Origin of the sequence: Rhodococcus sp. NPDC057529 (genome assembly GCF_042802055.1) — a bacterium.
Taxonomy (GTDB): domain Bacteria; phylum Actinomycetota; class Actinomycetes; order Mycobacteriales; family Mycobacteriaceae; genus Rhodococcus_F.
The window spans coordinates 1-54,797 of sequence record NZ_JBHVEY010000008.1 but is presented as its reverse complement, the minus strand read 5'-3'; the positions used below and the strand labels follow the sequence as shown (position 1 = coordinate 54,797).

Below are 54,797 nucleotides of genomic sequence, written 5' to 3'. Positions count from 1 at the left end.
GCAAGGTCACGAAGATCAACAAGTGATCTAGCTTCACCAACGCCGATGGCGCTCACCCTCCGGGGTGGGCGCCATCGGCGTTTCCGGGGTGAGGACTCGGTGTTTCCGGTCAGCTTTCGACGTGGACCGGGTGGTCGGCGCGGTCGAGGTGGAGCAGCACCTGGGTGGCGACCGGTTCACCGCCGAGTGTCGACGCGACCCACGAGGCGACGTCCTCCGACTTGCGGGTGAAGTCGTGGATGTCGAGGGTGGGGTCGGCGGTCACGACGATCGACAGGGTGGGGAGTCCGCGTTCGACGACGGCGCGGGCCCGCGTCTGCCGGACCCCCGGGTACTGGGCGAGTTCGCTGGCGACCCCGTTGGCGAGGGATCCCAGGTCGACGGTGACGTAGGTGCCCGATTCGCGATCCGGCACGGCGACGGGGGATGTGCGGCGCCGGGTGAGGTCCAGGGCGAGGAGCACGATGCCGAAGACCAGTCCCACGACGACCGTTGCGGCGAGGGCCCAGCCCCACCAGCCCTGGTCGGGAAGCGCGGTGACGCGTGCGCGGTCGTACCGCGACATCCATTCCCGGACGATCGGAACCTGCAGGTCCCATGCGATGGCGTAGGCGCCGAATCCGAGGAGCAGAAGCCCGACGAACAGGACGATCAGCCGGTTGACGGCGGCGGTCCGATGGGTCACGGCTTCACCTGCACTCGGAGTTCGGGGGACGTGCCGAGCAGCGACAGCGTCGGTTCCACCGCCTCGCGGACGGAGATGGCCACGTCTGCGGCGGGTGTCGACTCGGTGCGCACCACGCGGACGGTGACGTGCTTGCGGTCGACGGTCGTGTGCGCCGACAGCACCCCGGGGACGGTGTTGGCGTGACTACTGGAATTGCGGGCGAGGTCGGTGGGGCGCAGCCAGACGATCGGGGTGTCACCCACCGCGAGGGGCAGATGGGTGCGCGGCCGCGGTTTGAGGGCGGCGACGATGAACACGATTCCCAGCACGATCGCACCGGCGGCGACGGGGACGATCCAGTCGGACCAGTGCAGCCTGCCGAGCCATTGCGCGGTGTTGCGTATCCAGGGCGCGTTGGCGAACGTGCCGCGCATGATGAGCAGTTCCCGCGCGGCGACGACCGCGAGACCGAGGGCGGCGACGGCGACGATGATCGCGGCGGGCACCGCGGCCGGGGTTGCGCGCGGCGTGCGGGGCCGGATCGGCGCGACCCGGGTGGGCGGCACCGTCGGATCGCCCTGTTCCGCGTAGAGACTGTCGGCCCCGCTGTCTTCGGGTGCCGCGGATTCCGTTCCGACGACCACGATGTTGAGTTCGATGACCGGCATGCCGGTCAGCTGGGCGACCTGGTGGTGCACCTGCGCGCGGAGCCTGCGGTTGAGGAGATCGAGACGGCACGGCCATTGCACGGCGATGTACAGGTTGATCGCGACGGCGTCCGCTCCCGTCGAGACGTCGGCGCGGGGGAGTTCCCGGCCCGTCAGCCGGGACAGTCCGCCGGACTGCTTGACGACGCCGGGCACCTGGAGCGCTGCGGCGACGGCGATCTTCACGACGGCGCGTTCCTTGATGACCAGTTCGCCGCGCTGGGCGGTGTCGTCGAGCGTCGCGTCGTCCCGGGGGCCTGCGGGGGGTGCGGTGGACGGTTCAGCCACGGCCGCGGCTTCGGAGGATGGCGCCGAGATCGAGGTGCCCGTCGCGGTGCGCGCCGACGGCCATGCCCAGCGCGCCGAGCAGGACGGCGAAGACGAATCCGCTGAAACCGCCGAGGATGCCGGCGATGGCGAGGAGTAGTCCGACGATCAGGCCTGTGATGGTGCTGTTCATTGAGCGTGTCCTGTCTCTGTCAGGAGATCTTCGATGATCACGTCGACGGGGACGTCCACCAGCGATTCCACTGCGGCCCGCACTCTTTCGGCGGTGTCGACGACGTTGGCGGGGTAGCGCGCCGCGAGATGGACGGCACAGGAGGTGGGGCCGACGGTCACCCCGGTCACCCGGCGTCCGGGGAGGTACGTCGCGATTTCGCCGAACGGGCCGCCGTACATCGCTGCCACTCCGGGGGTCGCGAGGACGGCGGCGACGATGCGTTCGGAGATGTCCTCCGCGTGGGTGTCCAGTGGGAGCGGTCCGGTCACTGCACCCTCGGTTTGCCGTCGAGTTCGGACGCGGCCTCGGATTCGTCGAACAGCATGACGTCGAAGACGGTGATGTTCACTTCCGTCACTTCGAGTCCGGTCATGCGCTCGACGGCCGCGATGACGTTGCGTCGGATGCCGACCGCGAGTTCGTGCAGTGCGACGCCGTATTCGGCGACGATGCCGATGTCGATGGCGGCCTGTTTCTCCCCGACTTCGACGGCGACGCCCTGGGCGTGGTTGACGCGGGCGCCGGGGATCCGGTCCCGGAGGGCGCCGACAGCGCGTGCGGTGCCGCCACCCACGTCGTAGACGCCGTTGATCTCACGGGTGGCGATGCCGGCGATCTTGGCGACGACGGCGTCCGCGATGATGGTCCGTCCCTCGGAACTGACGAGTTCCGGAGTCGCCCCGGCACCGAACTGCACGCGGCTGCGTGCGCCTGAATCGCTGGTCATCGTGGATCCCCTTCGAGTCGCCTGCCTTCTCCTCAACAGTAGTGATCACCGACGGTACGCGGGGTCTCCCACGCGCCTTTCCGTCCACGGATCTGCCTCGACGCCGACGCGAAAAATATTTGATATGACTACCCGGTACCATGGCGTGATCCAGGTAACAGAGCGCGCGACGAAAGGAACCCCATGGTGGAAGTGGCCCCCGACCAGGACGCTGCCCCCGGTGAGGACGCTTCCGGTGAGGACGCTGCCCCCGGGCCCCGGACGCCGGCCGTCACCGCGGGTGTGGCGGTTCTGTCCGTCCTCGCACTCGCGTTCCTCGCGGTGAGTGGCTACTTCGGCTACACGCACCGGCAGGCGGAGCAGGCGGCGCAGCAGCGGTCCGAAATACTGGACGCCGCGCGTCAGGGTGTCGTGAATCTGACGACGATGGACTTCGAGCGGGCCGACGAAGGCGTGCAGAAGGTGCTCGACGACTCCGCCGGAGAATTCCGCGACGAATTCGAGGCCCGGTCCACCGATCTCGTCGCCGTCATGCGGGAGGCCCGGGTCAAATCGGTCGGGGAGGTGCGCCAGGCCGCGATCGAGAGGCAGGACGGCGATTCCGCCGACGTGCTCGTCGCGGTCGCCCAGAAGGTGTCGAATGCGGGTGGGGCCGCGGAGGAGCCCCGTGGTCAGAGAATGCGGGTCACGGTGCAACTCGAGGACGGCACGTACAAGATCGTGAAGGCGGGGTTCGTGCAGTGAGTACCGACGCATCGCCGAAGTCGCGCAGTCTCCTCCTGATCCTGGGTGCGCTCACCGTGGTCGCGGCCGTGCTGGCCGGGGTGCTGTACTTCACGCTCTACCGGCCCGACCGGAGCGTCGACGACACCGTCCGCGCCGCCGTCACCGACACCGCGTCGCAGGGCGCGATCGCCGTGCTGTCGTACGGGCCGGACACGGTGGAGAACGACGTCGGCGCCGCGAAGGAACGCCTGACGGGGGAGTTCCTCGACTATTACACGCAGTTCACGACGGACGTCGTCGTCCCGGCGGCGAAGGAGAGCCGGGTTGCCACGCAGGCGACGGTGGCCGCGTCCGGTCCGGTCGAGGTGGCGGCCGACACGGCCACGGTGCTGCTGTTCGTCAACCAGACCACTACCAGCGCCGCGAAACCGGAACCCGCGGTCACGGCGACGAGCATTTCCGTCGAGCTGACCAAATCCGGTGACGACTGGCTGATCTCCGGCTTCGATCCCGTCCAGGCCCACGGGTAGCGTTGGCGCCCATGAGCACTCTTCGAGAGGTCGGCGACCGCGAGTCGTGGCGCTGTTGGTTGTGTGACGAACCGGTGGATCCCGACATGTCGGTCAACGACCCGCGCGGCCCCAGCATCGACAGTGTCGTCACCGCGAAGAAGGCCAAGGCGAAGGGCGGCGTCGAACGCCTCGCTCACCGCGCGTGCAACACCAAGAAGGGCGCCGTGAAACCGGTCGTGCCGTGGCCCGACCGGTTGTTCGTCGTCGATCCCGCCCCGATCATCGGCGTCGTCGAACAACTCGGCCGCAAGGGTGGACGGGTGGCGGTGGCGCGGTGCCCGGGCCGATCGGATGCCGAGGACGCGTCGGAGTGGTTGCTCGACCGGTTGTCCCGTCTCGCACCGGAACTGGACGTCGAGACGCAGATCGACGCGGCCGGTGGCGCGTTCCTGCTCGTCGTGCGGCTCCGCCACCCGTGAGTACTTGTTAACCGCCGGCGGTTAACAAGTACTCACGGGCGGGGGATCGGCGGGTGCAGGGTGGTGGCGTCGCCCGGCCGGTACAGCTGGGCGCGCCTGCCGCCCGTCGATGCGGCGTCGGCCACGCCCTCGACGGGTTCGACGAATCCGCGGGTCCCCAGAACCTTGCGGCGGAAGTTCGCGCGATCCCACGTCACGTCCCACACGGCCTCGTACACCGTCTGGAGGTCCCGGATCGAGAACGGTGACTCCACGAAATGAGTTGCCAAAGTGGTGTATTCGAGTTTCGACCGCACCCGCTCGACGGCGTCGGTGAGGATCTGCGCGTGGTCGAACGCCAGCGACTCGCGGGACGCGTCCTCGACCGGTACCCAGTAGGCGTCGGCGGCGTCGGAACCGGCCGACGGCTCCGGCAGATTCGGCGCGAACGCCACGAACACCACCGACACGACGCGCATGCGCGGGTCGCGGCCCGGCTCGCTGTACGTCGCCAACTGTTCGAGGTGACCGGGAAAGCTGTCGAGTCCGGTCTCCTCCGCCAGCTCGCGTCGCGCCGCGACCTCCGCTGATTCGTCCGCGTGAACGAAACCGCCGGGCAGCGCGGGCATCCCCTGGAACGGTTCCTCGCCCCGCCGGACCAGCAGGACCGACAGCGCGGGGCCGCGCAGTGTGAATATCGCGAGATCGACGGTCACGGCGAACGGTGGGTAGTCGGTTGCGTCGTACACTGTCAGCGCCTACATAGATCTCACACTTCCTGCCATTGATGTGGCTGGCGTGGGAGATGGATGTACGTCACGGCTACCCGCATCACCATGAGATGGTACGGGTTTGACCATGTCCCACACCGACGCTTGAGGTGCAGGAACATGCTGTTTCGGAGTCACCCCCGCCCGCGGTGTCACGGTGGGGAGGCTGCGGCGGACCCGGCGGTGCCGCGGCCGGCTCGGGGTCGGGCTGGTCTTGCCCCGGGACTTGCGGACCGGTGCGTGCTCGGCGACCTGGATCGCGGGCAAGCGCCCCCGCCGACGGGTCACCTTGTTTTTGCCGAGGAGCGCGCGTTTGGCCAGATTGACCCCGGCGATGTGGTCGCGGTTGCCGCCGACCCGGCAACCTGGACACCACGCCGTGTGATAGCCGCCGGGGCGAGCCAGTGGTTCGTTGCAGCCCGGACATTGTGCGGAGGATCCACGTGCCGGCACCGCCACCACCGCGATTCCCACACCTGCGGCGGTGTGGGCGAGGGCGTCGACGGCTTTGCTGCGGGCGGACTGCGCGGCCCGATTGTTGTTGACGCGCCCGTGCCCGCGGGTCTCGAGCGTGCTGAGGTCTTCCACCGCGATCACCTGCGCGCCCGCCGATTCGGCGTAGTCGGTGACCTGGCGAGCGAAGTGGAACGCCAGTTCGCGGTTGATCCTTCCCCGTTTGACGCCGACAGCGGTGCGGTGCCCGTCGAGGACGGCGATCTTTGCCTCCAGTTGGGCGCGGACCTCCGGGGGTGCGGTCGCGGCCAGCCGCGTCAACCGGGCCGCCTTGCGATGCAGCAGTTGCCCTTCGGATTGCAGGCGGCCCAGTTTCACCCCGAGGCCTCGGTCGTCGTAGGTCCAGCCCCGATAATCAGACGCCAGCCCCTCCGGGCCGTCGGCGGTGATGGCGGCGGCACCGAGTGTGGACGGGGACCAGTCCACGCCCACGGCGGTCGTTCCCGAGGTCAGATCAGCGGCGGGGACTGCTTCGGTGGCGGCGCACCGCAACAGCAGACCCTTCCGGTCGAGGTGAAGGGTGGGTAGATGCCACTCGGTGATCGGCCGCGGGTGCAGGTGCTCAGGGATGGCGGCGGTTACCCGGACTCGTCGCCACTGCGCGCGTCCTTCCGGGGCGGGCGTGGTGGGTAGTGTGACGGTCAACGTCAGGTCGGCGTCGGTGACGGTGAGGTGGGCGAGTTGTCGATCTGCTGCGGAAAGCCGAGCCATCGCCGAGGTTCGGGGTGGTGCTTGCACGTCGGTGATGCGCAGCCGCTCCTCTCTCTCGCCAGCGGTGAGGGCTGAGCGCTCGGTGAGTTGCCGCACCACGCCTCGGGCGAATCCGGGCGGGACGTACTCTGCAGCAGTGGTGGGTGCGGAGATGCGGCCGGTTTCCGGGTCGAAGCGGGCCGACAGCGCCGCGATCGCGGCATCTCGGTAGGTCAGGGTCCGCAGTGTCGCCATCGCTTGTGCGGTGACCACCCGGGTGACTCGTGAGGGTGCGTAGACATCGTCCGGGTAGCGCGGGGTCCAGCCGAGACGCGCGGCAGCGACATGCCCGTGCTTCGGGAGTTTCCGGCCGTGGCTGTCGCATCCGGTAGCGAGGACATCGAAGGTGGCCGGTTGCCATAGTCGCGAGATCAGCTCGGTTTCGGCACCGGAGATCAACGCGAGCATCCACCCGGCGCGGATGTCGAGGTCGTCGAGCCCGATCGGCTCACCGGTCGTGTCGTCGACTGCCAGGTAGGGGCGGGTGGTGAACGAGAACTGTCGCAGCGCAGTGAATCCGGTCTCGGCCATCAGTTGGTCCTCTCCCAGCGTACCGGCGCATCGCCGAAGAAGTCGACGTTGACTCCGCTTCGACCGCACTCGGTGGACGCGGCCGGAAGACGACGCGAGCACTGCCATGTAGTCATCCAACAGCTCCTCTACCAGCGACGTGTCCTCATGTTCCCGCAAGACCTCGACCGTAACGCCGACCACCGACAGATAATGCTCGCTCCACGTCACCGCCGAATCGCGCCAACCGATCCCGCCACACCAGTGCTGATCGGCGAGTGAGGATTCCCGACCGGTCGAGCCGGACACCCGGCAGTACACCGCTTCCGCCCTCTGCTGGAACACTCTCCGACAGGTGGCCCCAAATAGGCGTCGAGATCTTCCCGACCGACGACTCGCTGACCGGACCCTGTACGCCGAGAGCGCAACCGGCCGCCCGATGCGGCCTTCCTGACCCCCACCGACATGTTCAGGTGAGCCGCCGGCTCGCCGATGTGCAGTAACCGACAGTAATAGGAAGGATCAGGAGGTATTGGACATTTCGTCAACAGTTGAGAGCCTCCCAGTGGTGCGGCGAACGTCGATTGGTGGGCGAGTCTGTCAGAGACCCGCGTCGACGAACCACTCCGTCATCTCCTCTCAGATCGACTCTCCGTCACGCAACCCAACCTGCACGACGGAGATACCGACGTGGTCGGCAATGAGGTACTGGGCGTGGCGCCCCGGCCTGTGGTGGTGTCGGTGACCCCGCGCATACGGCTTGCTTAGGCGGGACACATTCTCCGCCAGGGGAATCGACTCGACCTGGGAACTCGCAACCCACAGCAGCTGCCCCAGGGCTTGTTCACCTGGCCGCAGGTGGCCGGCAGCGAGAGGGTCGTGGTGGCCGAATTCAGCCAGTCGACGAGTGGTGCGATCACCGGCCCTCCTTGTAGTCGAAGTGACTACGGGACCGTATCGCCGATGTGGTCACTCTGACTACAACTGGGGATGTCGTGGTGTCCCGCGGGAGGTGGGGGTACCGTCGGGACCAGAACATGAATCCGACCTCGAGTGCGAAGGAAGTCCGATGAATCTGGCCTTGACCGACGAGGAGCTGGCGTTCCGTGACGAGATGCGAACGTTCTTCACCACGCAGATTCCGGCGGAGATCCGCGAGCGGTATGCGCGAGGCGAAGTAGTGGGGAAGGAAGGCTTCATCGAGTCTCAGCGGATTCTGAACGCCAACGGGCTCGCGACGCCGCACTGGCCCGTCGAGTGGGGCGGCCGCGACTGGACGCCGGTGCAGAAGCACATCTGGCTCGACGAGCTGCAGCTCGCGTCGGTGCCCGAGCCGCTCGCGTTCAACACCGGCATGGTCGGCCCCGTCATCGCGGCGTTCGGTTCGCAGGAGCAGAAGGAGAAGTTCCTTCCCGCGACCGCCAACCTCGACATCTGGTGGTGCCAGGGATTTTCCGAACCCGAGGCCGGTTCCGACCTCGCGTCGCTGAAGACCCGCGCCGTCCGCGACGGCGACGACTACGTGATCAACGGCCAGAAGACGTGGACCACCCTCGCGCAGCACGCCGACTGGATCTTCGTCCTCGCCCGCACCAACCCGGATGCCCCCAAGAAGCAGGCCGGCATCTCGTTCATCCTCGTCGACCTGAAGACGCCCGGCGTCACAGTGCGCCCGATCAAGCTGATCGACGGAGGCCACGAGGTCAACGAGGTCTTCTTCGAGGACGTGCGCGTGCCCGCCGAGAATCTCGTGGGTGAGGAGAACCAGGGCTGGAGCTACGCCAAGTTCCTGCTCGGCAACGAGCGCGCCGGCGTCACCCGCCTGGGATTCTCCAAGGTCCGGCTCGCGCAGGCGAAGAAGCGTGCCGCGGAGATCTCGGTCGGCGAGGGGACGCTGCTCGACGACCCGCTGTTCGCCGCCCGCATCGCGGAACTGGAGAACGAGATCATCGCGCTCGAACTCACCCAGCTGCGGGTGGTGGCCAGTTCGGCCGACGGCAAGCCGAACCCGGCGTCGTCGCTGCTGAAGCTGCGCGGATCCGAACTGCAGCAGGCGACACTCGAACTGCTGACCGACGTCGCGGGCCCCGACTCCCTGCCCTTCGCCGCCGGTGACGGCATCTCCTCACCGCTCTGGGCGCAGCGGACGGCACCGACCTATCTGAACTACCGCAAGGTTTCCATCTACAGCGGATCGAGCGAAGTGCAGCGCAGCATCATCGCCTCCTCGATCCTCGGATTGTGAGGGCGTGACATGGATTTCGAACTGACCGACGAACAGAAACTGCTGCGCGACACCACCCGTGAACTGCTCGGCCGTAGCTACGACGCGGAGAAGCGCAACGCCGTCACCGACACCGAGCAGGGGTGGAGCCCGCAGGTGTGGAAGCAACTCGCCGAGGTGGGGCTGCTCGGCCTGAGCTTCGACGAGGAAGACGGGGGAATGGGCGCCGGACCCGTCGAGGTGGCGTCGGTGATGACCGAGATCGGCCGCCGCCTCGCGCCCGAACCGGTCCTCGACGCCGTGCTCGTGCCGGGCGGTCTGATCGCTGCGGCCGGCAGCGCGGAGCAGCGTCGCCGGATTCTCCCGGACGTGTCCGAGGGCACCCTGCTGCTGGCCTTCGCCGATCGGGAACCGGGTGTGCGCTGGCCGTCGGCCCGGCTGTCCACGACCGCGACGAAGGACGGCGACGCGTGGACCCTGACGGGTACGAAGAATCCTGTTCCGCACGGCGGCAGCGCGAACACCCTGGTCGTCAGCGCGGCACTCCCGGACGGCGGGGTCGGACTGTTCCTCGTCGACGGCGACGCCGACGGCCTGACCCGCACCCCCTACGCGACCCACGACGGACTGCGGGCCGCGCAGGTGGAACTGTCCGGCACCCCGGCGGAGCCGCTCGGTGAGGGCGGCGACGCGTCTGCGGCGATCGAGGGCGCACACATCCGGGCGCAGGCGGCGCTGTGTGCGGAGGCCGTCGGCGCGATGGAGGAGGCGTTGCGGCTGACCACCGAGTACCTGAAGACCCGCAAGCAATTCGGCGTCCCGATCGCGAAGTTCCAGACGCTCACCCACCGCGCGGCCGACATGTACGTGCTGCTGGAACTGGCCCGCAGCATGAGCCTCTACGCCACGATGTCGCTGGCCGACGGAACCGTCGACCCGGTGGTCGCGTCCCGCGCCAAGCTGCAAATCGGCCGGTCGGCGCGGACGATCGGGCAGGAAGCGATCCAGATGCACGGCGGCATCGGCATGACCGCCGAGTACCCTGTCGGCCATTACGTGAGCCGGCTGACCGCCATCGAGCACACCCTCGGCGGCTCCGACGACCACTTGCGGGTGCTCGCCGCGGCGACGACCCAGGGCACCGTCAGCATCATCTAGCCCCACCCGTGAGTACTTCTCAACCGCCCGCGGTTAAGAAGTACTCACGGGGTCCAGGTCTCGGATTGGTATCGGAAAGAGCGTTTTCGACGTGTCGCACCAGGACCCCGGTGTGACGCAGCTAACGTTCTGCGCGCACATCAGAACTCACGGGGGATGTACGTATCTCGGTGAAGGAGCGTTGTCATGGGGTCCGGTCCAGTCAAAGCGATCATGTGGAGCCTGCTCGTCGTGGGACTCGTCGGTGCGGGAGTCGGGATCTCCGAACTGCACGTCCCGTGGACGGTCGCGTCGTTGATCGTCGCGTCGGTGTCCGGTCTGGTCCTGCTCAGGATCCGTGCCGACGCGCACCCCGAACTGCACAGCGAGCGCCGGATGGCCGCCGGCTGACCCCACCTCACGCCAGCTGGAGCCCGTCCGCCCACCTGCCGATGTTGCCGCGTTCCAGTGCGAGCGCCAGCAGTTCCGGGAACTTGTCCGGCGTGCAGGCGAACGCGGGAATGCCGAGCGCACCGAGGGCTGCCGCGTTGTCGTGATCGAAGGACGGGGCGCCGTCGTCGGACAGCGCCAGCAGCACCACCACCTGGACCCCGGCGTTCTTCATCGCCGCCATCCGGCGCAGCATCTCCGCGCGGATCCCGCCCTCGTACAGATCCGAGATCAGCACGAACAACGATTCCGCCGGCCTGTCGATCAGTGACTGGCTGTACGCGATGGCCCGGTTGATGTCGGTGCCGCCGCCGAGTTGCGTGCCGAACAGCACGTCGACGGGATCGGACAGCCTGTCGGTGAGGTCGACGACCGCCGTGTCGAACACGACCAGCGACGTCTTCAGCGCGCGCATCGACGCGAGCACCGCGCCGAACACGGACGCGTACACGACGCTCGAGGCCATCGAACCGGACTGGTCGACGGCGAGGACGACGTCGCGGTGCACGGCCTGCGATCGGCGGCCGTAGCCGAGCAACCGCTCCGGCACCACCGTCTTGTGCTCGGGCAGGTAGTGCGCGAGGTTGGCGCGGATCGTGCGATTCCAGTCGATGTCGCGGTACCGGGGATTGGTGGTCCGGGCGGAGCGGTTGAGGGCGCCGGTGACGGCGGTTCTGGTCTTCTGCGCGATGCGGTTCTCCACCTCCCGGACCACTTTCTCGACGACCATCCGGGCGGTGGCCTTGCTGGTCTCGGGCATCACCCGGTTGAGGCTGAGCAGGGTGCCGACGAGGTGGACGTCCGGTTCGACGGCGTCGAGCAGTTCGGGTTCGAGGAGCAGTTGGGTGAGGCCGAGCCGGTCGATGGCGTCCTTCTGCATCACCTGCACGACGCTGCTCGGGAAGTAGGTGCGGATGTCGCCGAGCCAGCGTGCGACCTTCGGTGCCGATCCGCCGAGACCCGCAGTGCGCCGGCGGCTCTTCGACCCCTCGCTGCTGGTGTCGTACAGCGCGGCCAGTGCGCCGTCCATCGCCGCGTCCGTCCTGGATGCCAGTCCGCCGGTGGATTCCTCGGCGGCGTTGCCGAGCAGCAGCCGCCACCGTCGTAGCCGATCCGCGTCCTCCGTCACGACGTCACCCCCAGGATGTCGGCGACGGTGCGGATCGCGACGGTGCCGCGCCGGGCATCGACCTCGGCGGGAGCATCGGCCGTGGAGCCGCCCTCCACGGATTGCCCGATGGCCCGGCGTTCCCCGGTTTCGAAGCTGCCGAACGTGCGCCGCAGCAGCGGCAGCACGTCGACGAAATCCTGCTCGCGCAGCCCCGACACCCACCCGTCGAGCAGTCGCAACAGCTGCCGGTCGTGGACCAGCAGCAGGCCTCCGCCGCCGAGGAATCCGTCGACCCACCCGGCCTTGGCGGACGGGTCGGCGCCGACGGACAGCGCCCGCGACAGCCGGGTGGCGGCCTCGGTTTCGCTGACGGCGCCCGCGTCGCGGAGTAGTCGGACCATGCGCCCGATCACGAGGCCGTTCACGTCGCTGCGGTCGGCGAGACCGGTGAGCGTGCCGAGCCAGCGCGCCGACGCGCGGTCGTCGTCGCGCAGCATCACCGCCGCGTGGACGTCGTCGACGGCGCGACGCACGTCGAGCGCGATGTCGTCGTCCAGACCGGACATCGCCGACGGCAGTCCCGCGCAGATACGGACGAGGAGGCTGTCGGTGACGCGGGTGAGGGACGAGACGTCGGTGCCGCGGACGTCGCCGTACCGCAGGGTCCGCGTCAGCGCGGGCAGCGCGTCCATCAGGTGCATGACGTCGTGGTCGAGCGTGGCCGCGGTTTCCAGCGCGCGCAACAGTTCGGCCAGGGCGTCGCCGAGATCCGACAGCAGCGCCTGCTCGAGCAGCCCGGTGAGCCCGGCGAGGGAGACGTCACCGGCCGCCGCCTCCTCGCGGACCTTCGCCGTGGCCGCGGCCTCGACGGTGGTGCCCCACAGCGACGCCTCGATGATCGACACCGCCAGTTCGGGTTGCCAGGTGAGCGACCACGTCTCACGGAACGTGCCGGTGCCGCGGACGTCGCTGTCGGCCGGGGTGCCCCAGTCGACACCGAGGATCTGCAGGCGGTGCAGGAGCCGGGACCGCGCGACGTCGTTGTCCCGGCGGAGGTCGAGGTCGATGGTCTTCTCGGTGGCCTGCTGCTTCAGGCGCAGGGTCTTCGCCCGGGCGCGCAGGTCGGCGTCGAGCGGAACGGTCGGGGTGTCGTCCGGGACGGCGCCGAGGGCCTCGCCGACGACGAGGCGACGCGTGATCAGGTCGAGCAGGACGTCGTCCCCGTCGCACATCACGGCGCGGGTGGCTTCGGTGACCTCGGAGAGACCGGCCAGCGGCCGCGCCCGCAGCGCGGCCAACGTGTCTGCGAGACGGACGGATTCGATGACGTGCGCACTCGACACGGGAAGGTCCTCGTCCCGCAGCACCCGCGCGACCTTCGTGAGCCACCGGGTGATCGTGCGGTCCGGCGCGGTGAACAGGTGGTGATACCAGCCGGGGGAGGTGATGCCGGCGCCGTATCCGGACGCCGTGGACAGCCGCGAGTGCGTCCACGGCACCCACGTCAGCGAGGTCTTGATCTTGGGTATTCCCTTGAGGATTCGTGCGTCCGCGGTGGCCGGTCCGAGGGGTCCGGCGAGTGCCGGGGCGTGCCAGGCGCCGCACACCACCGCGATCCGCACGGCACCACCCTTGATCACCTTCCGCAGGGTCTGGCGCATGTACGCCTCGCGCCTGCTGGTGGGTTCGTCGAGTTCGACGGTGCCGCGCAGCGCGGTCATGGCGTCGGTGATCGCGTCGAACGAGTCGGTTCCCGAACCGGATTCGATGACGGCGTCCCACCAGCGTTCGGTGTCGTCGTAGCCGGCAGCCGCGGCCAGCGCGGCCAGCGGATCCTCGGAACGGGATTCGGTGCGGTCGGCGGCGAGGGTATTGGCGGCCGGTAGGTCGCAGAAGCGCACGTCGACGCCATGTCCGGCCGCCCACGACAGGGCCTGCCACTCCGGGGAGAACACGGCGAACGGCCAGAACGCCGCCGTCCGGGGTTCGGCGGTGGCAAACGCGAGTAGTGCCACCGGGGGTTCCATCGTGTCGGACGCGGTCAACGCGACCAGCGGATCGGCGTCGGCGGGCCCTTCGATCAGGACGGCGTCGGGGACGAACTCGTCGAGGGCGCGACGCACCGATCGTGCGGAACCGGGCCCGTGGTGGCGGATGCCGAAGACACGAATGTCCGAATTCACCCGGTGACCTCGCGGCACGCCCGGTAGAAGTCGGCCCAGCCGTCCCGTTCGCGGACCACGGCCTCGAGGTATTCCGTCCACACCACCCTGTCGGCTACCGGATCCTTCAGCACGGAACCGAGGATGCCCGCGGCGACGTCGGAGGGTCGGAGCACGCCGTCGCCGAAATGCGCGGCGAGGGCGAGTCCGTTGGTGACCACGGAGATCGCCTCCGCCGTCGACAGCGTTCCGGACGGCGACTTCAGCTTGGTGCGGCCGTCGCTCGTGGCGCCGGACCGCAGTTCCCGGAACACGGTGACCACGCGCCGGATCTCGTCGTCCGTCGCGGGGACCGCCGGCAGTTCCAGCGAGGACCCGAGTTGCTCGACCCGCCGCGCGACGATGGCGACCTCTTCCTCCTCGTCAGCGGGCAGGGGCAGGACCACCGTGTTGAAACGCCTGCGTAGCGCGGACGACAGGTCGTTGACGCCGCGGTCGCGGTCGTTGGCGGTGGCGATCAGGTTGAAACCCCGGGTGGCCTGCACCTCGGTGCCCAGTTCGGGGATCGGCAGTGTCTTCTCCGACAGCACGGTGATGAGCGCGTCCTGCACGTCGGCAGGGATGCGGGTCAGTTCCTCGACCCGTGCGATCCGGCCGCCCTGCATGGCCGTCATGACCGGGGACGGAACGAGTGCGCCCGCGCTCGGGCCCTCGGCGAGGAGCCTCGCGTAGTTCCAGCCGTAGCGGATGGCCTCCTCCGGTGTGCCCGACGTTCCCTGGACGAGCAGGGTCGACTCACCGGACACCGCGGCCGACAGGTGTTCGGACACCCACGTCTTGGCGGTTCCGGGCACGCCGAGCAGAAGCAGCGCGCGGTCGGTCGCGAGCGTCGCGACCGCGACCTCGATCAGCCGCCGCGGACCGACGTACTTGGGGGTGATGACGGTGCCGTCGTCGAGTTCGCCGCCGAGCACGTACGTCACGACCGCCCACGGCGACAACTTCCACGACGGTGGCCGGGGCCGGGTGTCCTGCGCGGCGAGGGCGGCGAGTTCGTCGGCGTAGGCCTGCTCGGCGTGGGGTCGTAGCAGGTCGGCCGGGCCGGCCGCGATCTCGGTCACTCGAGCTCCTTCAGGACTGTTCTGCGATGGTCGATGTTGGCTGCGACAGTGGCGAACGCCTGCTGCCAGCCCGGGTCACAGGTGCGTTCGGCGGCCGCCCGGAGCAGCGCCGCCGCAGCGAACGGGAAGTGCGTCTCTGCGCTGCGGAGGGTGGAGTAGTGGCTGTGCCGCGAGAACTGCCCGAGGTCCTTGCCGGTCTCGGCGTGCCGCCCGGCCACGTCCTCGAGGCGGGCGATCACCCGCTCGGCGAGGTCGAGCGGCCACGGGTGGGGCAACCCCTCGAACAGTGCGGCGCCGTCGACGCCCAGCAGATAGCTGTCCGCGTGGCCCGACAGAATGTAGGTGAGGCGTTCGCGGGCGGGGACGATCGGCACCACGCGACGCTCGGTCTTCCGTCCCTCTCGGTGCAGCAGGGCGGACGCCCAGCGCGGATTGCGCTGGAGCACGGTGGCGTTGGTCCACGCCTCCATCATCACCTCCCGCCACTGGTCTTCGATCCGGATCTCCCACGCGCCGGAGGCCGAGCCGATCATGCCTTCCCACACCGACAAAGGGGCGGCGGTGACCACCATCCGCAACCACCAGCTGCGGATTCCCTTGTTCTTGAAGTGGACGTCCTCGATGCCGTCGCGACGGGCCGAATCGTCCAGGGAACCGGGCATGTTCACCACGAGACGGGTGCGCAGCGGTTTCTTCTCCACCCGCACCCATGCGCGGGCACGGGCGGCCATCCGCTCGGCGTACGCGGAGTTCGGCAGCTGCCGCAGCAACTGGACCGCCTGCTGACGCACCTCCTTCCGCCGGTCGTCGAGTGCGTGCTCGAGCAGGTCGGAGTCGGCGTCGCCGAGCCCTGTGCCCAGGACCGCGATGAACGCCGCCCGGTGCTCGCCGCGTTCGGAATCCCAGGTGCGGTGCAGTTCGGCCGTCGCGCTCGCCGGGTTCACCGCCCGCATCGTCGTGAGCCACAGCAGCCGCTCCTGGTGCGCGCCGTGCGTCCACACGTCGGTGCGATCGGACCGCCGGATCAGCATCGACCAGTCCGGGTTCCGGGCGGCGAGCCACTGGCCCCGGGGGCCTGTCAATCGCAGGATGCTCTCGCGGTGGGTGTCGTTCGTGCGCGCCACCGTCATCAGGTCGGCGACGAGATGATCGGGCGCACGGTATCCCCGCTCGGCGACCACCGCGAACCACTCGGCGAGCGTCCACGACTTGGCGGCGAGCAACTGCATCAGGTGCGCCGCGGCCGCGGGCGGCAACTGGAGCCTCGGATCCTCCTCGGCGGGCGCGGGCAGCACGCGGGTGGTGGCGGCGACTCCGCCGTCGCGGTACGCGTTTTCGAGCGCGGCGGCGCCCAGCAGGGTCTCCGCGGGGTCGCCGCCGACCGACTGCGCCAGTTCGCCGGTGGCCAGCCCCTCGAACGAGGGGACGGATCGTGCCGTGCCGAGCAGCGCCGCGGACAGGAGTTCGCTCATCGGCGGCTCCCCGCGGTCGACGGTGCGGCGGCCACGAGCGGGTACACGTCGCCGCGATCGAACACCGACACGGGAACGAGGGAGTTGCTGGTCCACTCCCCGAACACGGTGACGGGACTGCCCCCGGACATTCCGAGCAGCCGCCACAGGACCGGGTCCTCGCCGGACAGCGGGAGCGCGCGTCCCTGCCCGTCGACGACGAACCAGCTCCCGTCGTCGTATGCCGGGGTGACACCGGTGAGCAGGGCGGGCCACGAGCGGATCCACGGGTCGGCGCCGACCGCGGCGGCGAAGTCGTCGAGTGCGGTGTCGATGTCGCTGGGCGCGAGTGTGGTGAATGGTTCCGGAGTTTCGTGGGTGTCGCCGAACTGGGCGCGCAGCGGCGCGGCGCCGGGGTAGAAGTGCAGGGTGGCGTCGACGAGCGATCCGAGCGGCGGGATCACCGTCGAGAAGTTGGCGGAACCGTGTGCGAAGTCCAGGAGGATCGCGCGGCGACCGTGGTCGCGGCCGAACAACCACACCTTGCGGGTGAAGAGCCGCTTCTCCTCGGTGGTCTGCATGCCCAGGACCATCCACCGGTCGCGGACTCCCGGTTCGGCGCGCACGCTGTCGGTGGCCACCGGATAGCCGACGTGCGAACGCACCGATGCCTGCAACGGTTCCGGTAGTTCGCCCAGACGGCGATGGGCGACGACGAGCAGGTGCAGTCTGGCGTATTCGCGGAGCAACCGGTCCGGCCAATCGGCCCGGGTGGCCACGACGATCGGAAGTCGGCGCAGCGTGGACGCGATTCCGGGCGCCTGCGCGTCGACCATGCGGGCCGCGATGGCGTCGAACGCGGAAGCCGAGATGTCGGCCGCGCCGAGCCCGCCCCGGACCTGGTCGGTGAGCCACAGGTCGAGTTCGTCGAGTCCTGCCGCCACTCGTTCCGCCCGGCGTTCGGTGGCCTTCGCACCGGCCGTCCTCGTGGGCGCCGCCGCGGGCACGGCCGCCCGCCCGGCCCGCCGGCTCAGCCAGTCGTTCGCGAACTCGGGCGGCTCGGACTGCTCCGGGACCCTGCCCTGCGACCAGATCAGCAGCAGGCCGAGCGCGTGCTTGCACGGAAACTTCCGGCTCGGGCACGAGCAGTGATACGCCGGACCGGTGAGGTCGACGACCGATCGATAGGGGCTCTTGCCGCTGCCCTGACACAGTCCCCACAGTGCGTCGCCGTTGCCGCCCGTCTGCGACCACGCGGCCGACAGCTTTGCGGCGGCAGCGAGCGAGCCGGCATCGGGGGCCACCGATGCGACCTGTCCCTCCGACCAAGGCGACGTCACTCCGCCACCGTAGGGGAGTTGTCCGACAGAAAGGGAGGAGGGTGCGCGGAATGTCCGCGAACTTCGGTGTGGACGCCGGTCTCCCGTGTCAAGCTGTCGTCAGGTACGACAGCGAGGAGTGGGCCGGTGATTCACGGAAGGTATTTCGAGTTCAAGGGTCGTCCTGCCGTGCGGTTCCGGTGCACGTACCCGTTCGCCGTCCAGAGGCTGTGGGAGGCCGTGTCCGAGCCGGACGAACTCGCACACTGGTTTCCGTCACGGGTCCGGCTCGACACCTACGCCGGCGGCGACATCGAATTCTTCCCGGACCCGCACAGCGACCCCGAGACGGGGACGGTCCTCGTCTACGGTGCGCCGTGCACACTGGCGTTCACCTGGGGCGGGGACGAGATTCACTTCGAGGTCGAGCCGACCGCGGAAGGGTGCGCACTGACGCTCGTCAATGTGCTCGAGGTCCGCAACACTGCGGCCAGGAACGCCGCCGGGTGGAGTGTCTGCCTCGCCGACCTCGACCGGCACCTCGACGGGGCGGACACATCCGGTCACGGCCGCGATGCGTCCGCGGACTGGCGGCCGTTCTATCAGACCTATCTCACCGAGGGAATGCCGTCGGGTGCCCCGATCCCGGGGGAGTCCGCCTGACGGCGGTTCGTCAGCGGCGGGGACGTTCGAACAGGCTCTCCACGTTCGACGCCGGCTCGTTCGGCGCCTCGACCGCGATGTTGCCGCCGGTCCTGAGCCACCCGTTCCTCAGTGAGGACGTCAACCAGTTGTCGAGTGCGGCTTGGGTTTCGAACTTCAGGACGATCACGCAGACATCGGAGGTGCTGCTCTCCTTGAGCCACCCGCCGCCGAGGAACCCGGGGAACAGCCGGGCGAGGCCGAGGCCGGTCTGAATCCAGTCGGCGAACTCCTCGTCGCAGCCGCGGAGAACCCGGCGGACGATGGTCGTCGTGACGGACGCATCCACAGGCTCGCCTGCTCCGGCGTCCTCGGCCGCGTTCTCCATCGTGTCCCTACCTCGGTTCCGGCTCACCCCCGTGACATGTTCACCTCAAACTACCAGCGGATTCGACGTCACAGGTCGTAGAAGGGTGCGGCGTACCGGAACGTGCCGGTGATGGACGGATCCCAGCATGCGAGTCGGCGGACCTGGAAGTGGGACGACCACGACGGCTGGTCCGGCTCGATCCCGACCGACGTTCCGGAGACGAATCCGAACCGCGGGTAGTAGTCGAGGTGACCGAGCAATGCGACGAGCGGTTCGTCCCTGGCGTCGGCGCCGCCGAGCGCGGCGTGCATCAGCGCCGAACCCACCCCGTCGCGCTGGAGACGGGGGAGGACGCCGATCGGGCCGAGTGCGAGTACGTCGGTGGAGTCGACGGTCGCGCGGGTCAGGCAGACGTGGCCGACGACGGCTCCGTCGATCTCGGCGACGAGGGCCAGTTGCGGAATCCAGTCGTCGCTCGACCGCAGCCGGGTCACGAGTCCGACCTCGACGGGAGCGTCGCCGTCGAAGGCCTGCCGGTGCACCTCGGCCACCGCGTCGACGTCGCCCGGGTTCTCGCGTCTGATCAGCATGCGCACACAGTGCATCGGCGGGGCTGCCGACCGCAACGGAATTTTTCCGGCGCCACCGTTGTCCGGCCGGTAGCGGTGTGCGAAAAGCGTTCTCCAATTGTGACCGTACGACGTTTGCGGCCGAATGAATTTCCGGCCCATCGGTAGCAGTATGGGCAGAACGTGAGTCGAGCGAAGGACAACGGGAGCGGGGGTGCGGGTGGTCGACGCCAGGGTGGTCGGATATAGTTGCGATGTGCAACACAACGAGGTCGAGCCGGAGGAAACGCCCGCATCGGGCGTGGTGGCCGTCCATGACGAACTCGTCCGCCTCGTCCGGCAGCTGGTCGCCGGTGACCGTCCTCCCGTCGGATCCCCGACGTTCGCTCAACATTCGCTGCTGTCCTTCGTCGCCCGCAATCCAGGATGCCGGGCCACCCAGATCTCGGACGCGTTCGGCGTGCACCGCTCCACCGTGTCGCGTCAACTCCGGGGCTGCATCGACGAGGGCTGGGTGCACGCCGAACCGGGACCGCTGCGCAGTGGTCACCCGTTGAGCCTCACCGATGGCGGAGTCGCGGTGCTGGCCGGCGCGGACGCCCGCCGGGTGGAGGAAGTCCGCGACCGGGTGGCCTCCTGGTCGGACGGCGAGATCGCCGCGTTCGCCCGGCACCTCCGCAAGTTCCGCCAGGGCGGCGACACAGACGACAGCATCGGAGACGACGCCCGTGCGTGAGTACACCACCGCCCCGACGTTCACCGTGTCGGACCACGAAAACGCCGTGCTCCGGGTGTTCGCGCACGCCGAGAGCTACCCGGATCGGGTGATGTACACGCGTCCGGAGTCCGGCGGGTGGGTCGACGTGACGGCCAAGGACTTCGGCGCACTCGTCATCGGGGTCGCGAAGGGTCTGATCGCCAACGGAGTCCGGCCCGGCGACCGGGTGGCGCTGCTGTCGTCGACACGCTTCGAATGGTCGCTGCTCGACTACGCGATCTGGGCGGCGGGCGCGGCGTCCGTCCCGATCTACGACTCCTCCTCGCACGACCAGATCCGGTGGATCATCGAGGATTCGGGGGCGGTGGCAGCGCTCGTGGAGACCCCGGCCCACGCGTCGAGTTTCGAAGGTGACGGTATCCCGTACACGCTGAAGCGGATCCTCACCATCGACGAGGACGCGGTGGGCACGCTCATCACGGACGGGTTGCCGATCGACGATTCCGAGGTGTTCAAGCGGGTGGTGGCGTTGACCGCCAACGATCTCGCCTCGCTCGTGTACACGTCCGGCACCACGGGCCGTCCGAAGGGCTGCATCCTCACCCACCGGAACTTTCTGTCGGAGGTGCGGTCGTTGCTCGCGGCGCCGATCGGCGACGTCGCCCGGCCCGGCAACCGGGTGCTGACGTTCCTGCCGCTGGCGCACGTGCTGGCGCGCGCGGTGTCGCTGGCGATGTTCGAAGGCGGGGCGACGCAGGCGCACTGGTCCGACTTCGGCACGGTCACGGGTGAATTCGAACGTTTCCGGCCCAACACCATCCTCGGTGTTCCCCGGGTGTTCGAGAAGGTGCGCGACGGTGCGGCGCGCAAGGCGGCGTCGGGTGGCGGCCTGCAGAAGCGGATCTTCGACTTCGCCGAGGCCACGGCGGTGGCGTACAGCGAGGCCCAGGACACCGGCGGTGCGCCGCTGCGGCTCCGGCTGGAGCACGCGGTCGCCGACAAACTCGTCTACGCGAAACTCCGTGCTGCCCTGGGCGGCGACTGCTGGTGGGCGATCTCGGGTGGTGGAGCACTCATGCCCAGGCTCGGCCACTTCTTCCGCGGCATCGGGGTTCCGGTCTACGAGGGCTACGGACTCACCGAATCGACGGCCGCGCACTGCGTGAACGTTCCCGGCGCCCAGCGGATCGGGACGGTCGGCCGGCCGCTGGGCGGCAACAGTGTGCGCGTCGCCGAGGACGGCGAGATAGAACTGCGCGGCGGCGTCGTGTTCGGCGGCTACTGGCGCAACGAACACGCCACGCGGGAAGTACTGGACGACGGCTGGTTTCGCACCGGCGACCTCGGCGACCTGGACGAGAGCGGATATCTCACCATCACCGGTCGCAAGAAGGATCTGCTGATCACCGCAGGCGGCAAGAACGTGTCACCGGGTCCGCTCGAGGACCGGCTGCGCTCGCATCCCCTCGTTTCGCAGGCGGTGGTGGTGGGCGACGGCCGCCCGTTCATCGGGGCCCTGCTGACCGTGGATCCGCAGGAATTCGGCAAGTGGAAGGCCGCGCACGGTAGGCCGTCCGAAGCCACGGTAGCGGACCTGCGTGACGACGAGGAACTGCGCGGAGACCTGCAGGACGCCGTGGACGACGCGAACACCACCGTCTCGCACACGGAGTCGATCAAACGGTTCGTCGTGCTGGACCGCGACCTCACGGAGGCTGACGGGGAGCTGACCGCCACCCTGAAGATCAAGCGGCCCGTGGTGACCGAGCGTTTCGCGGCCGACATCGCGAGCCTGTACCGCCGGGGCTGACCGGCTACGGTGGCGGCATGACAACAGCTTTCGTTCTGTCGGGTGGGGCGAGCCTCGGGGCAATCGAGGTCGGAATGCTGCAGACCCTGATCGGCAGGGGAATTCGGCCGGACCTCATCGTCGGCACGTCCGTCGGCGCGCTCAACGGCGCCTGGCTCGCCGGCGGTTCCTCCGACGCGGACCTGCGCGAACTGGCCGAACTGTGGCGCGGTCTCACCCGCAGCGCGGTGTTTCCCGCCGGATTGCTCACCGGATTCACCGGGTTCGTCGGACTCCGCAACCACCTGGTCTCCAACCGCGCCATCAGAAAGTTGCTGCAGCAGCATCTGCGATTCGAACGGATGGAGGATGCGCCGATCCCGTTGCACGTCATCGCCGTCGACGTGCTCACCGGCAAGGACGTCCGGCTGTCGACGGGGCCTGCCGTCGATGCCGTCACCGCCAGCGCGTCGTTGCCCGGCCTCCTCCCGCCCGTGGTGATCGACGGCCGGGCGCTGATGGACGGCGGGGTCGTCAACAACACCCCCATCTCCCATGCGATCGAACTGGGGGCGACGACCGTGTGGGTGCTCCCCACCGGGTACGCCTGCACCCTGTCGAAGGTCCCCGGAAGTGCGCTGGGTATGGGGCTGCTCGGGGTGACGCTCGCGATCAATCAGCGGCTCGCGCTCGACATCGAACGGTACGAGAGCGTCGCGGACATCCGGGTGGTGCCGCCGCTGTGCCCGCTGGACACGAGTCCCGCCGACTTCGGCGACGCCGACGAACTGATCACGCGGGCGCGGGAGCAGACCGCGACGTGGCTCGACGAGGCGCGCGTCGCCGCGGTCGGTCAGGCCGATCTGCTGCTGCCGCACGTGCACCGATAGCCGTCAGCGGCACCCCGCGGGTGCGGGCACTCCCGCCAGCCGGTCGTCGATCCAGCGCACCACCTCGGGCAGCGCGAACACGGCGGCGGTGAGGTGCTCACCGAACTGCGGCGCGTACGTGACGTCGGCACCGCCGCGGCACCACTCCTGCTGCAGTGTGATCACCCCGTCCTCCGGAATCCACTCGTCGCCGAGGAACACTCGCGACGACCCGTGATACAGCAAGATCGGCGCGGTCGGGGTGAGCGCGCCCATCCTGTTCTCGGCGACCACCGTTCGGGCCGTGGGATTGCCGAACGGGTCGGGAACCGCGGCGAACAGTTCGGCGGGCAGCGAGGCGACCCCGGCCGGCGCGAGCGCCAGGATGCACTGGTCCTTCAACGGCGACGTCGCCAGCGCCACACCGAGCGGATTCGCCAGCATCAGCATCTCCGGGTATTCGCGGGCGAGCCCGAGGACGGCGGACAGGTACACACCCGAACCGAGCTGGCCGTTCATCGTCCTGCGAAGCAACCCGAAATCGGCGGGTGTTCCGCCCGCGGCGGCGCCGGCGAGTTGCACGTCCGGTGCGTACGTCGGCTGCAGTTGCGCCGCCCAGCCGGTGGCGATCGCACCACCGCTGTATCCGGTCGCGAGAACCGGGCTGTCCGAGAGCCCGAGGCCGGGAAGCTGCCTCATGCCGCGGATGCTGTCGAGCACGGCATGACCCGCCATCCGCCCCGCGCTGTACGCCATCCGCGGTCCCTGGTGGTCCGGCACGAGCACCGCGTAGTTCTTCGCGAGGAAGAGCGAGAGCACCGGTGGGATGTCCAGGTCGAGGGTCTGCCAGTCGTGCACCATCTTGTAGGACGGGGTGCACCGGGCGCCCAGCGAGTCGATGGGCATGTTGTAGTCGACAACCGGTCGCGGACCCGGCGCGGTCCACTCCGCCGTCGGCACCAGCACCGTCGCGGTCACCGGCACGGGGCGGTCCTTGGAATCGTTGGAACGCACCATGATCTGGTGGGCCCGGTGCGGGACGAGGGGGTTCGGCACCGCCCGGAGCGTCACTTCCCGTGAGCGGATGATGTCGCCGGCCGCGAACTCCGCGACGTTCGGCGGCCAGACGAAGAAGTCGTCGTCCAGGATGGGGGACGGGAGAATGGATTCGGGCCCGAGGGGCTGGGTGGCCGCACGCGGAGGGTGGGTGCACAGATACGCGGCCGCGCAGGTGGACAGTGTCATCAGGACCACCGCACGAAACAGGTTCATCGCTACCACCGCCCTGAGGTAACTGTCCCAGGATGTAACTGTAACTCCAGTCACATCGTCGCAGATAGACACGACTACAGCGGTGGTTTGTTTTCGCAGCGGGATGGTTACTGTGTGTGCATGGCGGTCACCGTGGAGCGGGCAGAACTCGAGCAGGCTGAAGACATCGTTCAGATGCACTGGGACGCAGAGGATTGGCTCCTGGCCAGGGAAATCGATCCGCCCGCCCGCGGTGAGGTCTCGCTCGCCGACGTGCGTGAGCAGATCGAGTTCGGGGAATGGCGTGTCGCGCTGTTCGCGGGGATCGTGGTGGGTGCGCTCCGGGTGCTGCGATCCGATCCGGACGTGTGGCTCGAGGACGACATTCCGGCCGCATACGTGGCCCGGGTCATGACCGACCGTAGGCACGCCAGCGCCGGACTGGGTGCCCAGTTGCTGCGGTGGGTCGACGAGCACGCCCGCTCCGAGGACGCGTCCGTCGTGCGAATCGACTGCGTCGAAACCAACTCCCGGCTCCGCGACTACTACGAGGAGCAGGGGTTCTTCCTGGTGGGTCGCCGGGACTTCGACGTGGAGTGGCCGAGCGTCGTGCTCATGGAGAAGGCGCTGCGCTGACCGTTCACAGCGGGTCGAGGATCCGGTGCAGGAACTGCCGTAGTCGCGGGCTGGTCGGATTGACGAGTACGTCTTTCGGGGTGCCGCGTTCGAGTACGACACCGTTGTCGACGAACAGCACCTGGTCGGCCACCTGCTGCGCGAACCGGATCTCGTGAGTCACGATCACCATCGTCCAGCCCTCGGTCGCGAGATCCCGGATCACCCGCAACACCTCGCCGACCAGTTCGGGGTCGAGCGCGGACGTGGGCTCGTCGAACAGCATCAGTTTCGGCTTCAGGGCGAGCGCCCGGGCGATACCGACCCGCTGCTGCTGGCCGCCCGACAACTCGTACGGGTACTGGTCCGCCTTCTCCGCGAGACCGACCTGCGTCAGCAACCGCAGCGCGTCCGCACGCGCCTCGGCCTTGGGCCGCTTCTGCACCACGATCGGGCCCTCGGTGACGTTCTGGATCGCCGTCTTGTGCGGAAACAGGTTGTGGGCCTGGAACACCATGCCGCTCTGCGCGCGGAACCTGGCCAGCGCCGACCGGCCCACCTCGGCGCCGAAGTCCACCGACTCGTCGCCGATGGAGATCACCCCGCGGTCCGCCACGTCCAGGGCATTGAGGGTCCGCAACACCGTCGTCTTGCCGGAGCCCGACGGTCCGATGATGACGGTCACCGTGCCCGCCCCGACGTCGAAGCTGATGTCGCGCAGAACGTGATGGTCGCCGAACGACTTCTCGACGCCGGATACCTGAAGCAGGGGAGGGGTGTCGGTCATCGGGCCACATACCTGTCGAGTCGGGCTTCGAGCCGGATCTGGACGGCCGACAGGAAGATGCAGATCACCCAGTAGTACAGCGCGGCGATGCCGTAGAGGGCGAAGAAGTCGAACGTCGGTGCGGCCGCGAGCTGGGCGACGCGCAGCAGTTCGGTCACCAGGATCGTCGACGCCAGCGACGTGTCCTTCACCAGTGAGATCAGCGTGTTGGACAGCGGCGGGACGGCCACCCGCGTGGCCTGCGGCAGCACGATCCGCTGCAGCGTGGTGGTGTAGCCCATGCCGATGGTCTGCGCGGCTTCCCACTGTCCCTTGGGGATCGACAGGATCGCCGCCCGGATCACCTCGGCCGCGTAGCCGCCGACGTTGAGGCTGAACGCGATCACCGCGGCCGGGAACGGTTCGAGCGTCACACCGAACTGTGGCAGCGCGTAGAACACGATGAACAACTGCACCAGCAGCGGGGTGCCGCGGATGATGGAGACGTAGAAGCGGGCCAGCATCGACAGCGGTCCGATCGACGAGATCCTGGCGAGCGCCACCAGCAACGCGATCATCAGACCGATGGTGAAGCTGATGATCGTCAGCGGAATCGTCATGGTGATCGTGGCCTTCAGCATCGGCCACAGGTTGTCCAGGATCAGCTGGACCGTTGCGTCGTCCACGGGCGGGCTCTCAGTTGGTCGGTGCCGACACGTCGGTGCCGAAGTACTTCTGTGAGATCTGTGCGAGAGTTCCGTCGGCGCGCAGTTCGTCCAGGGCCTTGTCGATGTCGGGTATCAGGCCGCTGTCCTTGCGGGCCGCGAACGCCTGCTCGCTCGTGTCGCCGGTCTCGGCGGCGACCTTCACCCCGGTGTCGCCGGTCTGCTTCTGGTATTCGGCGACGGCCAGATTGTCGTTGACGGTGGCGTCGACCCGGCCGTCCTTCAGCAGCGTGATGGCCTGCACGAAGCCCTCGACGGATTCGACGTTCGCGCCCGCGTCCCTGGCCACCTGCGCCCAGTTGCTCGTCGCGGACTGCGCCGTCGTCTTGCCGTTCAGGTCGGCGAGCGAGGTGATCGAGTTGTCGTCGGCGCGGGTGACGATCACACCCTCGGAGTAGGTGTACGGCGTCGACAGGTCGTACTTCTGGGTGCGCTCGTCGTTGACGGTCACCTGGTTGGCGACGAGGTCGTAGCGTTTCGCCTCGAGTCCCGCGAAGATGGAGTCCCACGGGGTCTGGGTGAACTCGACGGACACGCCGAGTTTGTCGCCGACCGCGCGGATGACGTCGACGTCGTACCCGGTGAGCTGACCGTCGGGACCCTGGTAGCTGAACGGTGTGTACGTGCCCTCGGTGCCGACCTTCAGGACGCCCGATTCGCGTACCTGGTCGATCACCGGCCCCGAATCGGAACTTCCGCACCCGGCCAGCGACAGTGCGGTCAGGACGGCGATCAGGGCGGCCGGAAGTGTGCGTCGCACGGTGTTCCTCCTCTGTCGGCGGATCAGCTAACCGTACTGGTCGAACGCGGCCCGGATAGGATCTTCTGGTTCCCCTCGAAAAGAAGGATTGTCTCTCCGTGCCCTCTCTCGCTCTTCGACGGCCGGTGTGGCTGCATCCGACAGTGTTTCGTATCGAGTCGTTGTCCGCGCTCGTCGTGGCGATGGCCCTCATCCCGGAGGCGTTGTCGTTCTCCATCATCGTGGGTGTCGATCCGCGGGTGGGCTTGTTCACCGCCGCGATCATGGCGATGACCATCGCATTCACCGGCGGCCGTCCCGCGATGATCTCCGCGGCCACCGGTTCGGTGTCGCTGGTGCTGGCCCCGTTGATGGCGTCGCACGGGTTGCAGTACCTCGTCGCGGCGGTCTTCCTCGGCGGTGCGATGCAGATCGTCCTCGGCGTTTTCGGCGTGGCGCGGCTCATGCGGTTCCTGCCCCGCAGTGTGATGGTCGGCTTCTGCAATGCGCTGGGAATCCTCATCTTCGTGCACCAGTTCCCGTATCTGACAAATGTGCCGTGGGCGGTGTACGCGCTCCTCGCCGCCGGCCTGGCGCTGCTCGTGTGGATTCCCCGGCTGACCACGGCAGTGCCCGCGCCGCTGCTCGTGATCGTCGGACTCACCGCGTTCACCGTCCTCGCCGGTGTCGCGGTGCCCACGGTCGGGGATCAGGGCGAACTGCCCGACGGCCTGCCGACGCTGATCGGGCTGCCGGACGTTCCGCTCACGGTCGACACCCTGCGCATCATCGCGCCGTTCGCGCTGGCGATGGCCGTCGTCGGACTCCTCGAATCATTGATGAGCGCCAAACTCGTGGACTCGGTCACCGACACGCATTCGGACAAGACACGTGAGTCGTGGGGGCAGGGAGTCGCGAACATCGTGACCGGTCTCTTCGGCGGCATGGGCGGGTGCGCCCTGATCGGACAGACCATCATCAACGTCAAGACCGGCGGTGCCCGAACCCGGTTGTCGACGTTCCTGTCGGGTGCGTTTCTGCTGATTCTCGTGGTCGGTCTCGGCGACGTGGTGGGAACCATTCCGATGGCGGCGCTCGTCGCCGTGATGGTGCTGGTGGCCGCCACGACCTTCGACTGGCACAGCGTCCGCACACTCCGGCGGATGCCGCTCAGCGAGACGCTGGTGATGCTCAGCACCGTCGCGGGCACCCTGGCCACGGACAATCTCGCGATCGGTGTGGGTGTCGGTGTGCTCGTCGCGATGGTGCTGTTCGCGCGCCGCGTGGCGCACATGGTGGACGTGCGCGGCGAACTCGACGGCGACGTGAAGACGTACCGGGTGAGCGGCCAGCTGTTCTTCGCCTCGTCCAACGACCTCGTGTTCTCGTTCGACTATGCGGACGACCCCGGCCGCGTGGTCATCGATCTGTCGGGCGCCACCATCTGGGACGCCTCCACCGTGGCCGCGCTCGACGGCATCACCACGAAGTACGCGAGCCGCGGCACCGACGTCACCGTGGAGGGCCTGAATCCGGTCAGCGAGGAGCGGTACCGCAGGCTGACCGGCCGGCTGGGCGACTAACCGACGGTCTCCCGCAGATACGCGAGGTCGTCGGCCAGCCCGTCCTCGGGCGTCTCGAGGACGACGGGCGCGCCGGCGGTCCGCACGACCTCGGCGAGCAGTTCGGGGTCGATGGTTCCGTCGGCGAGGTTGGCGTGCCGGTCGCGTGCCGAGTCGAACTCGTCACGTGAGTTGTTGAGGTGCACCAGGTCGATGCGGCCGGTGATGGCCTTGATGCGTTCGACGACCCCCACCAGGTCCTCGCCGCCCGCCCACGCGTGGCAGGTGTCGAGGCAGAAGCCGGCGCCGAAATCGCCGACCTCCTGCCACAGCCGGTCGATGGCGTCGAAGTGCCGGGCCATCGCGAAGTCGCCGCCTGCCGTGTTCTCGATGAGGATGGGAACCGGGAATCCGCCCTTGTCGGCCTGGCGTTCGAAGAGTTTGCGCCAGTTGACGACCCCCGCGCTCACGTCCTCGCCGTCGCGGACGTGCCCGCCGTGGACCACCAGCCCGAACGCGCCGATGTCGGCGGCGGCCTGGGCTTGCTGCGCGACGGCGTTGCGCGAGGGCATCCGGAGCCGGTTGTTGAGGCTGGCCACGTTGATCACGTACGACGAGTGCACGACCACGTCGATGGGGCTGTCGCGGATCTCGTCGGTCCGCGGATGCGTCGGCGGTTTCTCCCACTTCTGCGGGTCCGTGAGGAACATCTGAATGACGTCGGCGCCGAGCCGTTCGCCGTATCCGATCGGATCTTCGTCCTGGCGGACGTGTGCTCCTATGCGCATCTAACCAGGGTAGGGGGTGGGTGCCGAGACAAGGGCTGTGCTTGCGATCGCAGGCGTAAGGGGGATTGCAGTGTCTTTTTCCTCGACTTCCATCCTTAAGCCTGCGTCCGCAGTCATAGGCATGGACTTCGGCGCAGAATCGGCGCACACTGACGTTAAGCATCCGTCGACAAGCACTGAGCGATCAGGGAGGCTGCCATGGCGACCCCACGCCGCCGCGAGCGAACCGAGACCGGCGGGATCTCCGACGGATTCGTGGCACGGCGACACCAACTCGGGCTGACCCAGGCAGAGCTCGCCGACCTGGCCGGGGTGTCCAGGTCGAGTGTGCAGTCGATCGAATCCGGTCGCGGGACAGTCCAGCTGGATCTCGTCGACGCCGTCGCAGACGCCATGGGATGCCGTCTGTCGCTCGTCACCCGCGCAGGTGCGGAGGTGACGGTCTGATGGTCGAGAACCTCAGCGGCGTCGACCGGGCCGACGTCTACAAGGGTGACCGCCTCGCGGGCACTCTCGTGCGGGAGGGCGGTGACGTCGTCTTCCACTACGACCCCCCGTACCTGCAGGATCCCGGTGCCCCACAGGTCGCGTGGACGATCCCCACCTCGTCGACCGACGTGCGCGCCAGCGGCGGCAGCGTCCCGCCGTTCTTCGCGGGGCTCCTCCCCGAGGGGATCCGGCTGCGGGGTGCGGTCGCGGCCACCAAGACGTCCGAGGACGATCACCTCACGATCCTGATGGCGGTCGGAGCCGACACGATCGGCGACGTGCGCGTCCTGCCCGCAGGAGTGCCGCCCCCCGAGACTGCACCCGTCTTCGACCCCGACGCGATCGAGCGCCAAGACCTGCGGGCGTTGTTCGAGCACATGTCGGGGCACGAGGCCGTGAAACTGGACCCCACCTCTCTGCCCGGGGTGCAGGCGAAGGTGTCGGCCCAGATGTACTCGACCCCGATCGCGACCGAGAAGGGCCCGGCCATTCTCAAACTCTCACCCCCGCAGGGGTACCCGCAGTTGGTCGAGAACGAGCACTTCTTCATGGGACTCGCCGCGCAGTGCGGGTTGCCCGTCGCCGACCACCAACTGGTGCACGACGGCAAGGGCAATGCCGGCCTGCTCGTCGCGCGTTTCGACCGGCGCGTCGATGCGTCCGGCCGGATCATCCGCACCCCCCAGGAGGACGCGTGCCAGGTGATGGGGATGTTCCCTGCTGCCAAGTACCGGCTGAAGACCGAGAACGTGATCACCGCACTCGCCGGGGTATGCGAGCGCGGCGGTGGTTCGGCGCGGGTCGCCACCCTGGAACTGCTTCGGCTGGTGGCCTATTCGTACGCGATCGGCAACGGCGACCTGCACGGCAAGAACTTCTCGGTACAGCTCGCCGAATCGGGGTTGTGGAGCGTGACACCCGCCTACGACCTGCTCTGCACCCAGCCGTACCTCGGGTGGCGCGACCCGATGGCCCTCGACTTCTACGGCAAGGCGAACAAACTCAACCGCAGGCACTTCGTCGAATGCGGGGGCCGGCTCGGTGTTCCCGAACGCGCCGTCACCAGAATGCTCGACGGCGTCCGCAAGGGCATCGGGCGTGGAATCGGGGACATCGAGTCGATCGGCTTCACCGCGAAGGAGAACACACTGCTGCGCACACTGATGGAACGACGTTCGGACGAACTGGGCTGAGCCGGCTCACCACACCCGGAACGCGCTGTCCGAGAGCGTGAATCCGTGACCGGCCTCGCTGCGGCACGTCACCCCGGCGGACTCGTCGACGAGACACGTCAGGTCGTTCACCTGCAACGCACGTCCGTACGACAGTGCGGGGGCGGCCGACCCGTCGAGGGGGTAGAACCGCGGGTCGCCGGCACTGGCGAACTGACCGGGGCGGCCGCCGGTGACCTCGATCGCGTTGGGTGTGACCGGGGTCCCGGACGCACCCGCACCCGGGACCTTCGGCGCCGACGCCGGCATCGGCCCGTGGCATCCGGCGGTCGGGAGGTCGCCGCCCGTCAGGATCGCGCAGTGGAACTTGGTGCTCGGCGTCGTGAAGTAGTAACTCCCCGCCGCGGCGCCGGCGAACGCCTGCGGGTCGGCCGGGGCGGGTGTGGTGGTGGTTGTCGTTGACCTCGGGGCCATGGTGGTGGAGCTCGGGGTCGCGGTGGTGGTCTTCGGGGCGGTCGTCACAGCCGATGTGGTCGCGGGCCCCGCGCCGGCGCCGGTCTCGGGGGAACCGTCGACGGAGCGGGCGCAACCGGCTACCCCCGCTGCCATTGCCACCGCCGCGAACAGAAGTACCGCACGCACCGTGTAGGTCATGGGGAGAGCGTAGAACCGCACACGGCCTTCGGCGTCGCGGCGCGTCGGGCGAAATTCTGGGACAGTGGTGATCAGCGAACGGCCAGGAGGTCCGATGTCGGAAAGCACCCAGTACGAGGAGCGGCGCGCCCGCATCTCGGTGCAGGTCCGCCAATGGTGTGAACGATCCGCGATCACGGGCACGCATGCCCCGCTGTCGGACGCTGCCGCCGTGCTGATCGCTGCCGGATATCTCGATCCGACCACCCGGCAGGTGCTCACCAACCGGCGACGCGCGGGCCGCACGATTCCGTCGATCGGGGGCTTCGGAGCGCTGCGTCTGCTCACGGACGAGCACCACCAGGTGGCCCGGCGCACCGACAGCCTGCGTCCCGGACCTGCGCAACTGCTGTTCAAGTACCGTGCCACCGAGCTCGGCCGCAAACTGCAGTCGTATCGGTCCGCGGTGGTGATGTCGCCCGCCCATTACGGGAACGGTGTCCGGGCGATGCGCCGGGACCGGCGCGACGGTGTTCACCTGGATCTCGAACAGCGTGAGGCGCTGTTCCGGGCGCTGCAACGCACACCGGCGCCGATCGCCGGAACCGCACTCGAACGCGCGGGCAACTACGCCCGCGGCACCGCGGCGGAACGGATCGGTCAGGCAGCGGAGAACACCCCGATGGCCGCGGTCGGGCGACGCGTCGCCGACGCCATCGGTAAGGGCGTCGATTTCGAGAACGACAGATTCGCCGACTCGTACGACACCCTGCTCTACCTGGCGGGGATGCTCTTCGACAGGATCGACGGCTCCCCGGTCTGGCATTCGGAGCACTTCGCCGTCCAGCGGTATCAACTCGACCTCGCTGAGGAACTGACACAGATCGCCGTCGACACCGTCGCGCTGCGTGGAATCCGAATCGAACTCGACGAAGCACTGTGCGCCACTCATTCCGACGGCGCCCGTAGACAGATCGAGGCCAGGCGCAACGCGCTGAAGCCGGTATGGGATCAATTGGTCGACCGCGTCGCCGCACTTGCCAGGATCGGCGACCTGCTGTCCCGGGCCGAGGTGCAACTGCGGTCCGTGCTGGCGGTCAACCGGGCGATGAGCCTCGACAGCCGCATCGACGAACTCATCGCACGCTCCGGCGACCGCGAATTGTCGGCGGAGAACACCCACAACGTCGGAGACCAGTTCGGCGGCGTGGAGGAACTGATGCTCACGTACCAGTCGGCCCTGCACGGAGACATCGCCGAACTCACTTCCTGGTCGGGTGGGAGCAAGTGACATTCACAGCACTGGGAGACGAATCATTCGTTTCCCTCACCACCTTCCGCCGGTCCGGGGAGCCCGTGTCGACGCCGGTCTGGATCGCGCGCGATGGCGACGCTCTCGTCGTCACCACTCCGGAGGAAAGCGGAAAGGTAAAGCGGCTACGCAACAACCCGAGCGTCGAACTTCGACCGTGTTCTCGGCGTGGAAAAGTGGACGCCGCGATTGCCCCGGTTGTCGCAGTGGCCGAGATCGTCACCGACGAGTCCGCCAGCCGACGGATGGCCGACACGATCCGGGACGTGTACGGCCTGGAATACCGGATCGTGATGTTCGTCGAACGGGTCCTCGCGCGTCGGCAGAAGCCGCGGGTGCTGTTACGGATCACCCCGGCGACCGAGAGGGAGATCGCCACATCATGACGCGCGCAGGTGCGCCGGGGTCGGGAGCGGCGGCGCTGCCGAGCGGTAGTGGTGTCCGGTCGGGGTGCCGAGGTCGATGAGGTGGGTGCGGTCGGGTTTGTGTACGGGGCGGGCGGTCCATCCGTCGCCTTCCTTCGCGTAGTTGCAGGCCTCGCAGAGGCCGGAACCGTTGTCCGCACTGGTTGCACCTGACTTGCCGTGTGAGCGGATGTGGTCGTGATGGCGGATCGGGGCGTCACACCACGGAGTCCGGCACGTCTGATCCCGCAGATCGATCAGCTTTCGCAGGCTTTTCGGGAACGTGCGCGATTGGGCTTCCATCGCCGTCAGCGCCCCTGACTGCGGGCAGGCGTACACCCGCCGCAACGACGTCTCGGTATCTCCATCGATGGCGTCCGCCACCAGCTGCCACGCAATCCCCGCCGGCACCGTCCCGAAACCCTGCATATGGGCGGCTTCGTGCCCGCCCGCCAGCAGCGTCTCGTCCGACAGCACCAGATTCACGGCCACCGGAACACCCGAGGCGACCGAGGCCCCGGTGCCGCGGTCGAACAACAAGTCGGCCATCACCTGATTGCGGGTGCGGCCACCACTGTCCCCGGTCGCGATCAGGCTGTCCGCATCCCGACCCAACGTCGCCTGCAAACACACCGCCTGCTCCATCGGCAGCAGCACACTCAGATACGCCATCGAATCCGGCGCCGGCCGCGTCGTCACCCGCCGCTCCGAGACGGCCTTGCGGTGCCGGGCCACGACCGCGGCGGCGTCGAGTTCCACCGCCAGGGCCTTCGCCTTCGCGACCAGGCCGCGGTCCCCGACCCCGTCCAGAACGTCCGGGTCCGAACACAACCGGCGATCCACACCGTACGATCCTGAGCCGACAGACACGCCGTCTCCCGCACCAGCAGGGTCGCCCGCCATTCGTTCAACCGCCCCGACCGCAACAACGCCAACGTGTGCGGCATCTCGTGCACCACCGCCTGCGCGAACCCCAGATGCCGGTTGCCACGATTCGGGGACTCCCTGCGCGCCAACGCAATCTGCGACGCGATACCCCGGTCCCACTCCGCCCGCGGCAACCCCCGAGCTTTGCGGTCCTCCCGCATGCACGTGGCGACATCGTCGGTCACCACCGCCTGCACCGCACACCCCACCGACTTCAACGACTCCACCGCATCGAGCCACTCGATCCCCACCCCCGCATCACCACACGCCTCGACACACCGCAACCGCGCCGTGAACGCCCGCAACTCCTCCAGATCCGGTGCCACCATTCCCCCCACGACCAGCCCTCCCCAGAGGTTGTTCGAAACTTTGTTCGAATCTACCAATCATCTTCGACTGACGCAATACTCGGCCGTTTCGGTCTACGGTGATCGTGGAGAACACATCTGATGGGAGCTGACTGCAATGACCGATGATGCCGTCCTGCAGCGCGCGGTCGCGACCGAGTTCTCGGCCCTGGCCGATGTCCTCGACGGGATCTCGGATGCGGAATGGGACACGCCGTCGTTGTGCGAGGGCTGGCGGATTCGTGAAGTGGTCGCACATGTCACCATGGCAGCGCGCTACTCCGAGGAGCGGTTCATGACGCGCCTGCGCGAGTGCGACTTCGATTTCACCCGGCTGTCCAACGAGATCGCCCGTAGCGATGCCGAATTGGCCACGTCGGATCTTGTTGCCGACCTGCGCTCGGACACCATGCGCGGGTGGACTCCGCCGGGTGGCGGCTATCACGGCGCGCTCAACCATGTGGTGATCCACGGACTCGACGTCACGGTGCCGCTGGGGGTTCCCCGCCGCGTACCCGAGGCGACGATCCGCATCGTCCTCAACGACCTCACGGCGGGCGGTGGGCACTCGAATTTCGGCGTCGACATCGAGGGCCGTTGGTTGCGGGCCACGGACCTCGGCTGGTCGTACGGGTCGGGTGCCGAGTTACGCGGAGCGGGAGAGGATCTCGCTCTCACGATCTGTGGCCGGACACTTCCGGCGGGACGGGTCGAGGGCGACCCGTTGTAGTCGGTCTCAGCTGCCCGGAATGAAACCCGGGTAGACGAAGTGCCCGGGGCCTCCGCCGGGGAGGTTGGCGCCGAGCGACCCGGGGAAGTCCAGCGACAGTTTGACGAGTTTGTGGAGTTGCCCGTTCTGGTCGGCCTGCCAGCAATCGAGCAGTACGCCGTGGAATCCGGTGCAGACGATGCGGTTGGCGGTCCCGAACGGCGACGTGAGCCGATTCGCGCTGACGAACGGATTCCAGTAGTCGAGATCGGTCGGGGTGAGGAAGTTCTGGTTGTCGAACGGTGCGAGCGGACTGGGCTCGGTGGGTATCGGCGGCCATTCGTCGGCGGCGGCCACACCGGCGCTTCCGAGAACGGCGGTGGCTGCGGCAGCCACGGTTGCGGTGATCTGGGCGAATCGGCGCGTAGCGGTAGTCATCTCCACCAGCCCACAGTAAACCGGCGGGCGGCGCCTACGTCCGCAAACCGGGATGACGGCCGGCGAGGACGGGAACGAGGAACTTGTTCGGCGCCAGGCGCGCGAAGATGGACGCCGCCCGGTTCGCGAAACCGGGGATGGCGACCATCTGTCCCTTGTCGAGCCCGTCGATGCCGGTCTTGGCCACGGATTCGGGGCTCTCCCACATGAAGCTGGGCAGTGCGGCCTCCGCGTCCTCCTTCGCGAAACCTGCCGTCTCGCCGAATCCGGTGTCGACGGGTCCGGGGCAGAGTGCGGTCGCGGTGACCCCGGTGCCTTTCAGTTCGCCGGTCAGGCTTTCGGTGTAGGAGAGGACGAATGCCTTGCAGGCGCCGTATCCCGCCTGGCCGGGCAGTGGCTGGAACGCCCCGGTGGATGCGACGTTGAGGATCGCTCCCCGGCGCCGGTGCACCATGCCCGGGAGCGCGCGGCTGCACAGGTCGGCGACGGCCGTCACGTCGACCTCGATCATGTTCATCTCGTCGTCCGGATCGGACGCGGCCACGGGGCCGAGCGTGGACAGGCCGGCGTTGTTCACGAGAATGTCGAGGGTCAATCCGAGTTCGCCGACCCGGTCGAGCAGGGTCGCGCGGGCGGAGCGATCGGACAGATCGGCATCCAGCACGTGCGCCCGGCCGCCTGCGGCCCGCAGTTCGGTGGCCAGTTCCTCCAACTTCTCGGCCCGGCGGGCGACGAGTACCACCTGGTGACCGCGGCGGCTGAGTTCACGGCTGAGGGCCGTGCCGATCCCGGACGACGCTCCGGTGACGAGCGCGGTGCGATCGGCGGCAGGAGTGGGGAGGCTCATGCGTCCAACCTACGTGCCGCCGTCGCCCGCGCAAGGGGTCACCGCTCAGGCGTGGGTGCCGCCGTCGATGCGGATCTCGGTTCCGGTGACGAACGCGCCGTCGTCGGAGGCGAGCATGGCGACGACTCCGGCGACCTGCTCGGGTCCGCCCATGGCCGCGCCGCCCGATTCCAGGGTGGTGGGCAGGATGGGTGACAGCTTGGAGAACAGGCCCCAATCGGCGTCGGACGGCACGTATCCGGAGGTGGCATCCGTGATTCCGGTCTTGATGCTGCCGGGGGCGACACCGACGGCGCGCAGGCCCTGCTTGCCGTATTCGAGGGCCAGCGCGTGGGTGAACGACTGGATGCCGCCCTTGCTCGCGGCGTACGCGGCCATGTAGGGGTGCGCGAACGCGGCCGACGTGGAACTGAAGTTCACGACCACGCTGCGTTCGTTGCGCAGCAGCGCGGGCAGGCATTCGCGAACCATGAGGAACGTACCGGTGAGGTTGATCCCGATCACCTGATTCCACAGGTCCACGGGCGTCTCGTGGGTGTGTGAGGCGCGGAGGATGCCCGCGGCATTCACGAGCACGTCCAGTCCGCCCAGGTTCTCGACGCTGCTGCTCACGCCGTCGACGACGGACGCCTCGTCGCCGATGTCGATGGAGGCCACGCTGAGGCGCCCCGCCGTGCCTGCTGCTTCGGCAAGTTCCGCCGTCCGCGCGAGGCCGTCCTCGGAGACGTCGGCAGCCACAACGGTGCCGCCTTCCTCGAGCAGGCGGAGGGCGGTGGCCTGGCCGATACCCGACGCGGCGCCGGTCACCAGAATCCGCCGGTTGTCGAATCGATTCATCGTCTGTGCTCCTCGTGTCGCTTTCGAATTCGATGTCATTGGCCCATGACGTATTTGACGGTCGGCCCGGCGGTCCAACCGCCGTCGACGGCCAGTTCGGCTCCGGTGACATAGGTGGACGCGTCGGAGAGCAGGAATCCGACGGCGCCCGCGATCTCCTCGGGTACCCCGACTCTCGCCATGGGGGTGTTCGGGTAATTGCCCTCGCCCTGCTGGATTCCGAGGCCCGCGGTCATCGGGGTGTACGTCATGCCGGGGTGGACGGAGTTGACGCGGATCCGGTCGGTGCCCAGTTCCACGGCGGCGATCTTCGTGAGCCCGCGCACGCCCCACTTGGACGCGCCGTAGCCGGCGGTCAAGGCGAGTCCCATCAGCCCGGCGGCCGAGGAGATGTTGACGATCGATCCGCCGCCGGCGGCGCGCATCGGACCGATGACGGCCTGCAGGCCGTTGAACACGCCGGTCAGGTTGATGTCGAGGACGGTCCGGAAGTGTTCGAGCGGTTCGTGCTCGATGTACTGGCCGGTGGAGATGCCCGCATTGTTGACGAGGCCGTCGACGCGTCCGAAGTCGTTCGTCGCCACGTCGACGGCGGCCTGCCACTGCTGCGGGTCGGTGACGTCGAGGTGGCAGTACCGCGCCCGGTCACCCAGTTGCTCGACTGTCGCGCGGCCGTCGTCGTCGAGAACATCACCGACGACGACGCTGCCGCCCTCGTCGACGATGCGCTGGGCGAAGGCTGCGCCGAGCCCCCGCGCCGCCCCGGTCACGATCACAACCTTCCCCGCCAGTTGCTGTGCGGTCTCGGTCATCTCAGCTCACATCCTCGTCGTCGAAAAGTCACGTTCGTCGGGCGTCTCCGCTGCCGACGGCCCGAGTCTGCTGTGGGCGGCCTCCGCGGGAAACGGGTTCTCCCGGTGATCGGAACAACTCGTAGCCACAGGAAACGCCGGACCACTGTGATGTGGATTACCCGCTGACGTTCCGGACATGCCGGACGGGCGGATCTCCTCAGACCATCGAAAGGGTTCCCATGTCTCGACGTGTCACTTCCACCGCCGCGGTGCTGATCACCGGCAGCGTGCTTTTCTCGGGTCTCGGCGCTCCGGCGCTCGCTTCGGCGGACCCGTTCTCGCTGCCCGGAATCAGCCTCCCGGACTTCGGCTCGTCAGATTTCGGGAGCGCGGGCCCGGTCGTCGAGACTCCGCGGCTGGCGTCGGTCGACAATTTCCGCGACGTGGGGGGATCGGGCCGGGGATATGCGACCGCCCGTGGGGGACACGTCACACGGGGGTTGTTCTACCGTTCGAACGCTCTGGTTCCGAACGATCAGGATCTCGCCGTCCTCACCGGGCTCGGGTTGACCGCGGTGTACGACGTGCGGACCGTCGAAGAGGTGGCGGCGAAACCCGACCGGCTTCCGGCCGGACCGCGGTATCAGGCTATCCCGATCCTGTCGGGTGACCTGGGTGCCGCTGTCGCGCAGTTGAAGTCGCCCGCGGACGCCGTCGCGTTCATGCAGCAGATGAACCGCAGCTTCGTCGACGACGCGGCGACCCGGGCCGGGTTCGCGCAACTCCTGACGTCGCTGGCCGACACCGACGGACCGCAGATCTTCCACTGCACTGCGGGCAAGGACCGCACCGGCTGGGCGTCCGCGCTGCTGCTGTCCATCGCCGGCGTTTCGCAGGACACCATCTTCGACGACTATCTGCTCACCAACGAATACACTGCCGCGTCGATGAAGGTCACGTACGACCAGATCGCCGCCAGCCGCGGCGAGGCGGTGGCGAAGATCTACCAGCCGCTGCTGGGCGTGGACCGCAGCTATCTGGAGGCCGGGCTCGGCCGGCTCGCCGAGCAGTACGGCACGGTCGACCGTTACCTCACCGACGGGCTGGGTCTGAGTTCGGCGACGGTCGACCGGCTCCGGAGCAAGCTGCTGGGCTGAGGTCAGGCCCCGATCGCGTCCGAGAGGGTCGTGAGCCGGCTGATCTCGGACGCGTTCAGCGTCACGGTCGGGGCGTCGAGCAGGGCGGGAAGCTGTTCGAGGCGGCTCGCGCTCGCGATCGGCGCGGTGATGCCGGGCCGGGTCAGGAGCCACGCGAGTGCGATGGTGGAGATCTCCGCGGAGTGCGCGTCGGCGATCTCGGCCAGGGCATCGACGACGGCGAGACCGGACTCGGAGAAGTAGCGGGTCGCCATCCGCTGGCGGGCCCGGCCTTCGAGGTCGGCCTGGGTGCGGTACTTGCCGGCGAGGAAACCTGCCGCGAGCGAGTAATACGGGAAGACGCCCAGGCCGTTCTCGGTCGCGAGCGCGGCCACCTCGGGCTCGTAGTCGTGGCGGTGCACCAGGTTGTAATGCGGCTGCAGCGCGATCGGCGCCGCGAAACCGTGCTCGGCCGTCAGCGACAACCACTCGCGGATGCGCTCGGGCGAGTAGTTGGAGATGGCGACGTGCCGGACGAGTCCGTCGCGGACCAGCTTGTCGAACGCGCCGAGCGTGTCCACGAGGGGCGTGTCGGCGTCGTCGAAGTGCGCGTAGTACACGTCGATGTAATCGGTCTGCAGCCGCTTCAGGGACGCCTCCGCCGCTGCCCGCACATTGTCGGGCGCCAGTCCCGTGAACTCCGGGTGCTGGCTGACCTTGGTGGCGATCACGATGTGGTCCCGGTTGTGGCGGGACGCCATCCAGTTGCCGAGGACGGTCTCGGACTCTCCACCGGAGTTGCCTTCGGCGAACGCGGAGTACGAGTCCGCCGTGTCGACGAAGTTGCCGCCACCCGCGGCGAACGCGTCGAGGATGTCGAACGACGTCGGTTCGTCACTGGTCCAGCCGAAGGTGTTGCCACCGAGGGCCAGGGGAAAGATGTCCAGATCCGAGTTGCCGATCGCGACCACGGGTGCTCCGTTTCTAGGTGTGTCCTGTCCGGGAATGTGCGAAGACTTCGCCTGACGACGCTATCGCAGCCGCTAGGCGCACGCGCGTCCGGCTACCGGACACACGCTTTCCGGTCGCCGATTCCCCCGCGAATCGGACAGGTGTGCGCGAACCCCGCCGACCGCGACTCCGACGGCATACCGTGGAGGGGGTGCGTTCGTTCCGGCGAGACACGGAGTTGAGTGATGCAGGACCAGTCGATCGATGACCTTCTGAACACGGGCCTGTTCGTCGACGGGCGGTGGATCCGCTCCAGCTCCGGCGAGACCCGGGACTGTATCAATCCGGCCGACGGGTCGGTGGTCGCCACCGTCGACGAGGCCTCCCCGGACGACGCCGCCCACGCTGTCGCCGCGGCCCGCGCGGCGTTCGACGAGGGCACCTGGCCGCACACACCGGTCGCCGAGCGCACCGCCATCGTCGCGAGGATCGCCGATCTGCTCGAACGCGACAAAGAGACCCTGGCGCGCATCGAGACGCTCGACACCGGAAAGACATTGGAAGAGAGCAGGATCGACATCGACGACGTGGTGTCGGTGTTCCGGTACTACGCGCAACTCGCCGCGGTCGAGGCGGACCGTCTGGTGGATGTCGGCCGTCCCGACGTGATCAGCCGGGTGGTGCGTGAGCCGATCGGTGTGTGCGTGCTCATCGCACCGTGGAACTACCCGCTGCTGCAGATCTCGTGGAAGGTGGCGCCCGCCCTCGCGGCCGGGTGCACGATGGTCCTCAAACCGAGCGAGGTGACCCCGCTCAGCACCATTTCGTTCACCGCGCTGATCGCCGAAGCCGGAGTTCCGGCCGGGGTGGTGAACCTCGTGCAGGGCAGCGGCGCCGTCCTGGGCGCGGCGCTCACGGGAACACCGGACGTCGACTTCGTGTCCTTCACGGGTGGGCTGGCCACCGGACGCGTCATCCTCGAGACCGCGGCGAGGAACGTCACCAAGGTGGCGGTGGAACTCGGCGGCAAGAATCCGCACATCGTCTTCGCCGACGCCGACGGAGACGACTCCGTCGACCAGGTGCTCACGGGTGTGTTCCTGCACTCCGGCCAGGTGTGCTCGGCGGGAACCCGCCTGATCATCGAGGAATCCATCGCCGACCGGTTCGTCGCCGCGCTCGCCGCCCGGGCGGAGAAGATCCGGATGGGCAACGGTCTCGACCCGGCGAGCCGAACGGGCCCGCTGGTATCCGAGGCCCACCGGGAGAAGGTCGAAAGGTACGTGGAACTCGGACGCTCCGAGGGCGCCCGGCTGGTGACCGGGGGAGCCCGGCCGTCGGATCCCACGTTGGCGAACGGGAGTTTCTACCTGCCCACCATCTTCGACCACTGCGACCGCACCATGCGCCTCGTGCAGGAGGAGACGTTCGGGCCGATCCTCACCGTCGAGCGTTTCACCACCGAAGAGGAGGCGCTGCGACTGGGCAACGACACCGAGTACGGCCTCGCCGCGGGCGTCCGGACCGCCGACAGCGCCCGGGGTGAACGCATGGTGCGCGGCCTGCGTCACGGAACGGTGTGGCTCAACGACTTCGGCTACTACACCGCGGCCGCCGAGTGGGGCGGATTCAAGATGTCGGGGAACGGGCGCGAACTCGGCCCCGCCGGTCTGGCGGAATATCAGGAAACCAAACACATCTGGCACAACACCTCGCCCACGGCGGCGGGGTGGTTCGACAACGGCTAGTCCGGCGCACGGAGAGGCGAGAGAACGATGGCTACTCGGCACGGAGCAGTGGGTGGCGGAGATGAGCCGGGGGACAGTGGACTCGGCGAACTCGGGTACAAACAGGAACTCGACCGCAGTCTGGGCAAGTTCGCCAGTTTCGCGGCGGGAGTCAGTTACATCTCGATTCTCACCGGCACGTTCCAGTTGTTCTATTTCGGATTCGGCACGGCGGGTCCGGCGTATCTGTGGTCGTGGCCGATGGTGTTCGTCGGGCAGATGGCCGTCGCGCTGTGCTTCATGGAACTCGCGGCCAAATATCCCGTCGCCGGCTCGGTCTACAACTGGGCGAAGCTGCTCGGCAGCAGGATCGTGGGCTGGTCGTCGGGCTGGCTGATGCTCACCGCGTCGATCGTCACTCTTTCCGCGGTCGTGCTCGCGCTGCAACTCAACCTGCCGCGGCTGTGGAGCGGTTTCCAGATCGTCGGCGACGGCAGCGGTGAATACGACTTCGCGACCAACGCCGTCATTCTCGGCACCATCATGATCGCGTTCACCACGGCGGTCAACGCATTCGGCGTCAAGCTGATGGCCCTCATCAACAGCACCGGCGTGTTCGTCGAATTGATCGCCGCGGTCCTCATCGCCGTCATCCTCGCCGCCAACATCACCCGCGGCCCGGAGGTGTTCTTCTCCACCCACGGGTACGGCGCCGGGGAGGCCGGCGGGTATCTGACCGTCTTCCTCGTGGCGTCCCTCGCGTCCGGGTACGTGATGTACGGCTTCGACACCGCGAGTTCGCTCGGCGAGGAAACCGTCGACCCGCGGCGGACTGCACCCAAGGCGATCCTGCGGGCGATCCTCGCGTCCTTCGTGATCGGCGGGGCGATCCTGGTGTTCGCCGTCATGGCGGCCCCCGACCTCGACGATCCGCTGATCGGCAGCAGCGAGGGCGGCCTGCAGTACATCGTCGAGCAGGTGATGTGGGGACCGCTCGGCAAGATCTTCCTGGTCTGCATCGTCGTCGCGGTGACGGTGTGTTCGCTCGCCGTGCACGCCGCGGCCATCCGCCTCACGTTCGCGATGGCCCGCGACAACGCCCTGCCCTTCGGGGAGCGGCTGGCGCACGTCAACCCCAAGCATCAGACGCCGGTGGTCCCCGCCATCGTGATCGGCCTGCTCGCAGCGTTCATCCTCGTCATCAACATCGGTCAGCCGCAGATCTTCACGGTGCTGACGTCGATCGCGATCATCATGATCTACCTGGCGTACCTCATGGTCACCGGTCCGCTGCTGAAGAAACGGCTGCAGGGGCAGTGGCCGCCGAAGGAACTCGCCGAGAGCGGCTACTTCACGATGGGCCGGTGGGGGCTGGCGGTGAACATCTTCGCCGTGCTGTGGGGCGTGGGAATGGCGCTCAACCTGGCGTGGCCACGCCCCGAAGTGTACGGAACTCCCTGGTACAACACGTGGGGTGCGTTCGTCTACATCGGCATCATCCTCGGGCTCGGTCTGCTCTGGTACGCGGTGAAGGGCCGCAACCACATCGGCTGCCTCGCCTCGCACGCGGCGACGACGAAGGACGAGGCGGAGAGTGAACTGCCATGACGGACACCGTGTTCGACTACGTGATCGCCGGCGGAGGAACCGCCGGATGCGTGCTCGCCGCCCGGCTCAGCGAGGACCCGTCGGTGACCGTGTGCCTCGTGGAGGCCGGGCCGTCGGACGTCGGTGACCGCAACATCCTCGAGTTGTCGCAGTGGATGCACCTGCTCGACTCCGGCTACGACTGGGACTACCCGGTCGAGCCGCAGGAGCGGGGCAACAGCTTCATGCGGCACGCCAGGGCCAAGGTCCTCGGCGGCTGCTCGTCGCACAATTCGTGTATCGCGTTCTGGCCACCCGCCGAGACGCTCGACGACTGGGCGGCGGCCGGTGCGACGGGCTGGGGCGCGAAGGACGTGTTGCCGCTCGTCGCGCGGGTGGAGAACAACGACGCCCCCGGCGAGCAGCACGGCCGCAGTGGTCCCGTGCGGCTGCGTGACGTCCCCCCGAACGACCCCTGCGGCGTCGCCCTGCTCGAGGCTGCGGCGAAGGTCGGGTTGCCCACCGTGCAGTTCAACCGCGGCACGAGCGTCCTCGACGGGGCGGGGTGGTTCCAGATCAACGCGTCCGAGGACGGCACCCGGATGTCGACGTCGCACGCCTACCTGCACCCGATTCTCGGCACTCGCCCCAATCTCGACGTGCGCACGGGCTGCTGGGTGAGCGAGATCTTGTTCGACGAAGAGATGGCGGCGACCGGCGTGCGCTACCAGCGTCCCGACCTCACCGGGTACGACACGGTGTCGGCGCGCCGCGAGGTGATCGTCACCGCCGGGGCCATCGACACCCCGAAACTGCTGATGCTCTCGGGAATCGGGCCCACGGTGCACCTGCGCGAGATGGGCGTGCACGTCCGTGTCGACGCGCCCGGCGTGGGGCAGAACCTCGACGACCACGTGGAGGGTCTCGTGTTCTGGGAGGCATCCCGGCCGATGGTCACCGAGTCGACGCAGTGGTGGGAGATCGGCCTGTTCGCCACCACCGAGGAGGGGCTGAACCATCCGGACCTGATGATGCACTACGGCAGCGTGCCGTTCGACATGAACACCCTTCGATGGGGCTACCCCACCACGGACAACGGTTTCTGCCTGACACCGAACGTCACGCAGGGACTCTCCCGCGGAACGGTGCGGCTGCGCTCCCGAGACTTCCGGGATCGTCCGCGAGTGGACCCCCGGTATTTCACCGACCCCGACGGCCACGACGAGGCCGTGATGCTCGCCGGATTCCGGTTGGCACGCCGCATCGCCGAGCAGGAACCGTTCCGGGGCTGGATCACGAGGGAACTGGCTCCCGGGCCGGAGGCGGAAACCGACGACGAATTGATCGACTACGCGCACCGCACCCACAACACGGTGTATCACCCCGCCGGGACCGCCCGGATGGGTGCGGCCACCGACCCGGCGGCCGTCCTCGATCCGGAGTTGCGGGTCAAGGGGGTGCGCAATTTGCGGGTGGTGGACGCGTCCGCCATGCCGAAACTGCCGTACGTCAACCCCAACATCACGGTCATGACGATGGCCGAGAAGTGCGCCGATCTGATTCGCGGACTCTGACGCGGTGACGTGCGGGAGGCCCTGCGTGAACAGCCAGGTACTTTGAAGTCCTACTATCTCCCCGTACTGGCAGAGAGACGGAAGGGCACGTCATGAATTCTCCCGAACCGATCGTCGTCGTCGACGGCGCGAGGACCCCGATCGGCAGCTTCGGCGGTGCGTTCAAGGACGTGCCCGCCCACGAACTCGGTGCCACCGCCGCGAAGGCCGCGCTGGACCGTGCCGGGGTGGCGGGCGGTGACATCGACGAGGTGGTGATGGGCTGCATCGGTCAGGTCGGGCCGGACGCCTACAACGCCCGCCGCGTCGCCCTGGCCGCCGGGCTGCCGGAGAAGACCCCGGCGTACACCGTCAACCGGTTGTGCGGGTCCGGTCTGCAGGCGGTGTGGTCGGCGGCGCAGCAGATGCGCTGGGGTGGGGTGAACTTCGCCCTCGCCGGCGGCGACGAGAGCATGTCGCGGATGCCGTTCTACGACTTCTCGGCCCGCTCCGGGTACAAGCTCGGTGACCGCGCACTGGTGGACGGCACGGTCGCGATCCTGACCGACCCGTTCGGTGGGGTGCATATGGGCCGGACCGCCGAGGCCGTGGCCCGCAAGTACGACGTGAGCCGGGAGCAGCAGGACGAGTTCGCCGTCGAATCCCAGCGCCGCGCCGCCTCGGATGCGGCGAAGGCGGCGTTCGCCGAGGAGATCACCCCGGTGCAGATCGGGGGCCGGCGCCCGAAGACGGTCGAGGTCGACGAGCATCCCAAGCCCGACACCACCCTCGAGACGCTGGCGAAGTTGCGGCCGGCGTTCGAGGAGGGCGGTTCGGTGACCGCGGGGAATGCGTCGGGGATCAACGACGGCGCCGCGGCGCTGGTGCTGGCCACCGAGTCCGCTGCGCGGGAGAAGGGGCTGACCGGGCTGGTGACCCTCGAAGCGGTCGCGACGGCGGCGATGGACCCGGCGCTGATGGGGTACGCCCCGGTGCTGGCGCTGGCGAATCTGTTCGAGCAGACCGGGACCACCCCGGGTGACATCGACGTGATCGAGCTGAACGAGGCGTTCGCGTCGCAGGCGGTCGCGGTGATCCGGGACGCGAAGCTGAGCCCGGAGAAGACCAACCCGTACGGTGGGGCGATCGCGTTGGGTCACCCGGTCGGGGCGACCGGGGCGATCCTGAGTCTGCGGATCGCGAAGGACATGGTGCGCCGCGACCTCGAATTGGGCATCGTCACCATGTGCATCGGCGGCGGCCAGGCCCTCGCCGCCCTCTTCAAGCGCATCTGACCCCAGGTGAGTGGCACAGTGTGCCCGCACACGCTGTGCCGCTCACGTCAGGTGACGGCGTCCAGAAGTTCTACGCGGGTGCCAACGAGTTGATGAAGGGAATCATCGCGAAGTCGCTGTAGCCGTCGCCGGCTCACGCGACACGTCGTACGCCGCCTCGTCGAACCGGCCGAGTCGCTGCCGCATGCGGTCGGTCGACCACGGCCAGTTGAAGCTGTTGCGGCCGTTGACGTCGAGGAAGTAGCTCTGGCAGCCGCCGGCGTTGTAGACGGTGGTGGCCAGGGCTTCCTGGACCTGCGCGTTGAACGCGTCTTGCACGTCCCGGCGCGGTTCCATCCTGGTCCATCCGTTGCTCCGGGCCGCGGTGACGGCCTGGATCAGGTATTCGAGTTGCGCCTCGAGGATCATGAACGCCGACGTGTGGCCGGTGCCCAGGGCCGGCCCGAGGAGGACGAACGCATTGGGGAAGCCCGCGACGGTCGTGCCGAGGTACGCCTGCGGGCTGCCCTTCCAGTGGTCGTCGAGGCTGCGGCCCTCGCCGTCGAACACCTTGGATCCGATCGGCATGTCGAGGATGTGGAAGCCGGTACCGAAGATGATGGCGTCCACTTCCCGTTCGGCGCCGTCGCTGCCGACGACCACGTTGCCGCGCACCGACTGCACGGCGGTGGCGTGCACCTCGACGTTCGGGCGGGTCAGCGCGGGGTAGTACGCGTTGGACAGCAGCAGACGCTTGCAGCCGAGCGTGTAGTCGGGCGTCAACGCCTTGCGCAGCTTCGGATCCCGCACCTGGGCACGCAGTTGCGCCTTGCCGACCTGCTGGATCACCCGCAGGATCCACGGATGCCGGAAGCCGAGCCCGAGAGATTCCATGATCGCGTACTCGAGGCGTCGCAACGCGCGGATCGCGCCCGGTACGCGGCGCAGGATCGTGCGCTCGACGCCGGGCAGCGTGTGGTCCGGCTTGGGCAGCACCCATTGCGCGGTCCGCTGATACAGATGGAGTTCCCCGACCTTCGGCTGGATGGCCGGGACGAATTGCACCGCGGACGCACCGGTTCCGACGACCGCCACGCGTTTGCCTGCGAGGTCGTAGTCGTGGTTCCAGCGGGAGGAATGGAAGACCTCGCCGGCGAACGTGTCGAGACCGGGAATCGCGGGAACGAGCGGTTCGTTCCACGGCCCGGCGGCAGCGATGACGGCGTTCGCGGTGAACGTGCCCGCGGACGTGTCCACCGTCCAACGCCTCGTCTGCTCGCTCCACTCGGCGCGCTGCATCTCGGTTCCGAACTTCACGTGGGCGGGCACCCCGTATTCGGCGGCGGTGCGCTCGATGTACCGGCGGATCTCCTCCTGCCCGGCGAACAACCGCGACCACTCCCGGTTCGGTGCGAACGAATAGGAGTACAGGGCGGAGGGGACGTCGCACGCGCAGCCCGGGTAGGTGTTGTCGCGCCACGTCCCGCCCAGTGCGTCCCCCTTCTCGAGAACGGCGAAGTTGTCGATCCCGCTCTGCTTCAGGCGGATGGCGGCTCCGATGCCGGAGATCCCGGCTCCGACGATGAGGATGTCGTAGTGGTTCATGCGCGGACTCCGTTCGCGAGCTGGGCTCGGGTGGTGACGAGGGAATGTTCGAGGGTGGCGAGCCGGCGCCGGCCGTCCATGAAGTTCGGGCCCATGACGGCGAGGTCCTCGGCGGTCGCGTCGAGCCGGAGCACCCGCGTGCCGGCCGCTTCGAGCCTCGCGACTTCGGCGTCGAGGCCCGCACTCATCCAGTTCCGCAGCATCCGGCGTTCGATGCGGGCGGCGCCGCGGCCGGGGATGCGGCCGGTCGACGCCATCGGTGCCAGCACGATCACCTCGTCGAGTTCGAGGGGCAGCACGAGGTCGGCGGACGCGGTGGACGCCGCGCCGCCGTCGACGAACCGCCGGGCGCCGAGGGGGACCGGGGGAAACCAGCCGGGAATCGCCCACGACGCCCGCAGCGCTTCGGACAGGGTCGCGGCCGGTGCGCCGGGTGAGCCGAATGCGACGCGTTCGCCCGTGTCGTAGTCCATGCTCACCAGCCATGTCGCCGGGTGGCGAACCCAGCCGGACTTGCAGGCGAACCGCCGCGCGAGCCGGTCGAGCCAGGCGGTGTCCCCGCGGCCGCGGGGAAGGAGTCCGCTCGCGGCGGTGACGGGCGGCAGCCCGCGGCGCAGCAGACCGGGCGAGCCGAGGCCCGGCGCCGGGAGCGGCGGGAACCGTCCGGGTGCGGCGGCGAGATGACCGTCGAGCGCCGGATGGGTGGCCCCACCGAGTTGCATCGCGAGCAGTTCGTCGACGCCGGCCCCGCCGCCCAGCATGGTGACGAGTTCGGCGCCCGCGGACGTGCCCACGAGCACGTCGGCGTCGCGCGGGTCCCATCCCAGGGCGTCGCTCACGGCGACCAGGGCGGCCACCGTCCACGCTGAGCCGAGCGTGCCGCCGCAACCGATCACCAGCCCGCGACTGAGTTGTGTGTCACTTGAAGTCATACCTAGGAAGCTATCAGAAACCAGATACCGGCGGTATATGAAAAGTAGAATATTCTCGCAGGGGCTTCGGAGAAAGGGTGAGCATGGCGCGATTGACCAGGTCGGAGAGTCAGGCGCGGACGCGGGCGCATCTCGTCGCGACCGCGCGCGACCTCTTCCTCGCCGACGGGTACGCGGCCACCTCACTCGAGAAAGTCGCCGACGAGGCCGGCTACTCCAAGGGCGCGGTGTACTCCAACTTCAAGAACAAGAAGGAACTGTGCCTCGAGGTGCTCGGGCTCATTCACTCCACCAAGGGGCAGGAGATCGCGGAGGCGCTCGGTGGCGGCGAGACGATGGAGGAGCGACTCGAGGCGTTCCAGGCCTGGGCGGAGAAGACGCTCGGCGACGTCGGATGGACCATGCTGGAATTCGAACTGATCGTGCTGTCCCGTCACGACCCCGAACTCCGCGACGCCCTCACCGCCACCCTCGGTGTCGCGCGGGAGATCACGGTCACGCTGCTGAAATCGTTCACCGACTCACTCGGGGTCGTCCTGCCCGTGCCCGCGCAGGATGCGGCCAGCAGCATCCTCAGTCTCGGTGTCGGACTGGGCATTCAGCGCGCCATCGATCCCACCATCTCGGCCAGGGTGGTCACCGACAACCTCCGGGTGCTGCTCGCCGTGTCGCAGCCGAGCGAACTCTAGATCCGTCAGAGCCAGTCGCGCCGTCGGAACAAGACATACAGCAGACTCGCGGACGTCACGATCACGACGGTGCTGACGATCGTCCCCGACACCTGCCCGACCCCGGGGAACAGGACGTTCTGACCGAACCACCCCGTCACCGCGGTGGGGACCGCGATGATGGCCGCCCAGCCGGTGAGCTTCTTCATGACGGTGTTGAGCCGGGCGTCCTGCAGCGACAGATTCGTCTCGAACACGGTCACCACCATGTCGCGCAACGACTCCGTCCACTCGGCGGCACGCGTCACGTGGTCGTAGAGGTCGGTGTATAAGCTGTCGAGAACCGGCGACCGATCGTGTTCGGATTCGGCGCGCCCCCGGATGACGGCGCCCACCACCTCCCGCATCGGCAGCACGACGCGACGCAGTTGCACCAGTTCCTTCCGCAACCGGTACGTGCGCTGCTGAATCTCCTTGGTCCGCGCGGACTCGTCGAACAGTCCCTCCTCGAGCGCTTCGATCGCGTCGTCGATCGTCTCGATCGTCTCGAACTGGCCGTCCACGACGGCGTCGAGCAGGCCGTGCAGGAGCGCGAGTGCGCCCGAACCCGGTGTGAGCAGCGCGGGGTCCTCCTCCCAGCGCTCCACCACCTGCGACATGTCGAACCGGTCGTCCCGCCGCACCGTGATGATCCCGTTCGACAGCACGAACGCCGAGACGCGGCTGAGCCGAAGCCGTGAGTCGAGGACGCCGAGCGTGCTGACGTCGTCGGCGTCGAACCACGTGGCGTACGCGGTCACGAATGCGTGGCCGGCGTAACGCGTCGCCTTCGGTCGCTCACCGCGGGCGACGGCATCCTCGATGGCGTTCGGATCGAGCGACAATTCGTTCGCCAATTCGGTCAAGCGCTCGTGGTCGGGGTCGCACAGATCGACCCACACGAGCGCGTTCTCGTCCCGCACCTTCTCGGACACGTCGGCAAGCGGAAAGTCCTTGCCCACGCACTCGCCATCACGCCACACACGGGTTCGCACCAGGTTGAGGGTCACTCACCCAGTCTGCCGAACCCTGCGGGCGGGGAGACGATTATGACGTGCGATCGGACGAGTAACCCCACAGCCAGTCGGTGTACTTGTAGCTCGACGTGTCCCGGGTGCGGAACAGTTCGTTGCGTGCGATGCGGGCGGTGCCGTCGAGGTGCCACAATTCGCCCCACATGCGTCCGGTGGTGATGATGCGATTGCAGCGCGGTGCGCGTTCGGTGTTGACCTCCTTCAGGATCTGCGGCCACGCGGAGTTGCCACCGCCGGCGGAGAAGTCCTCGTCGGCATAGTCGGCCAGGCACTTCGCGTCCTCGATCGCCATCACCGCTCCCGACGCCAGGTACTGCAGCGGGGGGTGCGCGGCGTCGCCGAGCAGGATCATCCGCCCGTCCACCCAGTTCTCGATGGGCTCGCGGTCGTACATCGGCCACCAGCGGTCCTTCCACAGGTAGTCGATACCGCGGCGGACGTTCTCGTGGCAGTGCGCGTAGGCCTGCTCGAGTTCCTCGGGGCCACCCCAGTTCTCGACCCCGTTCTTGTAGCCGGGCGATTCGAACACCGCAACCTGGTTGAGCATCTGCCCGCCGCGCAGCGGGTACTGGATGAAGTGGCATCCCGGTCCGATGTACCCGACCACGTCCTCGATGTCCTCGTCGAGGTCGACCTCGTCGTACGGCGTGGTGCCGCGGTAGGCGGCGTAGCCGGACGACACCGGTTCGTCGTCCGAGATCTTCGCCCGCAGCCGGGATTTGAGTCCGTCCATGCCGACGGCGATGTCGGCGTCGTGGGTGCGGCCATCGTCGGTGCTCACGTGCACCCGGTCACCGTCGGTGACCACGTCGGTGACGGTGACACCCGTGTGCAGTTCGGCGCCCGCCGCCCGCGCGGCGTCGACGAGCGTCGCGTGCAGGTCGCTGCGGTGGGTCACGAAGTACGGTCCGCCGTAGCGGGCGCGGAACTCGGCGCCGAGGTCGATCTTGGTGAGCACCTCCGCGGTGATCGCGTCGCGGAACACGATGTTCTTCGGCAGGAAGGCCCGGGAGAGAACGTCGTCGAGCACGCCCCAGGAGTCGAGGATGCGGGCGCCGTGCGGTCCGACCTGCAGTCCGGCGCCGACCTCCCCGAATTCGGTGGCCCGTTCGAACAGGGTGACATTCGCGCCCTTCCTGGCGAGGGCGAGGGCGTTGGCCGCGCCGCCGATCCCGCCTCCGGCGATGATGATGCGTGCGTCCTGCAGGTTCGACATGACAGTTCCTTAGTTTCGAGCGTTCGGGGCAGGTGAGTGGCAAAGCGTGCCGGGGGACACGACGGCACTCACGTGGGGAAACGGCGCCAGATCACGGTGAGCAGCAGTGCGGCGACGAGCGCGCTGACGCCGAAGAGGATGAAGTTGGAGTCGGCGCCGAGCCCGGCGGCCAGCAGCACGCCGCCGATCTGCGGTGCCGCGACGGCCCCGACCCGGCCGACGCCGAGCGCCCAGCCGAGGGCGGTGCCGCGCAGATAATCCGGGTAGTGGGATGCGACCGCGGCGATGATGAGGCACTGGGTTCCGTGGGTCCCGACGCCGGCGAGCACGAAGATGACGTAGACCAGCACCACCGGTGGGCTCAAGAGCAACGACAGCAGCGCGAGACCCGCAAGCAGTGCGGCGACGATGCTGGTGGGGATGGTGCCGAACCGGACGCCGCCCCACGCGGTGACGAACGAGCCCGCGACGGCGCCGAGGTTGAGCGCGAGGGCGAACGTGAGCGCACTGCCGAGGTCGGTGCCCTCGCCCTGCATGAGTTTGGGCAGCCACGTGCCGAGGCCGTACCACGCGAGCAGGGTGACCATCGTGGCGAGCGCGAACATGATGCTGACGTAACGGAATCGGGCACCGAGCAGTGCGCTGAAGCCCGTGGCCGGCCGCACCTCCGTCGACGTCACCGCGGCAGTGTTGTCGGGCAGCGTCTTCCACGCGATCGGCACCAGCAGGACCAGCGGGACGAGCGCGAAAGCGAACATCGGCTGCCAACCCCAGTTCGGGATGACGGGGATGCCGAGCAGTGCCGCGATCGAACCGCCGATGGGAACGCCGGACATCATCATCGTGGCCACCGCGGCGCGCCACTTCGCGGGGACCAGTTCCGCGGCGAGCGCATTGGACGTCGGAACCAGGCCGCCCAGGCCGAGCCCCGCGATCAGACGCAATGCGCCGAACATGACCGGTCCGGTCGCCAGCGCGCACAGCGCGGTGAACACGGACAGCACGATCGCGCAGCCGATCACCGCCCGCTTGCGTCCCACGATGTCGGAGAGGCGGCCCGCGAGGACGGCGCCGATCATCATTCCGAGGAACGCGAGACTGCCGAGCGTGCCCGCGGTCGCGGCGCTGATGCCCCATTCGTTCTGGAGGCTCGGGATGACGTTGCCGTAGACGATGAGGTCGTATCCGTCGAAGACCACGAAGAGCCAGCAGACGACGACGGCGATCGTGGCGGTGCGGTCCAGTCCGACGCGGTTCGTCGTCGGCGCCGCGGTGGTGGCGGTGAGGGGCATGAATCGAGGGTGATGCGGCGCACAGCACCCGTGCAATAAAGTTCTGCTGTGCAGAAGAAAAGGACCATCGAGAAGCCGGCGTACATGTTGGAGTCCGTCGACAACGCGCTACGCCTGCTGCAGATGCTGCGCGACGTCGGGGCGCTGCGGATCAAGGACGCCGCCGAGGAACTCGGCATCGCACCGTCGACCGCGCACCGACTGATGGCGATGCTGGTGTACCGAGGGTTCGCCGTTCAGGACGAGAAACGCCGGTACCACCCCGGGGCGGCGATGGGGGCCGGCCCGGCGCAGCGGGGGTGGACCCGCGAGTTCAACGACCTCTGCCGGCCCCACATGGAGGCACTCGCGATCCTGTGCGGCGAGACCGTCAACCTCGTGATCCGCGTCGGCACCCAGGCCCGCTTCCTGTCGTCCGCCGAGTCGGCGGGAATCTTGCGTGTCGGCGACCGCCAGGGGCAGGTCCTCGACGCGGAATTGACTGCAGGAGGACGCATTTTGCTGGCGGAGCTACCGAGGGACACCCTCGCGCAGCTGTACCTGCGGCCCGCGGATCTGGCCGACGACGAACGAGAGTGGGGCGACCGCCGTCTGCCCGCCGACGAGTTCGAGCAGTTCTACCGGGAACTGTCCGCCGCCCGCGCCGTCGGGTTCGCCGTCAACGTGCAGCAGACCGAGGAAGGCGTCGCCGCATTCGGTGTCGCCATCCGGAACCGGGCCCGAACCGCCGTCGGAGCGCTGACCGTGGCCGTGCCGATCACCCGCTTCCGTCAGCACTCGCAGGGACCGCTGGTGTCGCAGATCAAGAACGCGATCCGCGAACTCGAGGTCGACATCGCGGACCTCGAACCCTGATCAATGATTCTGCACACAAGAATTCTGTATCGACAGGGAGGCCTGCACTCCTAGCGTCGATTCCATGACCGCCACCGAACCGCACGTCGACGACGACCCCGCGCTGAAGCAGCTGTACACCGATTTCGAGGCCGAGCACCTGAATCCGTTGTGGACTCAGCTCGGCGATTTGATGCCGATGACGCCGACGTCGCGGGCGGTGCCGTTCGTGTGGAAGTGGTCGACGTTGTATCCGCTGGCGCAGCGGGCGGGGGATCTGGTCCCGGTCGGTCGCGGCGGGGAGCGGCGGGCGATCGCGCTGGCCAACCCTGGTTTGGGGGGTGCGCCGTATGTGACGCCGACGTTGTGGGCGGCGATCCAGTACCTGGGGCCGAAGGAGGTGGCGCCGGAGCACCGGCACGCGCAGAACGCGTTCCGGTTCGTCGTCGAGGGCGAGGGGGTGTGGACGGTCGTCAACGGGGATCCGGTGGCGATGCGCCGCGGCGATTTCCTGCTGACCCCGGGCTGGCATTTCCACGGCCACCACAACGAGACCGATCAGCCGATGGCGTGGATCGACGGCCTCGACATTCCGTTCGTGCACTACACCGACACCGGGTTCTTCGAGTTCGGCTCCGAGAACGTCACCGACGATTCGACCCCGGACGTGTCCCGGTCGGAGCGGTTGTGGGCGCATCCGGGACTGCGGCCGCTGGTCGGTTTGGACGCGAAGACGTCGTCGCCGATCGCGGCGTACCGGTGGGAGCACACCGACGCGGCGCTGCGTGAGCAGTTGGCGCTGGAGGACGAGGGATACGCC

At 68.4% G+C, this 54,797-nt stretch carries 56 protein-coding genes and 1 pseudogene (1 of these 57 running past the window's edge); 26 read left to right on the top strand and 31 right to left on the bottom strand.

Going from position 1 to position 54,797, the window contains the following annotated elements:
* Positions 1–26, top strand: partial view of an elongation factor Tu gene (tuf, locus tag ACFU5V_RS17085; RefSeq protein ID WP_185725102.1) — the 3' portion only. It extends 1,165 nt beyond the left edge of the window; 26 of the gene's 1,191 nt are visible here — the last part of the coding sequence; its start codon lies beyond the left edge, outside the window; the stop codon is at positions 24–26.
* 83 nt (positions 27–109) lie between these two features.
* Here tuf and ACFU5V_RS17080 read toward each other — a convergent pair whose 3' ends face one another.
* From ACFU5V_RS17080 to ACFU5V_RS17060, 5 genes are read right to left on the bottom strand one after another with little or no spacing between them, the layout of a single operon-like run.
* On the bottom strand, positions 110–685 hold the full coding sequence (locus tag ACFU5V_RS17080) for a hypothetical protein (protein WP_378441894.1): 576 nt from the start codon (positions 683–685) through the stop codon (positions 110–112).
* Positions 682–1,662 carry a DUF6286 domain-containing protein gene (locus tag ACFU5V_RS17075; RefSeq protein WP_378700815.1) on the bottom strand — a complete coding sequence of 327 codons (981 nt, stop codon included), beginning with the start codon at positions 1,660–1,662 and terminating at the stop codon, positions 682–684. The genes ACFU5V_RS17080 and ACFU5V_RS17075 overlap by 4 nt, the downstream gene beginning before the upstream one ends.
* A complete protein-coding gene (locus ACFU5V_RS17070) occupies positions 1,655–1,834 on the bottom strand; it encodes a hypothetical protein (protein ID WP_005252219.1) in 180 nt (59 codons plus the stop codon). Before ACFU5V_RS17070 ends, ACFU5V_RS17075 begins: the two co-directional genes overlap by 8 nt.
* Positions 1,831–2,145 (bottom strand): hypothetical protein, encoded by a 315-nt coding sequence (locus ACFU5V_RS17065; protein ID WP_378700813.1) that lies wholly within the window; start codon positions 2,143–2,145, stop codon positions 1,831–1,833. Before ACFU5V_RS17065 ends, ACFU5V_RS17070 begins: the two co-directional genes overlap by 4 nt.
* The gene (locus ACFU5V_RS17060; protein ID WP_005252221.1) at positions 2,142–2,603 is read right to left on the bottom strand and encodes an Asp23/Gls24 family envelope stress response protein; all 462 of its coding nucleotides are present in this window, start codon (positions 2,601–2,603) and stop codon (positions 2,142–2,144) included. Before ACFU5V_RS17060 ends, ACFU5V_RS17065 begins: the two co-directional genes overlap by 4 nt.
* A 183-nt stretch (positions 2,604–2,786) precedes the next feature.
* Between ACFU5V_RS17060 and ACFU5V_RS17055 the strand changes: the two genes are divergently transcribed.
* From ACFU5V_RS17055 to ACFU5V_RS17045, 3 genes are read left to right on the top strand one after another with little or no spacing between them, the layout of a single operon-like run.
* On the top strand, positions 2,787–3,347 hold the full coding sequence (locus ACFU5V_RS17055) for a hypothetical protein (RefSeq protein ID WP_378700811.1): 561 nt from the start codon (positions 2,787–2,789) through the stop codon (positions 3,345–3,347).
* On the top strand, positions 3,344–3,859 hold the full coding sequence (locus ACFU5V_RS17050) for a twin-arginine translocation pathway signal (RefSeq protein WP_378700809.1): 516 nt from the start codon (positions 3,344–3,346) through the stop codon (positions 3,857–3,859). Before ACFU5V_RS17055 ends, ACFU5V_RS17050 begins: the two co-directional genes overlap by 4 nt.
* An 11-nt stretch (positions 3,860–3,870) precedes the next feature.
* On the top strand, positions 3,871–4,320 hold the full coding sequence (locus ACFU5V_RS17045; protein WP_378441905.1) for a hypothetical protein: 450 nt from the start codon (positions 3,871–3,873) through the stop codon (positions 4,318–4,320).
* Positions 4,321–4,352: 32 nt separating this feature from the next.
* Here ACFU5V_RS17045 and ACFU5V_RS17040 read toward each other — a convergent pair whose 3' ends face one another.
* Positions 4,353–5,048: an NUDIX domain-containing protein gene (locus ACFU5V_RS17040; protein WP_378700807.1), complete on the bottom strand. Its 696-nt coding sequence runs from the start codon at positions 5,046–5,048 to the stop codon at positions 4,353–4,355.
* Positions 5,049–5,057: 9 nt separating this feature from the next.
* Positions 5,058–6,863 (bottom strand): zinc ribbon domain-containing protein, encoded by a 1,806-nt coding sequence (locus ACFU5V_RS17035; RefSeq protein WP_378700805.1) that lies wholly within the window; start codon positions 6,861–6,863, stop codon positions 5,058–5,060.
* A gap of 1,048 nt (positions 6,864–7,911) precedes the next feature.
* On the opposite strand from ACFU5V_RS17035, the gene ACFU5V_RS17030 reads away from it, so the two are divergent.
* The 3 genes from ACFU5V_RS17030 (at position 7,912) to ACFU5V_RS17020 (ending at position 10,614) form a co-directional block, all read left to right on the top strand.
* The gene (locus ACFU5V_RS17030) at positions 7,912–9,087 is read left to right on the top strand and encodes an acyl-CoA dehydrogenase family protein (protein ID WP_378700801.1); all 1,176 of its coding nucleotides are present in this window, start codon (positions 7,912–7,914) and stop codon (positions 9,085–9,087) included.
* 9 nt (positions 9,088–9,096) lie between these two features.
* Positions 9,097–10,224, top strand: coding sequence for an acyl-CoA dehydrogenase family protein (locus ACFU5V_RS17025; protein ID WP_378700799.1), 1,128 nt, complete (start codon positions 9,097–9,099; stop codon positions 10,222–10,224).
* A 186-nt stretch (positions 10,225–10,410) separates the two neighbouring features.
* Positions 10,411–10,614 (top strand): hypothetical protein, encoded by a 204-nt coding sequence (locus ACFU5V_RS17020; RefSeq protein ID WP_012688808.1) that lies wholly within the window; start codon positions 10,411–10,413, stop codon positions 10,612–10,614.
* A gap of 7 nt (positions 10,615–10,621) precedes the next feature.
* Here ACFU5V_RS17020 and ACFU5V_RS17015 read toward each other — a convergent pair whose 3' ends face one another.
* The 5 genes from ACFU5V_RS17015 to ACFU5V_RS16995 are packed head-to-tail and all read right to left on the bottom strand — an operon-like array spanning position 10,622 to position 17,838.
* Positions 10,622–11,782 (bottom strand): VWA domain-containing protein, encoded by a 1,161-nt coding sequence (locus ACFU5V_RS17015; RefSeq protein WP_378700797.1) that lies wholly within the window; start codon positions 11,780–11,782, stop codon positions 10,622–10,624.
* The gene (locus ACFU5V_RS17010; RefSeq protein ID WP_378700795.1) at positions 11,779–13,947 is read right to left on the bottom strand and encodes a DUF5682 family protein; all 2,169 of its coding nucleotides are present in this window, start codon (positions 13,945–13,947) and stop codon (positions 11,779–11,781) included. Before ACFU5V_RS17010 ends, ACFU5V_RS17015 begins: the two co-directional genes overlap by 4 nt.
* Positions 13,944–15,047 (bottom strand): AAA family ATPase, encoded by a 1,104-nt coding sequence (locus ACFU5V_RS17005; protein WP_378700793.1) that lies wholly within the window; start codon positions 15,045–15,047, stop codon positions 13,944–13,946. Before ACFU5V_RS17005 ends, ACFU5V_RS17010 begins: the two co-directional genes overlap by 4 nt.
* Complete coding sequence (locus ACFU5V_RS17000) at positions 15,044–16,519, bottom strand: DUF5691 domain-containing protein (protein WP_378700791.1); 1,476 nt, start codon at positions 16,517–16,519, stop codon at positions 15,044–15,046. The genes ACFU5V_RS17005 and ACFU5V_RS17000 overlap by 4 nt, the downstream gene beginning before the upstream one ends.
* Positions 16,516–17,838 carry an SWIM zinc finger family protein gene (locus ACFU5V_RS16995; protein WP_378700789.1) on the bottom strand — a complete coding sequence of 441 codons (1,323 nt, stop codon included), beginning with the start codon at positions 17,836–17,838 and terminating at the stop codon, positions 16,516–16,518. The genes ACFU5V_RS17000 and ACFU5V_RS16995 overlap by 4 nt, the downstream gene beginning before the upstream one ends.
* A 126-nt stretch (positions 17,839–17,964) precedes the next feature.
* Between ACFU5V_RS16995 and ACFU5V_RS16990 the strand changes: the two genes are divergently transcribed.
* Complete coding sequence (locus ACFU5V_RS16990) at positions 17,965–18,480, top strand: SRPBCC family protein (protein WP_378431890.1); 516 nt, start codon at positions 17,965–17,967, stop codon at positions 18,478–18,480.
* A gap of 10 nt (positions 18,481–18,490) precedes the next feature.
* On the opposite strand, the gene ACFU5V_RS16985 is transcribed toward ACFU5V_RS16990, so the two are convergent.
* Both ACFU5V_RS16985 and ACFU5V_RS16980 read right to left on the bottom strand, forming a co-directional pair.
* Complete coding sequence (locus ACFU5V_RS16985) at positions 18,491–18,847, bottom strand: antibiotic biosynthesis monooxygenase (protein WP_378700787.1); 357 nt, start codon at positions 18,845–18,847, stop codon at positions 18,491–18,493.
* 68 nt (positions 18,848–18,915) lie between these two features.
* A complete protein-coding gene (locus tag ACFU5V_RS16980; RefSeq protein ID WP_378431893.1) occupies positions 18,916–19,419 on the bottom strand; it encodes a GNAT family N-acetyltransferase in 504 nt (167 codons plus the stop codon).
* Between the two features lie 193 nt (positions 19,420–19,612).
* Between ACFU5V_RS16980 and ACFU5V_RS16975 the strand changes: the two genes are divergently transcribed.
* Genes ACFU5V_RS16975 through ACFU5V_RS16965 form a run of 3 tightly spaced genes read left to right on the top strand, consistent with a single transcriptional unit; the run spans position 19,613 to position 22,795 of the window.
* Complete coding sequence (locus tag ACFU5V_RS16975; RefSeq protein ID WP_378700785.1) at positions 19,613–20,134, top strand: MarR family winged helix-turn-helix transcriptional regulator; 522 nt, start codon at positions 19,613–19,615, stop codon at positions 20,132–20,134.
* A complete protein-coding gene (locus tag ACFU5V_RS16970) occupies positions 20,127–21,926 on the top strand; it encodes an AMP-dependent synthetase/ligase (protein ID WP_378700783.1) in 1,800 nt (599 codons plus the stop codon). The genes ACFU5V_RS16975 and ACFU5V_RS16970 overlap by 8 nt, the downstream gene beginning before the upstream one ends.
* Before the next feature lie 17 nt (positions 21,927–21,943).
* A complete protein-coding gene (locus tag ACFU5V_RS16965; RefSeq protein ID WP_378700781.1) occupies positions 21,944–22,795 on the top strand; it encodes a patatin-like phospholipase family protein in 852 nt (283 codons plus the stop codon).
* A 3-nt stretch (positions 22,796–22,798) separates the two neighbouring features.
* Here ACFU5V_RS16965 and ACFU5V_RS16960 read toward each other — a convergent pair whose 3' ends face one another.
* Complete coding sequence (locus tag ACFU5V_RS16960; RefSeq protein WP_378700779.1) at positions 22,799–24,046, bottom strand: lipase family protein; 1,248 nt, start codon at positions 24,044–24,046, stop codon at positions 22,799–22,801.
* A gap of 120 nt (positions 24,047–24,166) precedes the next feature.
* Here ACFU5V_RS16960 and ACFU5V_RS16955 point away from each other — a divergent pair, with 120 nt between their 5' ends.
* Positions 24,167–24,661 carry a GNAT family N-acetyltransferase gene (locus ACFU5V_RS16955; RefSeq protein ID WP_378431899.1) on the top strand — a complete coding sequence of 165 codons (495 nt, stop codon included), beginning with the start codon at positions 24,167–24,169 and terminating at the stop codon, positions 24,659–24,661.
* Between the two features lie 4 nt (positions 24,662–24,665).
* Here ACFU5V_RS16955 and ACFU5V_RS16950 read toward each other — a convergent pair whose 3' ends face one another.
* From ACFU5V_RS16950 to ACFU5V_RS16940, 3 genes are read right to left on the bottom strand one after another with little or no spacing between them, the layout of a single operon-like run.
* A complete protein-coding gene (locus ACFU5V_RS16950; protein ID WP_378431901.1) occupies positions 24,666–25,427 on the bottom strand; it encodes an amino acid ABC transporter ATP-binding protein in 762 nt (253 codons plus the stop codon).
* A complete protein-coding gene (locus tag ACFU5V_RS16945) occupies positions 25,424–26,092 on the bottom strand; it encodes an amino acid ABC transporter permease (RefSeq protein ID WP_378700776.1) in 669 nt (222 codons plus the stop codon). The genes ACFU5V_RS16950 and ACFU5V_RS16945 overlap by 4 nt, the downstream gene beginning before the upstream one ends.
* A gap of 10 nt (positions 26,093–26,102) precedes the next feature.
* Entirely contained in the window at positions 26,103–26,891 is a 789-nt protein-coding gene (locus tag ACFU5V_RS16940) for an amino acid ABC transporter substrate-binding protein (RefSeq protein WP_276136135.1), read from the bottom strand.
* A 98-nt stretch (positions 26,892–26,989) separates the two neighbouring features.
* On the opposite strand from ACFU5V_RS16940, the gene ACFU5V_RS16935 reads away from it, so the two are divergent.
* Entirely contained in the window at positions 26,990–28,453 is a 1,464-nt protein-coding gene (locus tag ACFU5V_RS16935) for a SulP family inorganic anion transporter (protein ID WP_378700774.1), read from the top strand.
* On the opposite strand, the gene ACFU5V_RS16930 is transcribed toward ACFU5V_RS16935, so the two are convergent.
* Positions 28,450–29,220 (bottom strand): deoxyribonuclease IV, encoded by a 771-nt coding sequence (locus tag ACFU5V_RS16930; RefSeq protein WP_378431904.1) that lies wholly within the window; start codon positions 29,218–29,220, stop codon positions 28,450–28,452. The two genes, ACFU5V_RS16935 and ACFU5V_RS16930, sit on opposite strands and share 4 nt — an antisense overlap.
* A 198-nt stretch (positions 29,221–29,418) precedes the next feature.
* Between ACFU5V_RS16930 and ACFU5V_RS16925 the strand changes: the two genes are divergently transcribed.
* Together ACFU5V_RS16925 and ACFU5V_RS16920 are read left to right on the top strand one after the other, a co-directional pair.
* Positions 29,419–29,667, top strand: coding sequence for a helix-turn-helix transcriptional regulator (locus ACFU5V_RS16925; RefSeq protein ID WP_378700772.1), 249 nt, complete (start codon positions 29,419–29,421; stop codon positions 29,665–29,667).
* Entirely contained in the window at positions 29,667–30,902 is a 1,236-nt protein-coding gene (locus tag ACFU5V_RS16920) for a type II toxin-antitoxin system HipA family toxin (RefSeq protein WP_378431906.1), read from the top strand. Before ACFU5V_RS16925 ends, ACFU5V_RS16920 begins: the two co-directional genes overlap by 1 nt.
* A 6-nt stretch (positions 30,903–30,908) precedes the next feature.
* Here the strand turns inward: ACFU5V_RS16920 and ACFU5V_RS16915 are convergent, their stop codons facing one another.
* Positions 30,909–31,535: a hypothetical protein gene (locus ACFU5V_RS16915; protein ID WP_378700770.1), complete on the bottom strand. Its 627-nt coding sequence runs from the start codon at positions 31,533–31,535 to the stop codon at positions 30,909–30,911.
* A 94-nt stretch (positions 31,536–31,629) separates the two neighbouring features.
* Here ACFU5V_RS16915 and ACFU5V_RS16910 point away from each other — a divergent pair, with 94 nt between their 5' ends.
* Together ACFU5V_RS16910 and ACFU5V_RS16905 are read left to right on the top strand one after the other, a co-directional pair.
* Positions 31,630–32,805 (top strand): hypothetical protein, encoded by a 1,176-nt coding sequence (locus ACFU5V_RS16910; protein ID WP_378700768.1) that lies wholly within the window; start codon positions 31,630–31,632, stop codon positions 32,803–32,805.
* A complete protein-coding gene (locus ACFU5V_RS16905; protein ID WP_378700766.1) occupies positions 32,802–33,212 on the top strand; it encodes a PPOX class F420-dependent oxidoreductase in 411 nt (136 codons plus the stop codon). The genes ACFU5V_RS16910 and ACFU5V_RS16905 overlap by 4 nt, the downstream gene beginning before the upstream one ends.
* Here the strand turns inward: ACFU5V_RS16905 and ACFU5V_RS16900 are convergent.
* Positions 33,207–34,486, bottom strand: a pseudogene (locus ACFU5V_RS16900) (HNH endonuclease). The gene ACFU5V_RS16905 and the pseudogene ACFU5V_RS16900 sit on opposite strands and share 6 nt — an antisense overlap.
* A 136-nt stretch (positions 34,487–34,622) precedes the next feature.
* On the opposite strand from ACFU5V_RS16900, the gene ACFU5V_RS16895 reads away from it, so the two are divergent.
* The gene (locus ACFU5V_RS16895) at positions 34,623–35,234 is read left to right on the top strand and encodes a maleylpyruvate isomerase family mycothiol-dependent enzyme (RefSeq protein ID WP_378431910.1); all 612 of its coding nucleotides are present in this window, start codon (positions 34,623–34,625) and stop codon (positions 35,232–35,234) included.
* A gap of 6 nt (positions 35,235–35,240) precedes the next feature.
* On the opposite strand, the gene ACFU5V_RS16890 is transcribed toward ACFU5V_RS16895, so the two are convergent.
* Genes ACFU5V_RS16890 through ACFU5V_RS16875 form a run of 4 tightly spaced genes read right to left on the bottom strand, consistent with a single transcriptional unit; the run spans position 35,241 to position 38,147 of the window.
* Positions 35,241–35,651 (bottom strand): hypothetical protein, encoded by a 411-nt coding sequence (locus ACFU5V_RS16890; protein WP_378700764.1) that lies wholly within the window; start codon positions 35,649–35,651, stop codon positions 35,241–35,243.
* Between the two features lie 34 nt (positions 35,652–35,685).
* Positions 35,686–36,498, bottom strand: coding sequence for an SDR family NAD(P)-dependent oxidoreductase (locus ACFU5V_RS16885; protein ID WP_378700762.1), 813 nt, complete (start codon positions 36,496–36,498; stop codon positions 35,686–35,688).
* Positions 36,499–36,543: 45 nt separating this feature from the next.
* A complete protein-coding gene (locus ACFU5V_RS16880) occupies positions 36,544–37,335 on the bottom strand; it encodes an SDR family NAD(P)-dependent oxidoreductase (RefSeq protein WP_124390733.1) in 792 nt (263 codons plus the stop codon).
* Between the two features lie 35 nt (positions 37,336–37,370).
* Positions 37,371–38,147 (bottom strand): SDR family oxidoreductase, encoded by a 777-nt coding sequence (locus ACFU5V_RS16875; protein ID WP_378431913.1) that lies wholly within the window; start codon positions 38,145–38,147, stop codon positions 37,371–37,373.
* A gap of 221 nt (positions 38,148–38,368) precedes the next feature.
* Between ACFU5V_RS16875 and ACFU5V_RS16870 the strand changes: the two genes are divergently transcribed.
* On the top strand, positions 38,369–39,286 hold the full coding sequence (locus tag ACFU5V_RS16870; RefSeq protein ID WP_378431914.1) for a tyrosine-protein phosphatase: 918 nt from the start codon (positions 38,369–38,371) through the stop codon (positions 39,284–39,286).
* Between the two features lie 2 nt (positions 39,287–39,288).
* On the opposite strand, the gene ACFU5V_RS16865 is transcribed toward ACFU5V_RS16870, so the two are convergent.
* Positions 39,289–40,236: an aldo/keto reductase gene (locus ACFU5V_RS16865; protein ID WP_378431915.1), complete on the bottom strand. Its 948-nt coding sequence runs from the start codon at positions 40,234–40,236 to the stop codon at positions 39,289–39,291.
* A gap of 225 nt (positions 40,237–40,461) precedes the next feature.
* On the opposite strand from ACFU5V_RS16865, the gene ACFU5V_RS16860 reads away from it, so the two are divergent.
* The 4 genes from ACFU5V_RS16860 (at position 40,462) to ACFU5V_RS16845 (ending at position 46,378) form a co-directional block, all read left to right on the top strand.
* A complete protein-coding gene (locus ACFU5V_RS16860; protein ID WP_378700758.1) occupies positions 40,462–41,964 on the top strand; it encodes an aldehyde dehydrogenase family protein in 1,503 nt (500 codons plus the stop codon).
* Between the two features lie 27 nt (positions 41,965–41,991).
* A complete protein-coding gene (locus ACFU5V_RS16855) occupies positions 41,992–43,551 on the top strand; it encodes an APC family permease (RefSeq protein ID WP_378700756.1) in 1,560 nt (519 codons plus the stop codon).
* Complete coding sequence (locus ACFU5V_RS16850; protein ID WP_378700754.1) at positions 43,548–45,104, top strand: GMC family oxidoreductase; 1,557 nt, start codon at positions 43,548–43,550, stop codon at positions 45,102–45,104. Before ACFU5V_RS16855 ends, ACFU5V_RS16850 begins: the two co-directional genes overlap by 4 nt.
* Before the next feature lie 92 nt (positions 45,105–45,196).
* Positions 45,197–46,378: a thiolase family protein gene (locus ACFU5V_RS16845; protein ID WP_378700750.1), complete on the top strand. Its 1,182-nt coding sequence runs from the start codon at positions 45,197–45,199 to the stop codon at positions 46,376–46,378.
* A gap of 102 nt (positions 46,379–46,480) precedes the next feature.
* On the opposite strand, the gene ACFU5V_RS16840 is transcribed toward ACFU5V_RS16845, so the two are convergent.
* Together ACFU5V_RS16840 and ACFU5V_RS16835 are read right to left on the bottom strand one after the other, a co-directional pair.
* Positions 46,481–47,962, bottom strand: a complete 1,482-nt coding sequence (locus ACFU5V_RS16840) for a flavin-containing monooxygenase (RefSeq protein WP_378700748.1) — start codon at positions 47,960–47,962, stop codon at positions 46,481–46,483.
* Positions 47,959–48,894 carry a patatin-like phospholipase family protein gene (locus ACFU5V_RS16835; protein ID WP_378700746.1) on the bottom strand — a complete coding sequence of 312 codons (936 nt, stop codon included), beginning with the start codon at positions 48,892–48,894 and terminating at the stop codon, positions 47,959–47,961. The genes ACFU5V_RS16840 and ACFU5V_RS16835 overlap by 4 nt, the downstream gene beginning before the upstream one ends.
* 83 nt (positions 48,895–48,977) lie before the next feature.
* Here ACFU5V_RS16835 and ACFU5V_RS16830 point away from each other — a divergent pair, with 83 nt between their 5' ends.
* On the top strand, positions 48,978–49,583 hold the full coding sequence (locus ACFU5V_RS16830) for a TetR/AcrR family transcriptional regulator (protein WP_378441095.1): 606 nt from the start codon (positions 48,978–48,980) through the stop codon (positions 49,581–49,583).
* 5 nt (positions 49,584–49,588) lie between these two features.
* Here ACFU5V_RS16830 and ACFU5V_RS16825 read toward each other — a convergent pair whose 3' ends face one another.
* From ACFU5V_RS16825 to ACFU5V_RS16815, 3 genes are all read right to left on the bottom strand, one after another.
* Positions 49,589–50,611, bottom strand: coding sequence for a magnesium transporter CorA family protein (locus tag ACFU5V_RS16825; protein WP_378441092.1), 1,023 nt, complete (start codon positions 50,609–50,611; stop codon positions 49,589–49,591).
* Positions 50,612–50,648: 37 nt separating this feature from the next.
* Positions 50,649–51,851 carry an FAD-dependent monooxygenase gene (locus tag ACFU5V_RS16820; RefSeq protein ID WP_378700743.1) on the bottom strand — a complete coding sequence of 401 codons (1,203 nt, stop codon included), beginning with the start codon at positions 51,849–51,851 and terminating at the stop codon, positions 50,649–50,651.
* Between the two features lie 68 nt (positions 51,852–51,919).
* Positions 51,920–53,143, bottom strand: coding sequence for an MFS transporter (locus ACFU5V_RS16815; RefSeq protein WP_378700741.1), 1,224 nt, complete (start codon positions 53,141–53,143; stop codon positions 51,920–51,922).
* Between the two features lie 48 nt (positions 53,144–53,191).
* Between ACFU5V_RS16815 and ACFU5V_RS16810 the strand changes: the two genes are divergently transcribed.
* Together ACFU5V_RS16810 and ACFU5V_RS16805 are read left to right on the top strand one after the other, a co-directional pair.
* Positions 53,192–53,998 carry an IclR family transcriptional regulator gene (locus ACFU5V_RS16810; RefSeq protein WP_378700739.1) on the top strand — a complete coding sequence of 269 codons (807 nt, stop codon included), beginning with the start codon at positions 53,192–53,194 and terminating at the stop codon, positions 53,996–53,998.
* Positions 53,999–54,062: 64 nt separating this feature from the next.
* Positions 54,063–54,797, top strand: a 735-nt coding sequence (locus ACFU5V_RS16805) for a cupin domain-containing protein (protein ID WP_378441084.1), incomplete at its 3' end; no start/stop codon positions are given.

What these genes read in the sequence shown, in the direction of transcription:
- ACFU5V_RS17020 (WP_012688808.1), top strand. Translation starts at nt 10,411, where the DNA reads ATGGGGTCCGGTCCAGTCAAAGCGATCATGTGGAGCCTGCTCGTCGTG.
- ACFU5V_RS16835 (WP_378700746.1), bottom strand. Translation starts at nt 48,894, where the DNA reads ATGACTTCAAGTGACACACAACTCAGTCGCGGGCTGGTGATCGGTTGC.
- ACFU5V_RS17035 (WP_378700805.1), bottom strand. Translation starts at nt 6,863, where the DNA reads ATGGCCGAGACCGGATTCACTGCGCTGCGACAGTTCTCGTTCACCACC.
- ACFU5V_RS16875 (WP_378431913.1), bottom strand. Translation starts at nt 38,147, where the DNA reads ATGACCGAGACCGCACAGCAACTGGCGGGGAAGGTTGTGATCGTGACC.
- ACFU5V_RS16890 (WP_378700764.1), bottom strand. Translation starts at nt 35,651, where the DNA reads ATGACTACCGCTACGCGCCGATTCGCCCAGATCACCGCAACCGTGGCT.
- ACFU5V_RS16920 (WP_378431906.1), top strand. Translation starts at nt 29,667, where the DNA reads ATGGTCGAGAACCTCAGCGGCGTCGACCGGGCCGACGTCTACAAGGGT.
- ACFU5V_RS17030 (WP_378700801.1), top strand. Translation starts at nt 7,912, where the DNA reads ATGAATCTGGCCTTGACCGACGAGGAGCTGGCGTTCCGTGACGAGATG.
- ACFU5V_RS16840 (WP_378700748.1), bottom strand. Translation starts at nt 47,962, where the DNA reads ATGAACCACTACGACATCCTCATCGTCGGAGCCGGGATCTCCGGCATC.
- ACFU5V_RS16885 (WP_378700762.1), bottom strand. Translation starts at nt 36,498, where the DNA reads ATGAGCCTCCCCACTCCTGCCGCCGATCGCACCGCGCTCGTCACCGGA.
- ACFU5V_RS16860 (WP_378700758.1), top strand. Translation starts at nt 40,462, where the DNA reads ATGCAGGACCAGTCGATCGATGACCTTCTGAACACGGGCCTGTTCGTC.
- ACFU5V_RS16830 (WP_378441095.1), top strand. Translation starts at nt 48,978, where the DNA reads ATGGCGCGATTGACCAGGTCGGAGAGTCAGGCGCGGACGCGGGCGCAT.
- ACFU5V_RS16895 (WP_378431910.1), top strand. Translation starts at nt 34,623, where the DNA reads ATGACCGATGATGCCGTCCTGCAGCGCGCGGTCGCGACCGAGTTCTCG.
- ACFU5V_RS16845 (WP_378700750.1), top strand. Translation starts at nt 45,197, where the DNA reads ATGAATTCTCCCGAACCGATCGTCGTCGTCGACGGCGCGAGGACCCCG.
- ACFU5V_RS16960 (WP_378700779.1), bottom strand. Translation starts at nt 24,046, where the DNA reads ATGAACCTGTTTCGTGCGGTGGTCCTGATGACACTGTCCACCTGCGCG.
- ACFU5V_RS17055 (WP_378700811.1), top strand. Translation starts at nt 2,787, where the DNA reads ATGGTGGAAGTGGCCCCCGACCAGGACGCTGCCCCCGGTGAGGACGCT.
- ACFU5V_RS16925 (WP_378700772.1), top strand. Translation starts at nt 29,419, where the DNA reads ATGGCGACCCCACGCCGCCGCGAGCGAACCGAGACCGGCGGGATCTCC.
- ACFU5V_RS16955 (WP_378431899.1), top strand. Translation starts at nt 24,167, where the DNA reads ATGGCGGTCACCGTGGAGCGGGCAGAACTCGAGCAGGCTGAAGACATC.
- ACFU5V_RS16820 (WP_378700743.1), bottom strand. Translation starts at nt 51,851, where the DNA reads ATGTCGAACCTGCAGGACGCACGCATCATCATCGCCGGAGGCGGGATC.
- ACFU5V_RS16850 (WP_378700754.1), top strand. Translation starts at nt 43,548, where the DNA reads ATGACGGACACCGTGTTCGACTACGTGATCGCCGGCGGAGGAACCGCC.
- ACFU5V_RS16855 (WP_378700756.1), top strand. Translation starts at nt 41,992, where the DNA reads ATGGCTACTCGGCACGGAGCAGTGGGTGGCGGAGATGAGCCGGGGGAC.
- ACFU5V_RS16870 (WP_378431914.1), top strand. Translation starts at nt 38,369, where the DNA reads ATGTCTCGACGTGTCACTTCCACCGCCGCGGTGCTGATCACCGGCAGC.
- ACFU5V_RS16930 (WP_378431904.1), bottom strand. Translation starts at nt 29,220, where the DNA reads ATGCGCATAGGAGCACACGTCCGCCAGGACGAAGATCCGATCGGATAC.
- ACFU5V_RS16965 (WP_378700781.1), top strand. Translation starts at nt 21,944, where the DNA reads ATGACAACAGCTTTCGTTCTGTCGGGTGGGGCGAGCCTCGGGGCAATC.
- ACFU5V_RS16950 (WP_378431901.1), bottom strand. Translation starts at nt 25,427, where the DNA reads ATGACCGACACCCCTCCCCTGCTTCAGGTATCCGGCGTCGAGAAGTCG.
- ACFU5V_RS16980 (WP_378431893.1), bottom strand. Translation starts at nt 19,419, where the DNA reads ATGCTGATCAGACGCGAGAACCCGGGCGACGTCGACGCGGTGGCCGAG.
- ACFU5V_RS16880 (WP_124390733.1), bottom strand. Translation starts at nt 37,335, where the DNA reads ATGAATCGATTCGACAACCGGCGGATTCTGGTGACCGGCGCCGCGTCG.
- ACFU5V_RS17025 (WP_378700799.1), top strand. Translation starts at nt 9,097, where the DNA reads ATGGATTTCGAACTGACCGACGAACAGAAACTGCTGCGCGACACCACC.
- ACFU5V_RS16815 (WP_378700741.1), bottom strand. Translation starts at nt 53,143, where the DNA reads ATGCCCCTCACCGCCACCACCGCGGCGCCGACGACGAACCGCGTCGGA.
- ACFU5V_RS16910 (WP_378700768.1), top strand. Translation starts at nt 31,630, where the DNA reads ATGTCGGAAAGCACCCAGTACGAGGAGCGGCGCGCCCGCATCTCGGTG.
- ACFU5V_RS17000 (WP_378700791.1), bottom strand. Translation starts at nt 16,519, where the DNA reads ATGAGCGAACTCCTGTCCGCGGCGCTGCTCGGCACGGCACGATCCGTC.
- ACFU5V_RS17045 (WP_378441905.1), top strand. Translation starts at nt 3,871, where the DNA reads ATGAGCACTCTTCGAGAGGTCGGCGACCGCGAGTCGTGGCGCTGTTGG.
- ACFU5V_RS17070 (WP_005252219.1), bottom strand. Translation starts at nt 1,834, where the DNA reads ATGAACAGCACCATCACAGGCCTGATCGTCGGACTACTCCTCGCCATC.
- ACFU5V_RS16915 (WP_378700770.1), bottom strand. Translation starts at nt 31,535, where the DNA reads ATGACCTACACGGTGCGTGCGGTACTTCTGTTCGCGGCGGTGGCAATG.
- ACFU5V_RS16985 (WP_378700787.1), bottom strand. Translation starts at nt 18,847, where the DNA reads ATGGAGAACGCGGCCGAGGACGCCGGAGCAGGCGAGCCTGTGGATGCG.
- ACFU5V_RS17060 (WP_005252221.1), bottom strand. Translation starts at nt 2,603, where the DNA reads ATGACCAGCGATTCAGGCGCACGCAGCCGCGTGCAGTTCGGTGCCGGG.